This window comes from Pseudomonas sp. NFACC51 (genome assembly GCF_900103575.1).
Taxonomy (GTDB): domain Bacteria; phylum Pseudomonadota; class Gammaproteobacteria; order Pseudomonadales; family Pseudomonadaceae; genus Aquipseudomonas; species Aquipseudomonas fluorescens_Q.
The window spans coordinates 311330-368333 of the sequence record NZ_FMXH01000005.1 but is presented as its reverse complement, the minus strand read 5'-3'; the positions used below and the strand labels follow the sequence as shown (position 1 = coordinate 368333).

General features: G+C 61.0%; 56 protein-coding genes, 1 tRNA gene and 1 pseudogene (2 of these 58 cut by a window edge). 44 read left to right on the top strand and 14 right to left on the bottom strand.

Going from position 1 to position 57004, the window contains the following annotated elements; genetic code table 11:
* Window positions 1-1282, bottom strand: partial view of a hypothetical protein gene (locus BLT00_RS31095; protein ID WP_139199606.1) — the 5' portion only. The gene continues 239 nt to the left of window position 1, outside the view; only the first 1282 of its 1521 coding nucleotides appear in the window; it begins with the start codon at window positions 1280-1282; its stop codon lies off the left edge, out of view.
* Between the two features lie 558 nt (window positions 1283-1840).
* Here BLT00_RS31095 and BLT00_RS13430 point away from each other — a divergent pair.
* Window positions 1841-2035 (top strand): hypothetical protein, encoded by a 195-nt coding sequence (locus BLT00_RS13430; protein WP_092143825.1) that lies wholly within the window; start codon window positions 1841-1843, stop codon window positions 2033-2035.
* Entirely contained in the window at window positions 2032-2358 is a 327-nt protein-coding gene (locus tag BLT00_RS13425; protein WP_092143828.1) for a low molecular weight protein tyrosine phosphatase family protein, read from the top strand. The genes BLT00_RS13430 and BLT00_RS13425 overlap by 4 nt, the downstream gene beginning before the upstream one ends.
* A 55-nt stretch (window positions 2359-2413) precedes the next feature.
* Here the strand turns inward: BLT00_RS13425 and BLT00_RS13420 are convergent, their stop codons facing one another.
* The 3 genes from BLT00_RS13420 to BLT00_RS13410 form a co-directional block, all read right to left on the bottom strand.
* Complete coding sequence (locus tag BLT00_RS13420; protein ID WP_139199607.1) at window positions 2414-2596, bottom strand: hypothetical protein; 183 nt, start codon at window positions 2594-2596, stop codon at window positions 2414-2416.
* A 96-nt stretch (window positions 2597-2692) separates the two neighbouring features.
* Window positions 2693-3022, bottom strand: a complete 330-nt coding sequence (locus tag BLT00_RS13415; protein WP_092143834.1) for a hypothetical protein — start codon at window positions 3020-3022, stop codon at window positions 2693-2695.
* A 290-nt stretch (window positions 3023-3312) separates the two neighbouring features.
* Window positions 3313-3397, bottom strand: a tRNA-Leu gene (locus tag BLT00_RS13410).
* Between the two features lie 108 nt (window positions 3398-3505).
* Between BLT00_RS13410 and queA the strand changes: the two genes are divergently transcribed.
* The 6 genes from queA (at window position 3506) to BLT00_RS13380 (ending at window position 9589) form a co-directional block, all read left to right on the top strand.
* Window positions 3506-4555, top strand: coding sequence for a tRNA preQ1(34) S-adenosylmethionine ribosyltransferase-isomerase QueA (gene queA, locus BLT00_RS13405; RefSeq protein WP_092143837.1), 1050 nt, complete (start codon window positions 3506-3508; stop codon window positions 4553-4555).
* A gap of 14 nt (window positions 4556-4569) precedes the next feature.
* Entirely contained in the window at window positions 4570-5685 is a 1116-nt protein-coding gene (gene tgt, locus BLT00_RS13400; protein ID WP_161951757.1) for a tRNA guanosine(34) transglycosylase Tgt, read from the top strand.
* Window positions 5686-5728: 43 nt separating this feature from the next.
* Entirely contained in the window at window positions 5729-6067 is a 339-nt protein-coding gene (yajC, locus tag BLT00_RS13395) for a preprotein translocase subunit YajC (RefSeq protein ID WP_007916913.1), read from the top strand.
* Between the two features lie 63 nt (window positions 6068-6130).
* Window positions 6131-7999, top strand: coding sequence for a protein translocase subunit SecD (secD, locus tag BLT00_RS13390; protein ID WP_092143840.1), 1869 nt, complete (start codon window positions 6131-6133; stop codon window positions 7997-7999).
* A gap of 9 nt (window positions 8000-8008) precedes the next feature.
* Window positions 8009-8923, top strand: coding sequence for a protein translocase subunit SecF (gene secF / locus BLT00_RS13385; protein WP_092143843.1), 915 nt, complete (start codon window positions 8009-8011; stop codon window positions 8921-8923).
* A gap of 117 nt (window positions 8924-9040) precedes the next feature.
* The gene (locus BLT00_RS13380) at window positions 9041-9589 is read left to right on the top strand and encodes a glycine zipper 2TM domain-containing protein (RefSeq protein ID WP_014336691.1); all 549 of its coding nucleotides are present in this window, start codon (window positions 9041-9043) and stop codon (window positions 9587-9589) included.
* Between the two features lie 310 nt (window positions 9590-9899).
* Here BLT00_RS13380 and suhB read toward each other — a convergent pair whose 3' ends face one another.
* Window positions 9900-10718, bottom strand: coding sequence for a type III secretion system regulator SuhB (suhB, locus tag BLT00_RS13375; protein ID WP_003185165.1), 819 nt, complete (start codon window positions 10716-10718; stop codon window positions 9900-9902).
* A gap of 144 nt (window positions 10719-10862) precedes the next feature.
* On the opposite strand from suhB, the gene trmJ reads away from it, so the two are divergent.
* From trmJ to BLT00_RS13265, 22 genes are all read left to right on the top strand, one after another.
* A complete protein-coding gene (gene trmJ / locus BLT00_RS13370) occupies window positions 10863-11633 on the top strand; it encodes a tRNA (cytosine(32)/uridine(32)-2'-O)-methyltransferase TrmJ (RefSeq protein WP_038856918.1) in 771 nt (256 codons plus the stop codon).
* A gap of 1 nt (window position 11634) precedes the next feature.
* Window positions 11635-12411 carry a serine O-acetyltransferase gene (gene cysE, locus BLT00_RS13365; RefSeq protein ID WP_072346750.1) on the top strand — a complete coding sequence of 259 codons (777 nt, stop codon included), beginning with the start codon at window positions 11635-11637 and terminating at the stop codon, window positions 12409-12411.
* Between the two features lie 263 nt (window positions 12412-12674).
* On the top strand, window positions 12675-13166 hold the full coding sequence (gene iscR / locus BLT00_RS13360; protein WP_003185160.1) for a Fe-S cluster assembly transcriptional regulator IscR: 492 nt from the start codon (window positions 12675-12677) through the stop codon (window positions 13164-13166).
* Between the two features lie 50 nt (window positions 13167-13216).
* Window positions 13217-14431 (top strand): IscS subfamily cysteine desulfurase, encoded by a 1215-nt coding sequence (locus tag BLT00_RS13355; protein ID WP_063322856.1) that lies wholly within the window; start codon window positions 13217-13219, stop codon window positions 14429-14431.
* Between the two features lie 43 nt (window positions 14432-14474).
* On the top strand, window positions 14475-14861 hold the full coding sequence (gene iscU / locus BLT00_RS13350; protein ID WP_003185157.1) for a Fe-S cluster assembly scaffold IscU: 387 nt from the start codon (window positions 14475-14477) through the stop codon (window positions 14859-14861).
* A 24-nt stretch (window positions 14862-14885) separates the two neighbouring features.
* Window positions 14886-15209: an iron-sulfur cluster assembly protein IscA gene (gene iscA, locus BLT00_RS13345; protein WP_030139597.1), complete on the top strand. Its 324-nt coding sequence runs from the start codon at window positions 14886-14888 to the stop codon at window positions 15207-15209.
* 8 nt (window positions 15210-15217) lie between these two features.
* Entirely contained in the window at window positions 15218-15739 is a 522-nt protein-coding gene (hscB, locus tag BLT00_RS13340) for a co-chaperone HscB (protein WP_092143846.1), read from the top strand.
* A 50-nt stretch (window positions 15740-15789) separates the two neighbouring features.
* Window positions 15790-17652 carry a Fe-S protein assembly chaperone HscA gene (gene hscA / locus BLT00_RS13335; protein WP_092143849.1) on the top strand — a complete coding sequence of 621 codons (1863 nt, stop codon included), beginning with the start codon at window positions 15790-15792 and terminating at the stop codon, window positions 17650-17652.
* Window positions 17653-17655: 3 nt separating this feature from the next.
* A complete protein-coding gene (fdx, locus tag BLT00_RS13330; protein WP_003198002.1) occupies window positions 17656-17997 on the top strand; it encodes an ISC system 2Fe-2S type ferredoxin in 342 nt (113 codons plus the stop codon).
* 13 nt (window positions 17998-18010) lie between these two features.
* The gene (gene iscX / locus BLT00_RS13325; protein ID WP_003198004.1) at window positions 18011-18211 is read left to right on the top strand and encodes a Fe-S cluster assembly protein IscX; all 201 of its coding nucleotides are present in this window, start codon (window positions 18011-18013) and stop codon (window positions 18209-18211) included.
* Window positions 18212-18299: 88 nt separating this feature from the next.
* Window positions 18300-18725 (top strand): nucleoside-diphosphate kinase, encoded by a 426-nt coding sequence (gene ndk / locus BLT00_RS13320; RefSeq protein ID WP_063322853.1) that lies wholly within the window; start codon window positions 18300-18302, stop codon window positions 18723-18725.
* A 28-nt stretch (window positions 18726-18753) separates the two neighbouring features.
* Complete coding sequence (gene rlmN / locus BLT00_RS13315) at window positions 18754-19902, top strand: dual-specificity RNA methyltransferase RlmN (RefSeq protein WP_063322852.1); 1149 nt, start codon at window positions 18754-18756, stop codon at window positions 19900-19902.
* Between the two features lie 12 nt (window positions 19903-19914).
* Window positions 19915-20673, top strand: a complete 759-nt coding sequence (gene pilW, locus BLT00_RS13310) for a type IV pilus biogenesis/stability protein PilW (protein ID WP_063322851.1) — start codon at window positions 19915-19917, stop codon at window positions 20671-20673.
* Window positions 20673-21692, top strand: coding sequence for a RodZ domain-containing protein (locus BLT00_RS13305; RefSeq protein ID WP_092143853.1), 1020 nt, complete (start codon window positions 20673-20675; stop codon window positions 21690-21692). The genes pilW and BLT00_RS13305 overlap by 1 nt, the downstream gene beginning before the upstream one ends.
* Before the next feature lie 3 nt (window positions 21693-21695).
* The gene (gene ispG / locus BLT00_RS13300; protein ID WP_003185136.1) at window positions 21696-22805 is read left to right on the top strand and encodes a flavodoxin-dependent (E)-4-hydroxy-3-methylbut-2-enyl-diphosphate synthase; all 1110 of its coding nucleotides are present in this window, start codon (window positions 21696-21698) and stop codon (window positions 22803-22805) included.
* 22 nt (window positions 22806-22827) lie between these two features.
* Window positions 22828-24117, top strand: a complete 1290-nt coding sequence (gene hisS / locus BLT00_RS13295; RefSeq protein ID WP_014336698.1) for a histidine--tRNA ligase — start codon at window positions 22828-22830, stop codon at window positions 24115-24117.
* Between the two features lie 40 nt (window positions 24118-24157).
* Complete coding sequence (locus tag BLT00_RS13290) at window positions 24158-24799, top strand: YfgM family protein (RefSeq protein WP_092143856.1); 642 nt, start codon at window positions 24158-24160, stop codon at window positions 24797-24799.
* Complete coding sequence (bamB, locus tag BLT00_RS13285; RefSeq protein ID WP_063322848.1) at window positions 24792-25943, top strand: outer membrane protein assembly factor BamB; 1152 nt, start codon at window positions 24792-24794, stop codon at window positions 25941-25943. Before BLT00_RS13290 ends, bamB begins: the two co-directional genes overlap by 8 nt.
* A gap of 134 nt (window positions 25944-26077) precedes the next feature.
* A complete protein-coding gene (gene der, locus BLT00_RS13280; protein WP_063322847.1) occupies window positions 26078-27550 on the top strand; it encodes a ribosome biogenesis GTPase Der in 1473 nt (490 codons plus the stop codon).
* 269 nt (window positions 27551-27819) lie between these two features.
* Window positions 27820-28968 (top strand): pyridoxal phosphate-dependent aminotransferase, encoded by a 1149-nt coding sequence (locus BLT00_RS13275; RefSeq protein WP_063322846.1) that lies wholly within the window; start codon window positions 27820-27822, stop codon window positions 28966-28968.
* The gene (locus tag BLT00_RS13270; RefSeq protein WP_092144298.1) at window positions 28956-29750 is read left to right on the top strand and encodes an amidohydrolase; all 795 of its coding nucleotides are present in this window, start codon (window positions 28956-28958) and stop codon (window positions 29748-29750) included. Before BLT00_RS13275 ends, BLT00_RS13270 begins: the two co-directional genes overlap by 13 nt.
* Window positions 29751-29813: 63 nt before the next feature.
* Window positions 29814-30227 carry a hypothetical protein gene (locus BLT00_RS13265; protein WP_063322844.1) on the top strand — a complete coding sequence of 138 codons (414 nt, stop codon included), beginning with the start codon at window positions 29814-29816 and terminating at the stop codon, window positions 30225-30227.
* Window positions 30228-30420: 193 nt separating this feature from the next.
* On the opposite strand, the gene leuA is transcribed toward BLT00_RS13265, so the two are convergent.
* The 3 genes from leuA to xseA form a co-directional block, all read right to left on the bottom strand.
* On the bottom strand, window positions 30421-32100 hold the full coding sequence (leuA, locus tag BLT00_RS13260; RefSeq protein WP_063322843.1) for a 2-isopropylmalate synthase: 1680 nt from the start codon (window positions 32098-32100) through the stop codon (window positions 30421-30423).
* A 489-nt stretch (window positions 32101-32589) separates the two neighbouring features.
* Complete coding sequence (locus tag BLT00_RS13250; protein WP_092143859.1) at window positions 32590-33411, bottom strand: peptidoglycan DD-metalloendopeptidase family protein; 822 nt, start codon at window positions 33409-33411, stop codon at window positions 32590-32592.
* A gap of 3 nt (window positions 33412-33414) precedes the next feature.
* Entirely contained in the window at window positions 33415-34794 is a 1380-nt protein-coding gene (gene xseA / locus BLT00_RS13245; RefSeq protein ID WP_092144302.1) for an exodeoxyribonuclease VII large subunit, read from the bottom strand.
* A 212-nt stretch (window positions 34795-35006) separates the two neighbouring features.
* Between xseA and BLT00_RS13240 the strand changes: the two genes are divergently transcribed.
* The 6 genes and pseudogenes from BLT00_RS13240 to BLT00_RS13215 all read left to right on the top strand — a co-directional run.
* Window positions 35007-35774, top strand: coding sequence for a sulfite exporter TauE/SafE family protein (locus tag BLT00_RS13240; RefSeq protein WP_092143862.1), 768 nt, complete (start codon window positions 35007-35009; stop codon window positions 35772-35774).
* A 70-nt stretch (window positions 35775-35844) separates the two neighbouring features.
* Entirely contained in the window at window positions 35845-36393 is a 549-nt protein-coding gene (locus tag BLT00_RS13235; protein ID WP_063325161.1) for a hypothetical protein, read from the top strand.
* A gap of 264 nt (window positions 36394-36657) precedes the next feature.
* Window positions 36658-38127: an IMP dehydrogenase gene (gene guaB / locus BLT00_RS13230; protein WP_092143865.1), complete on the top strand. Its 1470-nt coding sequence runs from the start codon at window positions 36658-36660 to the stop codon at window positions 38125-38127.
* A gap of 79 nt (window positions 38128-38206) precedes the next feature.
* Window positions 38207-39784 carry a glutamine-hydrolyzing GMP synthase gene (guaA, locus tag BLT00_RS13225; protein ID WP_045155136.1) on the top strand — a complete coding sequence of 526 codons (1578 nt, stop codon included), beginning with the start codon at window positions 38207-38209 and terminating at the stop codon, window positions 39782-39784.
* 254 nt (window positions 39785-40038) lie between these two features.
* Window positions 40039-41652, top strand: coding sequence for a Fic family protein (locus BLT00_RS13220; protein WP_092143868.1), 1614 nt, complete (start codon window positions 40039-40041; stop codon window positions 41650-41652).
* Window positions 41653-41789: 137 nt separating this feature from the next.
* Window positions 41790-42188 (top strand): annotated as a pseudogene (locus BLT00_RS13215) (helix-turn-helix transcriptional regulator); the annotation flags it as partial.
* Between the two features lie 39 nt (window positions 42189-42227).
* On the opposite strand, the gene treR reads toward BLT00_RS13215, so the two are convergent.
* On the bottom strand, window positions 42228-42932 hold the full coding sequence (treR, locus tag BLT00_RS13210) for a trehalose operon repressor (protein WP_092143871.1): 705 nt from the start codon (window positions 42930-42932) through the stop codon (window positions 42228-42230).
* 243 nt (window positions 42933-43175) lie between these two features.
* Here treR and treP point away from each other — a divergent pair, with 243 nt between their 5' ends.
* From treP to tadA, 8 genes are all read left to right on the top strand, one after another.
* Window positions 43176-44618, top strand: a complete 1443-nt coding sequence (gene treP, locus BLT00_RS13205; protein WP_092143874.1) for a PTS system trehalose-specific EIIBC component — start codon at window positions 43176-43178, stop codon at window positions 44616-44618.
* Window positions 44619-44691: 73 nt separating this feature from the next.
* On the top strand, window positions 44692-46335 hold the full coding sequence (gene treC, locus BLT00_RS13200; protein WP_092143877.1) for an alpha,alpha-phosphotrehalase: 1644 nt from the start codon (window positions 44692-44694) through the stop codon (window positions 46333-46335).
* Between the two features lie 142 nt (window positions 46336-46477).
* Window positions 46478-47701: a maltoporin gene (locus tag BLT00_RS13195; protein ID WP_092143880.1), complete on the top strand. Its 1224-nt coding sequence runs from the start codon at window positions 46478-46480 to the stop codon at window positions 47699-47701.
* A gap of 71 nt (window positions 47702-47772) precedes the next feature.
* Window positions 47773-50307 (top strand): phosphoenolpyruvate--protein phosphotransferase, encoded by a 2535-nt coding sequence (gene ptsP, locus BLT00_RS13190; protein ID WP_092143883.1) that lies wholly within the window; start codon window positions 47773-47775, stop codon window positions 50305-50307.
* A 2-nt stretch (window positions 50308-50309) separates the two neighbouring features.
* Window positions 50310-50597: a PTS sugar transporter subunit IIB gene (locus BLT00_RS13185; protein WP_092143886.1), complete on the top strand. Its 288-nt coding sequence runs from the start codon at window positions 50310-50312 to the stop codon at window positions 50595-50597.
* Window positions 50598-50701: 104 nt separating this feature from the next.
* The gene (locus BLT00_RS13180; protein ID WP_092143889.1) at window positions 50702-51094 is read left to right on the top strand and encodes a DUF6632 domain-containing protein; all 393 of its coding nucleotides are present in this window, start codon (window positions 50702-50704) and stop codon (window positions 51092-51094) included.
* A 196-nt stretch (window positions 51095-51290) separates the two neighbouring features.
* Window positions 51291-52667 carry a multicopper oxidase family protein gene (locus BLT00_RS13175; RefSeq protein ID WP_092143892.1) on the top strand — a complete coding sequence of 459 codons (1377 nt, stop codon included), beginning with the start codon at window positions 51291-51293 and terminating at the stop codon, window positions 52665-52667.
* Window positions 52667-53164, top strand: a complete 498-nt coding sequence (gene tadA / locus BLT00_RS13170; RefSeq protein WP_092143896.1) for a tRNA adenosine(34) deaminase TadA — start codon at window positions 52667-52669, stop codon at window positions 53162-53164. Before BLT00_RS13175 ends, tadA begins: the two co-directional genes overlap by 1 nt.
* 488 nt (window positions 53165-53652) lie before the next feature.
* Here tadA and cmoB read toward each other — a convergent pair whose 3' ends face one another.
* From cmoB to lon, 5 genes are all read right to left on the bottom strand, one after another.
* Window positions 53653-54609, bottom strand: a complete 957-nt coding sequence (gene cmoB / locus BLT00_RS13165) for a tRNA 5-methoxyuridine(34)/uridine 5-oxyacetic acid(34) synthase CmoB (protein WP_092143899.1) — start codon at window positions 54607-54609, stop codon at window positions 53653-53655.
* Window positions 54606-55349, bottom strand: a complete 744-nt coding sequence (gene cmoA, locus BLT00_RS13160; RefSeq protein WP_092143902.1) for a carboxy-S-adenosyl-L-methionine synthase CmoA — start codon at window positions 55347-55349, stop codon at window positions 54606-54608. Before cmoA ends, cmoB begins: the two co-directional genes overlap by 4 nt.
* 143 nt (window positions 55350-55492) lie before the next feature.
* A complete protein-coding gene (locus BLT00_RS13155) occupies window positions 55493-56137 on the bottom strand; it encodes a lysoplasmalogenase (RefSeq protein ID WP_092143905.1) in 645 nt (214 codons plus the stop codon).
* Window positions 56138-56139: 2 nt separating this feature from the next.
* Window positions 56140-56532, bottom strand: a complete 393-nt coding sequence (locus BLT00_RS13150; RefSeq protein ID WP_092143908.1) for a protease inhibitor I42 family protein — start codon at window positions 56530-56532, stop codon at window positions 56140-56142.
* A gap of 198 nt (window positions 56533-56730) precedes the next feature.
* Window positions 56731-57004, bottom strand: the 3' end of a protein-coding gene (gene lon / locus BLT00_RS13145; protein ID WP_092143911.1) for an endopeptidase La. The gene runs 2141 nt beyond the window's last position; only the last 274 of its 2415 coding nucleotides appear in the window; the start codon falls outside the window, past its right edge; its stop codon occupies window positions 56731-56733.

Here is a 57004-nt window from a genome sequence, read left to right as displayed (position 1 = left end):
GTTGAGTACTTCCCTCGGCCGTTACGAATGCTTCTAGGCGAGTGTATTCCCCATTAGGGGAAACTATCGGTGTAGTAGGGCCGTTATCTTGTGATTGAGCCACTACATAGGGCGCCAATCCTTCGGGCACGCTCAAGCGCAACTCAGCCACTCGACTTCCGACTAGCATCAATCGCAGCCCCGAGGGTTCGACATTGCTATTAACAATCCTGGCGGTGTTTTCGCGCCAAACTCTCGCTGTGTCACCTTTAGTTGCGCTGCCCATTACAATGCCGAAAAAATTAGTATAGTGAGGGTTGGAATACACGCCTTGGTATTCATTTCCACAGAGGATGGAATAGAAATCATCCATTAGGGGGCGGGTACCTTTATAGCCTTGGGCGTAGTCATTTGTCTCGCCGCAATGCTTTGCTCCAGCATTATGCGCCACCTCATGTCTGAGTACGGTACTGTCGTCCAGCACCGCGTTAAGGCTTGTAAGGCCAGGGGTAAAAGCTATCCCATACTCATATCTGCTCCAAAAACTACCTCCCTTGCCTGTGAATACTACATTCAGGTCGGTCTTCAAGAGTGACTTGTAGGGAGCGAGAAAGTTCTGCCAGCTGGTTATGCCAGTCTGGGATACGGATGTGTTGTTATGGAAAACAGTGATTGCTGCGAGTCTTAAGGCAATCTCGTTGTTGCCCGTTTTTCTCAATGCTGTGTTCACCGTTTCTACCTGCCCTAAGGCAAACGCAATCGGGTCGGAAACCTTGTTATAAATAGCATTGCCGTAGGCAACCAGAACATCTGCATAGGACAGCGCTTTCGGCGTATTGCCTTCAGTTAGCGCGGATGAAACATTTGATGTTCGAGAGTCCGTTACGTCCCCTTTTACGGTATCCGGCGCCATCGGGTCGTGTGGCGTATCTGCTGTGAATTTGCTTTTGCCGTTTGGGTCAATCTCCAACAATCCACGCTTATTTGGCTCGTCAACAAATGCTGTGACGGATCCATTAGGGGAGCGAACCAATACCATAGAGCCCACCTCTTCCTTTGCATCGTTACGCAAATAACCGCTTTCCACCGTATAACCTTGTTGGGTGCGGAGGGCCGAACGCTCGAAATGTGCCCCTCCTATCGCGGAAGTATAGAGCTTGGGGTCGGTCGGCATATTTTCCTCATCAACCAATATATTTCGCACAACCTTTTCATCTGGTCCAAGAGTCGCCAGTGGAGTTGCCCAACTTGCAGGGGTAAATAGAGAAATATAAAGAGCAGTGAATGCCAGTTTATGCTTCATTGCATTTTCCCTTACTTTATTTAGTGGTAAGATATGGTGAGATGCAGCAGCACCACAACTACTTCGAATCAACAAAGTCCAGTTGGAGGAGTCAGGGCCTAAGAATATTTTTCAGAGCTACACCCCTTTAGGTTTAACTGTCCGTTCTTGAACTTGATGAGAGTTTCGTCTTCGTGTCTTGAAGTGGCTACTGTCAAAGTTGACAGTGTCGACGAGCGGTTGTTGGTTTTAGAGTCGTGTTTATCAAGCGTCTGAGGCGGGCACGAGACGCCGCTGTTCATTAAATATCGTTCCAATAGTTCTTAAACTTTTTAGCAAAGCATTGAGCAGGTCCATCGTTTGTACGGCTCTTAATTCTGCAGCCAAACGATTCAACTTTTGCCACAGCCGAAGTAATCCGTCCCTTTTCCCCTTAATCCGGAATCGATAGCCACGTCGGACCACCCAACCACAGCTATCCACCCCCGCCCAAACTAGCCACACCCCCAATTCACGTTTACCATCCCACCACCTCGTATTACCGCGGCTGCTGAACCCGGTACTCACGAGGAAACAACCATGGAAAGAACCCGTAGCTGGAGACGCGCGCAATCCCGCAAGCACAATGGGCGCGAGGCGATTAGCCCGCAGGACTTCAAGCCAGAAAAGAACTGGAAGCTGATGTACACCCGTGCGGACAAGCTGCACCGGGCGCGTCAGCTCGGTATGAGCTATCCCATCCGCACCACCCGCCAACTGTTGGATCAAGAGTGACTAATCTCCTGTTCGTTTGCAGTCGTAACCAATGGCGCAGCCCTACCGGGGAGGCGAACTGGCGGCGATGTCCTGGTTTCAGCACTCGTTCGGCGGGCACCAGCCCGAACGCACGCAAGCCTATCGGCCCAGCGGATATCCGTTGGGCCGATGTCATATTTGTGATGGAGCGCAAGCACGAGCATCGTCTACGGGCAGAGTACGCTCGGCTGCTTGAGCACAAGCAGCTGCATGTACTGGATATTCCCGATGACTATCGCTTCATGGATCCTGAGCTGGTGGACATGCTTGAGCGAGCGGTGACGTCATACCTGTGTATTTGAGCAATCAGGGCAATCTTCACGAGCCGCTCCCTCTCCTCAATCGCTAGGCGAATGGTCACCGGTAGAAGGTTGATCCTGCCGTGCTATCCCCGTTTAAGCATCTTGGATACGCGTGTCGCAGCGAACCAACGATCCCGGCGGCGATCCAGAAGAGCCATTCCAGATTGCTCACGGCCCGCCGTTTCCCCTCATGGGTTTCGGTTAGCCAATTGCCAATCGCTGCGATGATGTCGTCCATGATTACCTGCATAGGGGCGTGTTTTGTTTGTAAGTCTGCAACGCGGAGCGTCGCGGGATGCGTTACCACGCGGAGCGTGGGAACGAGCGCTGCGGGTTATAGAATGTCTTTCACATAACCGTTAAGCGCGATGAGCGGAGCGTAAAGATCATCCATATTCTGCACTGCGTTGAAATCCGCAGCCAAACGATGCAGCTCTCGGCCCAGCACTGTATCCACCCCGCCAATCGCCCCCAACGCTAAACCCAGGCATCGACCGATTTCGCCCTGAATCCCAACCAAATCCCCCCGCCGCACCAACAACCCAAAAACCTCCCGATCACACCCGCCCATCAACGGATCATCCCGCAAAATCGGACTATGCCCCTCCGTCTCATAAGCCAGCTTCAGCGAGTAAAGAGCGACCGTTTCCAGTAGCAATTCCATGGGGTGAAATCCTTTGTCAGCGGGTGAGGAGGGGCGGTGGGTCAACTGGGCGTTGCAAGGCGGAGCATCGGTGGGGGCTGTGACATTTTTTGTGAGCGCTTTGCGCTCAAGCGGGAGCAAGCTCCCTCGCCACGGGTTTCTTAATGGCCACAGATTCTTCCTTGCCACAGGTTTGGTGGTTGGGGCCGCTTCGCGACCCAGCGGGGATAAATCCCCTCGCCACAAATGGATCGGGTGACTTTCCTGCAGACGAAAAAAAAGACCTTGAATTTCAAGGTCTTTCTTTAAGATGGTGCCCCGAGGGAGACTCGAACTCCCACTCCTTTCGAAAACGGATTTTGAATCCGCCGCGTCTACCAATTCCGCCATCAGGGCTCAATGGCGGCGAAGTATAGAGAGGTGCCTACCGTTGGTCAATCACGTTTCATGGTGAATTTTTGATATTTCCGCTAGACTTTCCGGCCCTGCTAGACGAACCCCATCATGCGTGTTGCTGACTTTACCTTCGAACTCCCGGATTCGCTGATCGCTCGCCACCCTCTGGCCGAGCGTCGCGCCAGTCGACTGTTGACCCTGGACGGGGTCAGCGGTGCCATGGCTCACCGTCAATTCACTGATTTGCTTGAGCATTTGCGCCCGGGCGATTTGATGGTGTTCAACAATACCCGGGTGATTCCGGCGCGGTTGTTTGGCCAGAAGGCCTCCGGTGGCAAGCTGGAGATTCTGGTGGAGCGGGTGCTGGACAGTCATCGTGTGCTGGCCCATGTGCGTTCCAGCAAGTCGCCCAAGCCCGGTTCGTCGATTTTGATCGACGGTGGCGGCGAGGCGGTGATGGTGGCGCGGCATGATGCGTTGTTCGAGCTTGAGTTTGCCGAGGAGGTGTTGCCGCTGCTCGACCGTGTCGGGCACATGCCGTTGCCTCCTTATATAGACCGCCCGGACGAAGGTTCGGACCGCGAGCGTTATCAGACCGTGTACGCCGAGCGCCTGGGGGCGGTGGCGGCGCCGACGGCGGGGCTGCATTTCGATCAGCCGTTGCTGGAGGCGATTGCCGCCAAGGGCGTGGAGACCGCATTCGTGACGCTGCACGTTGGCGCTGGCACGTTCCAGCCGGTGCGAGTCGAGCGTATCGAAGACCACCACATGCACAACGAATGGCTCGAAGTGAGCCAGGAAGTGGTCGAAGCCGTGGCGGCCTGTCGCGCTCGCGGTGGGCGGGTGGTGGCGGTGGGGACCACCAGTGTGCGGTCCCTGGAAAGCGCTGCTCGCGATGGCGTGCTCAAGCCATTCAGTGGCGACACCGATATCTTTATCTACCCGGGCCGGCCGTTCCATGTGGTCGATGCCCTGGTCACCAACTTTCATTTGCCCGAATCCACGCTGTTGATGCTGGTTTCGGCGTTCGCCGGTTATCCCGAAGCCATGGCCGCCTACAAGGCCGCCGTCGAGCATGGATACCGCTTTTTCAGCTACGGTGATGCGATGTTCATCACCCGTAACCCCGCGCCACGCGGACCCGAGGAAACAGTATGAGTCGCACCTGTCGCATGTCCTTCGAGTTGCTCGCCACCGATGGCAAGGCTCGTCGCGGTCGTCTGACCTTCCCCCGCGGTACCGTGGAAACCCCGGCGTTCATGCCGGTGGGCACCTATGGCACGGTCAAGGGCATGCTGCCGCGTGACATCGAGGCCATTGGCGCGGAAATCATCCTGGGCAATACCTTCCACCTGTGGCTGCGCCCGGGCATGGAAGTGATCAAGGCCCACGGCGACCTGCACGATTTCATGCAGTGGAAAGGCCCGATCCTGACCGACTCCGGCGGCTTCCAGGTGTTCAGCCTGGGCGCGATGCGCAAGATCAAGGAGGAGGGCGTGACCTTCGCCTCGCCGGTGGACGGTTCCAAGGTGTTCATGGGCCCGGAAGAGTCGATGCAGGTGCAGCGCGACCTGGGCTCGGACATCGTGATGATCTTCGACGAATGCACGCCGTACCCGGCCGATGAAGACGTGGCGCGGGTGTCCATGGAACTGTCGTTGCGCTGGGCCCAGCGTTCGAAGAATGCCCATGGCGAAAACACCGCGGCGTTGTTCGGTATCGTCCAGGGCGGCATGCACCGCGACCTGCGCATGCGCTCGCTGGAAGGCCTGGACAAGATCGGCTTCGACGGCCTGGCGATTGGCGGCCTGTCGGTGGGTGAGCCCAAGCACGAGATGATCAAGGTGCTCGATTACCTGCCGGGCGAAATGCCCGCTGACAAACCTCGTTACCTTATGGGCGTTGGCAAACCGGAAGATCTGGTTGAGGGTGTGCGCCGCGGGGTGGACATGTTCGATTGCGTGATGCCAACCCGTAATGCCCGCAATGGGCATCTGTTCATCGACACGGGCGTGCTGAAGATCCGTAACGCGTTCCATCGCCATGATGATTCGCCGCTGGATCCGACGTGTGATTGCTACACCTGCCAGAACTTCTCCCGCGCTTATCTGCATCATTTGGACAAGTGCGGCGAAATGCTCGGCAGTATGCTCAATACCATCCACAATTTGCGCCATTATCAGGTGCTTATGGCTGGTTTGCGCGAGGCTATCCAACAGGGTACATTGGCCGCCTTTGTCGAGGCCTTCTATGCCAAGCGCGGGTTGCCTGTTCCGCCTTTGGACTGAGTTTTCCGATCCCTAGATTCAATACTTGCAACTGGAGTGCTAAATGAGCTTTTTTATCTCTAACGCCATGGCTGATGCCGCTGCACCTGCTGCTGCCGGCCCTATGGGTGGCGGTTTCGAGTGGATTTTCCTGGTCGGCTTCCTGGTCATCTTCTACCTGATGATCTGGCGTCCACAGGCCAAGCGCGCCAAAGAGCAGAAGAACCTGCTCAGCAGCTTGCAGAAGGGCGATGAAGTGGTCACCACCGGCGGCATCGCGGGCAAGATCACCAAAGTGGCTGATGACTTCGTGGTACTGGAAGTGTCCGACACTGTTGAAATGAAGTTCCAGAAGGGCGCCATCGCGGCCACGCTGCCAAAAGGCACGCTGAAAGCGATCTAAGTAACAACTTCTATTCAATCGACGGGGCGCGCAAGGCGCCCCGCGTCATAAGCGGGCGGCGTGATGCTGAACAAATACCCTCTGTGGAAATATTTACTGATCCTGGCGGTGCTGGCGGTCGGTCTGATTTATTCCGCTCCCAATCTCTACCCGGATGACCCGGCCATTCAGGTCAGTGGCGCAAGCACTGCGCTGCAGGTCACCCAGGCCGATCTGGACCGTGCGAGCGCTGCGCTCAAGGCGGCCAATATCGAGGTCAAGGCTGCGTCCATCGCCGAAAACGGCAAGGGCGGCCTGTTGCGCCTGGTCAAGGCAGAAGACCAACTGCCAGCCAAGGACGTGGTGCGCAAGGCGTTGGGTGACGATTACGTCGTGGCCCTGAACCTGGCCCAGACCACCCCGCAATGGCTGCGCAAGCTCGGCGCGCACCCGATGAAGCTGGGCCTGGACTTGTCCGGTGGTGTGCACTTCCTGCTGGAAGTGGACATGGAAAAAGCCCTCGACGCGCGGATGAAAGTCTACGAAGGCGACGTCAAGAGCTTGCTGCGTAAAGAGCGCGTGCGTTATCGCAGCCTGCCGCAACTCGACGGTGCCATTCAGCTGGGCTTCAGCGATGAAGATACCCGCGAGCAGGCCCGTGCGCTGATCCGCAAGAACTTCAACGATTTCGACATTGTGCCGGCCGACCTCAATGGTCAGGCGGTGCTGCGTCTGGCGATGACCCCGGCCAAGCTGGCGGAAATCCGCGAATACTCCATCAAGCAGAACTTGACCACGGTGCGTAACCGCGTCAACGAGCTGGGTGTGGCCGAGCCGATCGTGCAGCGCCAGGGCGCCAACCGCATCGTGGTTGAGCTGCCGGGCGTGCAGGACACCGCCGAAGCCAAGCGTATCCTCGGCAAGACCGCCAACCTGGAATTCCGCCTGGCCGCTGAGCCGGGTGCTTCCAAGGCCACTTCCGAGAGCTTCGAGTTCCGTGAGGGCGGTCGTCCGGCGGCGCAGATCGAGCGTGGCCTGATCATCACCGGTGACCAGGTGACCGACGCCCAGGCGGGCTTCGACGAGCAGGGTCGTCCGCAGGTGAACATTCGCCTCGACGGCCACGGCGGCGAACTGATGAGCCGCGCCACGCGCAGCAACGTCGGTCGCAGCATGGCGGTGATCTTCATCGAGCAGAAGCCGACCACCACTTACACCAAGCAAGTGGTCAATGGCGTCGAGAAAGACGTACCGGTCCAGACCTTCAAGGAAGAGAAAAAGATCATCAGCCTGGCGACCATCCAGTCGCCACTGGGCAGCCAGTTCCGCATCACCGGCCTCAACGGCCAGGGTGAATCCTCGGAACTGGCCCTGCTGCTGCGTGCCGGTGGCCTGGCCGCGCCGATGTACTTCGCTGAAGAACGCACCATCGGCCCGAGCCTGGGTGCCGACAACATCACCAAGGGTATCGATGCATCCCTGTGGGGCATGCTGTTCGTGTCGCTGTTCATCATCGCCATCTACCGCTTCTTCGGCATCATCGCCACCGTCGCGCTGGCGGTGAACATGGTGATGCTGCTGGCCCTGATGTCGCTGCTGGGGGCTACGCTGACCCTGCCGGGTATCGCCGGTATCGTCTTGACCATGGGTATGGCGGTGGACGCCAACGTGCTGATCTTCTCGCGGATACGTGAAGAGATTGCTGCGGGCATGTCGATTCAACGTGCAATCAACGAAGGCTTCGGCCGGGCATTCACCGCGATCCTCGACGCCAACCTGACCACGTTGCTGGTGGGCGGGATTCTCTTCGCCATGGGCACCGGCCCGGTCAAGGGCTTCGCAGTGACCATGTCCCTCGGGATCTTTACCTCGATGTTCACGGCCATCATGGTGACCCGCGCAATGGTCAACCTGATCTTTGGCGGTCGTGACTTCAAGAAGTTGTGGATTTAAGGGGCTGCCATGTTACGTACAATCAACTTCATGGGCGTTCGCAACGTTGCGTTCGGCGTCACATTGTTCCTCACTGTACTGGCGTTGTTCAGCTGGGCCACCAAGGGTCTGAACTACGGCCTGGACTTCACCGGCGGTACGCTCATCGAGCTGACCTACGAGCGTCCGGCCGATGTCACCAAGGTGCGCGAGCAACTGGCGACGTCGGGCTACAGCGATGCCATCGTGCAGAGCTTCGGTGCGACGACGGACCTGTTGGTGCGTATGCCGGGTGAAGACCCGCAACTGGGTCACCAGGTGGCCGAGGCCTTGCAGAAGGCCGGCGGCGATAACCCGGCCCAGGTCAAGCGCGTCGAGTTCGTCGGCCCGCAAGTGGGTGAAGAGCTGCGCGACCAGGGCGGCCTCGGCATGCTGATGGCGCTGGGCGGCATCCTGATCTACCTGGCCTTCCGCTTTCAGTGGAAGTTCGCGGTGGGTGCGATTGTCTCGCTGATCCACGACGTGATCGTGACCGTGGGCATCCTGTCGTTCTTCCAGATCACCTTCGACCTGACGGTGTTGGCGGCGGTGCTGGCGATCATTGGTTACTCGCTCAACGACACCATCGTGGTGTTCGACCGGGTGCGTGAGAACTTCCGTGTGCTGCGCAAGGCGTCGTTGATCGAGAACATCAACATCTCGACCACCCAGACGCTGCTGCGGACCATGGCGACGTCGATCTCCACCTTGCTGGCGATCGCGGCGCTGCTGATCTTTGGTGGCGACAACCTGTTCGGTTTCTCCATCGCGCTGTTCATCGGCGTGCTGGCGGGTACCTACTCGTCGATCTACATCGCTAACGTGGTGCTGATCTGGCTGAACCTGAGCACCGAGGACCTGATTCCTCCAGCGGCCACCGAAACGGAAGTGGACGACCGCCCATAAGGCTCGTCGCTCCGCCCGTCACGGCTGAAAAGGCGCGAGTTGAACTCGCGCCTTTTTTTGTGCTCCAAGGCTGGGAGAAGCGCGGATTAATCCGCTTGTGATGGTCAGGAGGTTCAAGTGAACAAATCGATGCTGGTTGGTGCGGTATTGGGTGCTGTCGGTGTAACAGCCGGTGGTGCGGTCGCCACCTACAGCTTGGTAAAAAGTGGCCCTGAGTATGCGCAAGTATTGGCCGTGGAGCCGGTCAAGACCCAAATCAAGACCCCGCGTGAAGTGTGCAAGGACGTCACCGTGACTCGGCAGAAGCCAGTCCAGGACCAGCACCAGATCGCCGGCACCGTGTTGGGCGCCGTAGCCGGTGGCTTGCTGGGTAACCAGATCGGCGGCGGCACCGGCAAGAAAATCGCCACCGTGGCGGGTGCGGCCGGTGGTGGTTATGCCGGTAACAAGATTCAGGAAGGCATGCAGGAACGCGACACCTACACCACCACCCAGACTCGCTGCAACACGGTCAATGACATCAGCGACAAGGTTGTAGGCTACGATGTTCGCTACATGCTCGACGGCAAAGAAGGCAAAGTCCGCATGGACCGCGACCCGGGCAACCAGATCCCGGTGAGCAAAGAAGGCCAACTGATCCTGGGGCAGAACGAACCCGCCCAGTGATCCAGTCGCTATGAAAAAGCACCCTTCGGGGTGCTTTTTTTTCGCCCGCATTTTAAGCCCCACCCCAAATCCCCTGTGGGAGATTGCTCGCGATAGCGGTGGGTCAGCTTCCATCAATGTTCAGGGTGTCATCCATTGTGGCGAGGGAGCTTGCTCCCGCTCGGTTGCGCAGCGACCGCAAGATCTTGGGTCTGCTGCGCAGCCCAGCGGGAGCAAGCTCCCTCGCCACGGGGTATTCATCTGGGCTGAGTGGTGTGGGGCAGGCATAAAAAAAGCACCCCGAAGGGTGCTTTTTCTGTAGCCGAGCGACTTAGCGCTTCAACGAAGCCGGCAAGTGCGGCTGGATAGCAGTCAGCACAGCCTTGAAGCATTTGGTGTTGCCGGCAACGATGTGGCCTTTTTCAAGGAAGTCGTGGCCGCCGGTGAAGTCGCTCACCAAGCCACCGGCTTCCTGGATCAGCAGGGCGCCAGCAGCCATGTCCCATTCGGACAGGCCCGATTCCCAGAACGCATCGAAACGGCCAGCGGCTACATAAGCCAGGTCCAGGCTCGCAGCGCCGGCGCGGCGGATGCCGGCGGTCTGGCCGACCAGGGCGCGGAACATGCCCAGGTAGTTGTCCAGGTTGTCCATCTGGTCATCACGGAACGGGAAGCCGGTACCCAGCAGGGCGCCGTCCAGGCTGGTGCGGCCGCTGACGCGCAGGCGACGACCGTTCAGTTGGGCGCCACGGCCACGGCTGGCGGTGAATTCTTCCTGGCGAACCGGGTCCAGCACAACGGCGTGTTCCAGGCGGCCACGGTATTTGCAGGCGATGCTGACAGCGAAATGAGGAATGCCGCGCAGGAAGTTGGTGGTGCCGTCCAGCGGATCGATGATCCACAGGTACTCTTCGCCTTCGATGCCAGTACCGGCGTGCATGCCGGTCTCTTCACCGAGGATGGAGTGGTTTGGATAAGCCTTGCGCAGGGCGTCGACGATCTTTTGCTCGGCGGCGCGATCGACCTCGGACACGTAGTCCTTGGCGTCTTTTTCATCGACCTTGATGGTATCCAGGCGCTCGATGGAGCGGAAGATCAGTTCACTGGCGCTGCGGGCGGCGCGCAGCGCGATATTCAGCATGGGCTGCATGGATGTGTCACCTAAGGTTGTTAAAGAAAGCCGCGCATTCTATCAGAAAGTTTTCCGAGGAGAAGGTTGGTGTTCGCTTTCATAGCTTAACGGTAGGTGCTTCTGTAAGATTTGCTCCCTTTATCGTGTTCGAGAGCGCCCCCCTTGTTGCAGAACATTCGTGTCGTCCTGGTCAATACCAGCCATCCGGGTAACATCGGCGGAGCTGCGCGGGCCATGAAGAACATGGGCCTGTCGCGCCTGGTGCTGGTCGAACCGCGTCTGTTTCCCCATCACGAGGCTGACGCCCGGGCTTCCGGTGCCGGTGACATCCTGGCCAACGCTCAAGTCGTCGCCACTCTTGAGGATGCCCTGGTGGGTTGCAACCTGGTGCTCGGCACCAGCGCCCGCGACCGCCGTATCCCCTGGCCGCTGCTCGACCCCCGCGAATGCGGCACCAAAGTGGTCGAGGAGGCCGCCCAAGGCTTTGAGATCGCCCTGGTGTTCGGTCGTGAAGACTCCGGCCTGACCAACGACGAGCTGCAGCGATGTCACTTTCACGTGCATATCCCTTCCGACCCCGAGTTCAGTTCCCTGAACCTGGGGGCGGCGGTGCAGGTGTTGAGCTATGAAGTGCGCATGGCTTGGCTGGCAGCCGAAGGCAAGCCCAGCAAAGTCGAAAAAACCGAGGTCACGTCGCCGCGCAGTGAGACACTGGCGACCATGGACGAACTGGAACGGTTCTATGAACACCTGGAGCAGACCCTGGTGGACATCGAGTTCCTCGACCCGGAAAAGCCGCGACACTTGATGGCGCGCCTGCGTCGGTTGTACGGACGGAGCTCGGTCAGCCGGGCGGAGATGAATATATTGCGCGGCATCCTCACGGAAACCCAGAAGGCGGCCCGTGGCGAGCTGATTAAGCGGAAGAAATAAAATGTTCGAACGTTTGCGTGAAGATATCCAAAGTGTTTTCCATCGTGACCCGGCGGCGCGCAATGCCTTTGAAGTGCTGACCTGCTACCCGGGGATGCACGCGATCTGGATCCACCGCTTGTCCGGTGCCTTGTGGAACATGGGTTGGAAATGGCTGGCGCGGCTGGTCTCGAACTTCGGGCGTTGGTTGACCGGGATCGAGATCCATCCGGGCGCCAAGGTCGGCCGTCGGTTCTTCATCGACCACGGCATGGGCATCGTCATCGGCGAAACCGCCGAGATCGGCGACGACGTGACCCTGTACCAGGGCGTGACCCTCGGTGGCACCAGCTGGAACAAAGGCAAGCGCCACCCGACCCTGGAAGACGGCGTGGTAGTGGGCGCCGGCGCCAAGGTGCTCGGGCCGTTCACGGTGGGGGCGGGGGCGAAAGTCGGCTCCAATGCGGTCGTAACCAAGGCCGTGCCGCCTGGCGCGACCGTGGTGGGTATTCCGGGGCGGATCATCGTCAAGTCCGATGACGAGCAGGACGCGCGCCGCAAGGCCATGGCCGAGAAGATCGGCTTCGACGCCTACGGTGTCGGCGAAGACATGCCCGACCCGGTCGCCCGCGCCATCAACCAGTTGCTCGATCACCTGCAGGCCGTCGATGGGCGCCTGGAGGGGATGTGCGGGGCCCTGAAGGATCTGGGCAGTAATTACTGTGCCAAGGACCTGCCTGAGCTGCGCGAGGAAGATTTCGCGTGTGTGAAGGACAAGGATCAGAGCCAGGCCAGCTAAACCCGGCAGGCCTCATCGCGAGCAAGCTCGCACACAGGGGGTTTTGGTGGGTGCACAATTCGTGTACACCACAGACCCCTGTGGGAGCGAGCTTGCTCGCGATAAACGATAACGCGGTATCGCTGGTCGCCGCCGACCAGCCTTTGCTATCATGCGCGCGCTCTTTCGCGGGTAAACCTGAGTAAAGCACTAGGTCTTATACTTGACTTAAATACTCGGGAATTGCATACTCGCCCCCATTCCGAACTCCGTGGTAATTGTCCATGCGACTGACTACAAAAGGCCGATACGCCGTGACCGCAATGCTGGATCTGGCATTGCATGCGCAGCACGGGCCGGTGTCCCTGGCCGATATCTCCGAGCGCCAGGGCATTTCCCTGTCCTACCTTGAACAGCTGTTCGCCAAGCTGCGCCGTAGCAACCTGGTTTCCAGCGTTCGCGGCCCGGGCGGCGGCTACCAGCTGTCGCGGGATATGCAGGGCATCCAGGTCGCCCAGGTGATCGATGCGGTGAACGAATCGGTCGATGCGACCAAATGCCAGGGCCTTGGCGATTGCCATGGCGGCGATACTTGCCTGACCCACCACTTGTGGTGCGACCTCAGCCTGCAGATTCACGAATTTCTAAGCGGTATCAGCTTGGCTGACCTTGTAACTCGTCGTGAGGTGCAAGAAGTAGCCCAGCGTCAGGACCAGCGTCGTTGCAATAGCAAGGCGCCGCACCTGGACAAGATTGAAGCGTCCGCCGTCGAATGACTGCCGCAGAGCACGCGGAACGCCAGCCAGCCTGATTTAGGAGAGAGTCCATGAAATTGCCGATTTACCTTGATTACTCTGCGACCACCCCGGTTGATCCGCGTGTTGCGCAAAAAATGAGTGAATGCCTGCTGGTCGACGGAAACTTCGGTAACCCGGCGTCCCGTTCCCACGTGTTTGGCTGGAAGGCCGAAGAGTCGGTCGAAAACGCCCGTCGCCAGGTCGCTGACCTGGTCAACGCCGACCCGCGTGAAATCGTCTGGACCTCCGGTGCCACTGAATCCGACAACCTGGCAATCAAGGGTGTCGCGCATTTCTACCACACCAAGGGCAAGCACCTGATCACCTCCAAGATCGAGCACAAGGCTGTCCTGGACACCATGCGCCAACTGGAGCGTGAAGGCTTCGAAGTCACCTACATCGAGCCGGGTGAAGACGGCATCATTACCCCGGCCATGGTTGAAGCCGCCCTGCGCGACGACACCATCCTGGTTTCGATCATGCACGTGAACAACGAAATCGGCACCGTCAACGACATCGCCGCCATCGGCGAACTGACCCGTTCCAAGGGTATCCTGTTCCACGTCGACGCGGCCCAGTCCACCGGCAAGGTCGACATCGACCTGTCCAAGCTGAAAGTCGACCTGATGTCGTTCTCGGCCCACAAGACCTACGGCCCTAAAGGCATCGGCGCGCTGTACGTCAGCCGCAAGCCGCGTGTTCGCCTCGAGGCGACCATGCACGGCGGCGGTCACGAGCGTGGCATGCGTTCCGGTACCCTGGCGACCCACCAGATCGTCGGCATGGGCGAAGCCTTCCGCGTGGCCAAGGAAGACATGGCCGCCGAGAACGTACGCATCAAGGCCCTGAGCGACCGCTTCTTCAAGCAGGTCGAGCATCTGGAAGAACTCTACGTCAACGGCAGCATGATCGCCCGCGTACCGCACAACCTGAACCTGAGCTTCAACTATGTTGAAGGCGAGTCGCTGATCATGGCGCTCAAGGATCTGGCCGTGTCGTCCGGTTCGGCGTGCACCTCGGCGTCCCTGGAGCCTTCCTACGTACTGCGCGCCCTGGGCCGCAACGACGAACTGGCCCACAGCTCCATTCGCTTTACCTTCGGCCGTTTCACCACCGAAGAAGAAATCGATTACGCCGCGCAGAAAGTCTGCGAGGCCGTTACCAAGCTGCGCGCTCTGTCGCCGCTGTGGGACATGTACAAAGACGGCGTCGACATTTCGAAAATCGAGTGGGCGGCGCACTGAAGAAGTCGCCACCAGAGCGACTCACTGATGAGGATTGAAGCAAATGGCATATAGCGAAAAGGTCATCGACCACTACGAGAACCCGCGCAACGTCGGCAAGATGGACGCGCAGGATCCTGATGTCGGCACCGGCATGGTCGGCGCCCCGGCGTGCGGCGACGTGATGCGCCTGCAGATCAAGGTCAACGAGCAAGGCATCATCGAAGATGCCAAGTTCAAGACCTACGGCTGCGGTTCCGCCATCGCGTCCAGCTCCCTCGCCACCGAGTGGATGAAGGGCAAGACCCTCGACGAAGCCGAAACCATCAAGAACACCCAGCTGGCCGAAGAACTGGCCCTGCCGCCAGTGAAGATCCACTGCTCGGTACTCGCTGAAGACGCCATCAAGGCCGCCGTTCGCGACTACAAGCAGAAGAAAGGCTTGATCTGATCCGCGTATCGGTAAGGAGTTTTCATGGCTATCCAGATGACAGAAGCGGCAGCTAAGCATGTGCAGCGTTCCCTCGCGGGGCGTGGCAAGGGCGAGGGTATCCGCCTGGGTGTTCGCACCACGGGCTGTTCTGGCCTCGCCTATGTACTGGAATTCGTCGACGAAGTGGGCGAAGACGATCAGGTGTTCGAAAGTCATGGTCAGAAAGTGATCATCGACCCGAAAAGCCTGACGTACCTGGACGGCACCGAGCTGGATTTCGTCAAGGAAGGGTTGAACGAAGGCTTCAAGTTCAACAACCCCAACGTACGCGGTGAATGTGGCTGCGGCGAAAGCTTCAACATCTGAGGCAGCTTGTGGGTACTCCTTGTCATTTTGCGTTGTTCCAGTTGCAGCCTGCTTTCCAGCTGGATCTCGATCAGTTGTCGGCGCGATATCTGGAATTGGCCCGTGGTGTTCATCCGGACCGTTTTGCCGACGGCTCCGAGGCTGAGCAGCGGCGGGCGCTCGAGCAGTCGGCGAACCTCAACGAGGCTTACCAGACGCTCAAGAGTCCAGCCAAGCGCGCGCGTTACCTGCTCGCTATCAGCGGTCATGAGTTGCCGCTGGAGGTCACGGTCCACGATCCCGAGTTTCTTTTGCAGCAGATGCAATGGCGCGAAGAGCTCGAAGACCTGCAGGACAGCGCCGATCTGGCCGGTGTCGCGGTATTCAAGCGACGCTTGAAAGACGCCCAGCAAACACTGAACGAAAGCTTCGCAGCCTGCTGGAACGATGCCGCGCAACGCGAACAGGCCGAACGCCTGATGCGGCGCATGCAGTTCCTCGACAAGCTCACCTACGAAGTGCGCCAGCTAGAAGAGCGCCTCGACGATTAACCCAGTGCCGCTCCGGTCGCACGCCTGATTACAGATAAGTCCTGATTACGATGGCCCTACTGCAGATCGCCGAACCCGGCCAAAGTCCACAACCGCACCAGCGTCGCCTGGCTGTCGGGATCGACTTGGGTACCACCAACTCCCTGGTAGCTGCCTTGCGCAGCGGTCTTTCCGAACCGCTGGCCGACGAGCAGGGACGGGTGATCCTGCCGTCCGCCGTGCGCTATCACGCCGATCACGTTGAAGTGGGCGAGTCCGCGAAGCTGGCCGCCGCCACCGATCCGTTGAACACCATCGTCTCGGTCAAGCGCTTGATGGGTCGTGGTCTGTCCGACGTCAAGCAATTGGGTGACCAACTGCCGTACCGCTTCGTTGGCGGCGAATCCCACATGCCGTTCATCGAAACCGTGCAGGGTCCGAAAAGCCCGGTGGAAGTGTCGGCCGACATCCTCAAGGTGTTGCGCCAGCGCGCCGAAGCGGCGTTGGGTGGTGAATTGGTGGGGGCGGTCATCACCGTGCCGGCCTATTTCGATGACGCCCAGCGCCAAGCCACCAAGGATGCCGCCAAGCTCGCCGGCCTGAATGTGCTGCGTTTGCTCAACGAGCCGACGGCCGCTGCGGTCGCGTATGGCCTGGACCAGCATGCCGAAGGCCTGGTTGCCATCTACGACTTGGGTGGCGGTACTTTCGATATTTCGATCCTGCGCCTGACCGGCGGTGTTTTCGAAGTCTTGGCCACCGGTGGCGACAGTGCCCTGGGCGGCGATGACTTCGACCACGCCATCGCCGGCTGGATCATCGAGCAAGCGGGCTTGTCCGCCGACCTCGACCCAGGTGCGCAACGCCACCTGCTGCAAACCGCCTGCGCCGCCAAGGAAGCCTTGACCGACGCCGCCACCGTTGAAGTCGCTTATGGCGACTGGAAAGCCACGCTGACCCGCGAAGCCTTCGATGCCCTGATCGAGCCCATGGTCGCCCGCAGCCTCAAGGCCTGCCGCCGTGCCGTGCGCGATTCCGGCGTGGAGCTCGAAGACGTCAAGGCTGTGGTCATGGTCGGTGGTTCGACCCGCGTGCCTCGGGTTCGCGAAGCCGTTGCCGAGGCCTTTGGCCGCCAGCCGCTGACTGAAATCGACCCGGACCAGGTGGTCGCCATCGGCGCCGCGATCCAGGCCGATACCCTGGCCGGCAACAAGCGCGACGGCGGCGAACTGCTGTTGCTCGACGTGATTCCGTTGTCCCTGGGCCTGGAAACCATGGGCGGCCTGATGGAGAAGGTGATTCCACGCAACACCACCATCCCGGTTGCCCGCGCCCAGGACTTCACCACCTATAAAGACGGCCAGTCGGCCATGATGGTCCACGTGCTGCAAGGCGAGCGTGAACTGATCAGTGACTGCCGTTCCCTGGCCCGCTTCGAACTGCGCGGCATCCCGCCGATGGTGGCCGGTGCGGCGAAGATTCGCGTGACCTTCCAGGTCGATGCCGACGGCTTGCTCAACGTCTCCGCCCGCGAACTGGGTTCGGGCGTGGAGGCGAGCATCCAGGTCAAGCCATCCTACGGCCTGACCGACGGTGAAATCGCCAAGATGCTCAAGGATTCCTTCCAGCATGCCAGCGACGACAAGGTGGCGCGGGTGCTGCGCGAGCAGCAGGTCGACGCCCAGCGCCTGATCGAAGCCGTGCAAGGTGCCCTGGAGGCAGACGGCGACCGTTTGCTCGACGCTGAAGAGCGCATGGTCATCGAGCTGCAAATGCAGGAATTGTCCGAATTGATCAAAGGCACCGATGGTTATGCCATCGAGCAGCAGACCAAGCGTCTGTCGCACGTCACCGATGCCTTTGCTGCCCGCCGCCTGGACTCGACGGTGAAAGCCGCCCTGGCGGGGCGCAACCTGAATGAAATCGAGGAATAACTGATGCCGCAGATCATTTTTCTGCCACACGCCGAGCATTGCCCGGACGGTATGGTGGTAGAGGCCGAAACCGGCAAGTCCATTCTCGAAGTGGCCCATGACAACCACATCGAGATCGAGAGCGCCTGCGGCGGTGTCTGTGCCTGCACCACCTGCCATTGCATCATTCGTGAGGGTTTCGACTCGCTGAATGAGGCCGATGAGCTGGAAGAGGACTACCTTGATAGGGCCTGGGGCCTGGAACCGACGTCGCGCCTGACCTGTCAGGCCAAGGTCGGCACCGAAGACCTGGTGGTCGAAATCCCGAAATATTCGCTTAACCATGCGGCCGAAGCGCCGCACTGATGGTGACACTGTCATGAGCTATGGTTGGAATGATGTACAACGCATCGCAGAAGAACTGGCCGAAGCCAAGCCGGACGTGGATCCGCTGAAGGTCAATTTCGTCGATCTGCAGCACTGGATCATGGAGCTTCCCGGTTTCGACAGTACCTCTGGCCGTTGTGGCGAGAAGGTCTTGGAAGCGGTCCAGGCGCTCTGGATCGAAGAAATCGACTGATCGACCTGGCAGGTTAGGCAATACCCCTGAACCCGCGTATAATTCGCGGGTTTAATTTTTCGCAAATTACCGTTTCTGGAGTTACACCATGGCTGTTCAACGTACTTTCTCCATCATCAAGCCTGACGCCGTTGCTAAAAACGTGATCGGCAAGATCGTTACCCGTTTCGAAGACGCTGGCCTGCGCGTTGTAGCTTCGAAAATGAAGCAACTGTCCAAGGCTGAAGCCGAAGGCTTCTACGCTGAGCACAGCGAGCGCGGTTTCTTCGGTGAGCTGGTGGCCTTCATGACTTCCGGTCCGGTTGTCGTCCAGGTGCTGGAAGGCGAAAACGCTATCGCTCGCAACCGTGAGCTGATGGGCGCTACCAACCCTAAAGAAGCTGCTGCCGGCACCATCCGTGCTGACTTCGCCGAGTCCATCGACGCCAACGCCGTTCACGGTTCGGACTCCGAAGCCGCTGCTGCTCGCGAAATCGCTTACTTTTTCGCTGCTACTGAAGTAACCACTCGCTAAGCATTGGCTTAAGAGTGAAGGTGAATCCATGACTACATCGACTGTTAAAACCAATCTGCTGGGGCTGACCCAGCCGGAAATGGAGAAATTCTTCGACTCGATCGGGGAGAAGCGTTTCCGTGCCGGTCAGGTGATGAAATGGATTCACCACTTTGGCGTCGACGACTTCGACGCCATGACGAATGTCGGCAAGGCCCTGCGCGAAAAGCTCAAGGCTGTGGCCGAGATTCGCGGCCCCGAAGTGGTCAGCCAGGACATTTCCAGCGACGGCACCCGTAAGTGGGTGGTGCGCGTGGCGTCCGGCAGCTGCGTCGAGACCGTCTACATTCCCCAGGGCAAACGCGGCACCTTGTGCGTTTCGTCCCAGGCAGGCTGTGCCCTGGATTGCAGTTTCTGCTCCACCGGCAAGCAAGGCTTCAATAGCAACCTCACCGCCGCCGAAGTGATCGGCCAGGTGTGGATTGCCAACAAATCCTTTGGCAGTGTCCCGGCGACCGTCGACCGTGCCATCACCAACGTGGTGATGATGGGCATGGGTGAGCCGCTGCTGAATTTCGACAACGTCGTTTCCGCCATGCACCTGATGATGGACGACCTGGGCTACGGCATCTCCAAGCGCCGCGTGACCCTGTCCACTTCCGGCGTGGTGCCGATGATCGATGAGCTGGCCAAGCACATCGACGTCTCCCTGGCGTTGTCGCTGCACGCACCCAATGACGCATTGCGTAACCAATTGGTGCCGATCAACAAGAAATATCCGCTTAAGATGCTGCTCGAGTCGTGCCAGCGCTACATGTCGTCCCTGGGCGAAAAACGCGTGCTGACCATCGAGTACACGCTGCTCAAGGATGTGAACGACAAGGTCGAACACGCGGTCGAGATGATCGAGCTGCTCAAGAACATCCCGTGCAAGATCAACCTGATCCCGTTCAATCCGTTCCCGCATTCCGGTTACGAGCGTCCGAGCAACAACGCGATTCGTCGCTTCCAGGATCAGCTTCACCACGCTGGCTTCAACGTCACCGTGCGCACCACTCGCGGCGAAGACATCGACGCCGCCTGTGGCCAATTGGTAGGACAGGTGCTGGATCGCACCCGTCGCAGCGAACGCTACATTGCCGTGCGTGAGTTGAACGCCACGGACGATGCGGTGCAAAACGCTGCGAACAGTCACTAAGAGAGGAACTCTATGTCCCTGCGCTTCGCGCTCGTTTTGCTGTTGGCCGGCCTTTGTTCCGGTTGTGTCCTGTCGGGTGACTACAACCCGATGAGGACCAGCAAAGGGCGCGACGAGGCGCGTGTGGCCTACGTGCAGCTGGGCATTGGCTACCTGCAGCAGGGCATGACTGAACGGGCCAAGGTGCCGCTCAAGAAAGCCCTGGAACTGGACGACTCCGACCCGGATGCCAATGCGGCCCTGGCCCTGGTGTTCCAGGCCGAGATGGAGCCGGAGCTGGCCGACCAGCATTTTCGCAAGGCGCTGTCTGCCCGCCCGCAAGACGCGCGGATCCTGAACAACTACGGCAGCTTTCTTTTCGAGCAGAAACGCTACAAGGACGCCTACGAGCGCTTCGAGCAGGCTGCCGCCGACACCCTTTACCCTGAGCGTTCGCGGGTTTTCGAAAACCTCGGCATGACGGCTGCGCAGCTCGGCCAGCGCGACCTGGCCCGCCAGCAACTGGAAAAGGCGCTGCGGCTCAACCGCCAGCAACCGCGGGCGCTGCTGGAAATGGCTGAGTTGTCCTACGAAGACAGGCATTATGTGCCCGCGCGTGACTACTACGAGCGTTTTAGCCTGCTGAGTGAGCAAAATGCACGTAGTCTATTGCTCGGCGTTCGGCTGGCACATGTGTTTGAAGATCGCGACAAGGCTGCAAGTTACGGCCTGCAACTCAAAAGACTCTATCCCGGTACGCCGGAATATCAGCAATACCTGTCGGAGCAATGATGAAAGCGGCGCATCCCGAAGTTGTAGCAGCGACTCGCGTAAATCCTGGTGAGACCCTGCGTCAAGCCCGCGAAAGCAATGGTTGGTCGCTGGCCGAAGTGGCCCTCAAGCTCAATCTCACCGTGGCCTCCCTCGGCAATCTGGAAGCGGGCGCGTTCGACAAGCTGCCTGGGCATACCTTTGCCCGGGGCTATATCCGCGCCTATGCCAAGTTGCTCGGCATGGACCAGACCGTGCTGGTCCAGCAATTCGATCAATACACCGGTTCCGATGCCCAGGGCAGCAACGTGCACAGCCTGGGGCGCATCGAGGAACCGGTTCGCGTTTCCCACACCATTTTGCGAATCGTCAGCCTGTTGCTGCTGATCGCGGTGATTGGTGGCGGTTTTGTCTGGTGGCAGGACCAGGCTTCCTTGCGCAACAAGGAGCCGGTCGCCATGAACCCTGAGCACGTTGAGGTCGAAGGCGCCGACGGCACCACCCAGATCCATCCGCTGGACGAGCCGGAAGACCAGGCTGTCGTCGAAGGCCAGGCCGAAGGCGAGACCGCCCTGGCGTTGCCACAGGACCAGGACGCCAATGCCGAAGCGGGTGCCGAGCCGGCTGCTCCAGCCCCTGCGCCAGTTGCACCAGCAGCGCCGGCTGCACCGATTGCCACGGCACCTGCCGCACCGAGCACGCCAGCGCCAACCGCGGCTGTGCCTGCGACCCACGCTGCGCCAGCCGCGCCAGTTGTTCCGGCAGCTCCGGCGGCCCCGACCCCGGCGCCAGTCGCAGGTGAAGGCCAGGTGCAAATCCAGTTTGTCGCCGACTGCTGGACGCAGATCACCGACGGCAACGGCAAGGTGCTGTTCAGTGGCCTCAAGCGCAAGGGTGACAGCACCGCCGTCAGTGGCAAGCCGCCGTTTGCCGTACGCCTGGGTTATGCCCGTGGCGCGCAGGTCAGCTACAACGGCCAGCCGGTCGACATCGCTCCGTTCACCAGTGGCGAGACCGCTCGCCTGAAGTTGGGTCAATAAGTCATGCACGGCGAATCTCCTATCAAGCGTCGCGAATCCCGAAAAATCTGGGTCGGCAACGTGCCCGTGGGCGGCGATGCGCCTATCGCTGTGCAGAGCATGACCAACAGCGACACCAATGACGTGGCCGCCACGGTCGCCCAGATCAACCGCCTGGAAGCCGCCGGTGTCGACATCGTGCGCGTATCGGTGCCGGACATGGACGCCGCCGAGGCGTTCGGCAAGATCAAGCAGCTGGTCAAGGTCCCCTTGGTGGCCGACATCCACTTCGACTACCGCATCGCCCTGCGCGTGGCGGAGTTGGGCGTGGATTGCCTGCGCATCAACCCGGGCAACATCGGTCGCGAAGACCGTGTCCGTGCCGTAGTGGATGCCGCCCGCGACCGGGGCATCCCGATTCGCATCGGCGTGAACGCCGGTTCCCTGGAAAAAGACCTGCAAAAGAAATACGGCGAACCGACCCCGGCGGCACTGGTGGAATCGGCCCTGCGCCACGTCGAGCACCTCGAGCGCCTGAATTTCCAGGACTTCAAGGTCAGCGTGAAGGCGTCCGACGTGTTCATGGCCGTCGAAGCCTACCGCCTGCTGGCCAAGGAAATCGTCCAGCCGCTGCACCTGGGCATCACCGAAGCCGGTGGGTTGCGTTCGGGCACGGTGAAATCCGCCGTCGGCCTCGGTATGCTGCTCGCCGAAGGGATTGGCGATACCATCCGCATCTCGTTGGCGGCTGACCCGGTCGAGGAAGTGAAAGTCGGCTACGACATTCTCAAGTCCCTGCACCTGCGTTCCCGTGGCATCAACTTCATCGCCTGCCCGAGCTGCTCGCGGCAGAACTTCGATGTGGTCAAGACCATGAACGAGCTGGAAGGGCGCCTCGAAGACCTGCTGGTGCCGCTGGATGTCGCGGTGATCGGTTGCGTGGTCAACGGGCCGGGCGAAGCCAAGGAGGCCCATATCGGCCTGACTGGCGGTACACCGAACCTGATTTACATCGACGGCAAGCCGTCGCAGAAACTGACGAATGACAATCTGGTGGATGAGCTGGAACGGCTGATTCGCCAGAAAGCGGCCGAAAAGGTCGAAGCCGACGCAGCGGTCATCGCGCGCGGTTAAGTCGAAAGATTAAGGAATACACGTGAGCAAGTCCCTGCAAGCCATTCGTGGCATGAACGACATCCTGCCCGAGCAGACGCCCCTGTGGCGTTATTTCGAGGGCACTGTGGCGCGTCTGCTGGATAACTACGGCTATCGGCAGATCCGCATGCCGATCGTCGAGTTCACCGAGCTGTTCAAGCGCTCCATCGGTGAAGTGACCGACATCGTCGAAAAAGAGATGTACACCTTCGACGACCGCAATGGCGACTCCCTGACCCTGCGCCCCGAAGGCACGGCGGCCTGCGTGCGTGCGGTGCTCGAGCACGGCATCACCGGCGGCGGCCAGGTGCAGAAACTCTGGTACGTCGGCCCGATGTTTCGTCACGAGCGTCCGCAGAAAGGCCGTTATCGCCAGTTCCACCAGATTGGCCTGGAGGTGTTCAACCTCGAGGGGCCGGACATCGATGCCGAGCTGATCGTCATGACCTGGCGCCTGTGGGGCGAGCTGGGGCTTCGCGATGCGGTCAAGCTCGAGCTCAACAGCCTGGGCACCAGCGAGTCCCGTGGCCGCTACCGTGAAGCGTTGGTGGAGTTTCTTTCTGCCCACCTGGACAAGCTCGACGAAGACAGCCAGCGCCGTCTGAAGACCAACCCGCTGCGTGTGCTCGACACCAAGAATGCCGAGACCCAAGCAGTCCTGGTCGACGCGCCGAAAATGGCCGACTACCTCGACGACGAATCCCGTGCACACTTCGAAGGGCTGAAGGCGCGCCTGGACGCCGTGGGCATCCCTTACGTGATCAACCCCAAGTTGGTCCGTGGTCTGGACTACTACAGCAAGACCGTCTTCGAGTGGGTCACCGACAAACTCGGCGCCCAAGGCACCGTATGTGCTGGCGGCCGCTACGACGGACTGGTTGAACAGATGGGCGGCAAGCCGACCCCGGGCGTGGGCTTTGCCATGGGCATCGAGCGCCTGGTGCTGATGCTGGAAGCCTTGGACAAGGTCCCCGAAGAACTGTCCCGTCAGGTCGACGTCTACCTGTGCGCCTTTGGCGAGGCCGCCGAACTGGCCGCCTTGTCGTTGAGCGAGCGGATCCGCGACCAGTTGCCCAACCTGCGCTTGCAAATCAACGCCGGCGCCGGCAGCTTCAAGAGCCAATTCAAGAAGGCCGACAAGAGCGGTGCGTTGTACGCACTGATCCTCGGTGACGACGAACTGGCCCAACAAGTGGTAGGTTTCAAACCCCTGCGTGGCCAGGGCGAACAACAAAGCATTGCCTGGGATGCGCTTGCTGCACACCTGGCCACCTGCGTCGTGCAGGGTTGAAGCTGTCAAACAGCCGATTTAGCGATTAAGGAGTATTGGGGTGTCGAGTACCGAAGATGAACAGCTGGCGGATTTGAAGGACTGGTGGACGCGCAACGGCAAGCCGCTGGTCACTGGCGGCCTGTTGGCGCTGGTCATCGTGTTCGGCTGGCAGGCCTACCAGAAATACCAGAGCAACCAGTCGCAAGGCGCCTCGGTGCTCTACCAGCAATTGCTGGAAACCACCCTGACCCCGGACGGCAAGCCTGACCCTGCCCGCGTGGCGGACCTGGCCGGCAAGCTGGACAAGGAATTCGGCGGCACTGCCTACGCCCAGTACGGTCGCCTGTTCGTGGCCAAGGTGGCGGTGGACAGCGGCAAATTGGACGACGCGGCCACTGAGCTCAAAGGTATCGTCGACAAACCGGCCAACCCGACCCTGGGCGAAGTGGCGCGTCAGCGCCTGGCGCAGGTACTGGCGGCACAGAACAAGGCTGAAGAGGCGTTGAAGCTGCTCGACGGCGATGCCGACAAGGCGTTCCTGGCGACCCGCGAAGAACTCAAGGGCGACCTGCTGGTACAGCTGGGCCGTGCCGATGAGGCCCATGCGGCCTACCAAAAAGCCAAGGCTGCGCTGTCGGATGAAGCCGCGGTCGGTGGCCTGCAAATCAAGCTGGACGACCTGGCCAAAGGGGATGCGTGACGTGATCCAGTGGAAACATGCAGCATTGCTGGCCCTGGCCATTCTGGCCGCGGGTTGCAGCAGCAACAGCAAGAAAGAACTGCCTCCGGCCGAACTGACCGACTTCAAAGAAGAAGTCGTGCTGCAGAAGCAGTGGAGCCGTTCCATCGGCGATGGCCAGGGTGAAACCTACAACATGCTGGTGCCTGCCATCGATGGCGACACCATCTATGCCGGCGACGTCACGGGCGTGGTCATGGCGATGGATCGCAGCAACGGCGACGTCAAATGGGAGAAAGATCTCGAACTGCCCGTTTCCGGCGCCGTTGGCGTGGGTTACGGCCTGGTCATGATCGGCACGCTCAAGGGCGAGATCGTCGCCCTGGACGCGAGCAGCGGTGAAGAGAAATGGCGCGCCCGCGTGACCAGCGAAGTGCTCGCACCGCCGGCCACCAACGGCGACGTGGTGGTGGTCCAGACCCAGGACGACCGTCTGATCGGCCTGGATGCCGCCACCGGCAACCAGCGCTGGTTGTACGACAGCACCCCGGCGGTACTGACCCTGCGCGGCACCAGCGCGCCGATCGTCACCAACCGCCTGGCGGTGGCTGGCTTGTCGACCGGTAAAGTGGTGGCCCTGGATATATCCAACGGCGTGCCGGTCTGGGAACAGCGCGTAGCGATCCCGCAAGGTCGTTCGGAGCTGGAGCGTGTGGTCGATATCGACGGTGGCTTGCTGCTGTCCGGCGGTACGCTGTACGTCGCCAGCTATCAGGGCCGCGTGGCGGCACTGGACCTGGAAAGCGGTCGTCCGTTGTGGCAGCGCGATGCGTCCAGCTACGCCGGTGTCGCCCAGGGTTTTGGCAGCGTCTACGTGAGCCTGTCCTCGGGCACCGTCGAAGGCGTTGACGAGCGTTCCACCACCGCCTTGTGGAGCAACGACTCCCTGGCCCGTCGTCAACTGTCGGCCCCGGAAGTGTTCTCCAGCTACGTTGCAGTGGGTGACCTGGAAGGTTACCTGCACCTGCTCAGCCAGGTGGACGGTCGTTTCGTCGGCCGTGAGCGCATCGACAGTGACGGCCTGCGTGCCCGTCCGCTGGTGGTGGGCAACATGATCTATGTGTATGGCAACAGCGGCAAACTGGAAGCCCTGACCATCAAGTAAGACTATGCTTGGGGCTAATCCCCCCAAGCGGCCTTGTTCTCAAGGTTTGCAGGGCTTGCACAGACTGCCCCGAGCACCAGCCGCTGCCTCGCAGCGGCTTTTGTATTTTCTGAAATAACGAAGTGGAGAGCCGCATGGTTCCCGTAATCGCCCTGGTGGGCCGACCGAACGTCGGCAAGTCCACCTTGTTCAACCGCCTGACCAGGACTCGCGACGCCATTGTCGGCGACTTGTCCGGTCTGACCCGTGATCGCCAATACGGTGAGGCCAAGTGGCAAGGGCGTACCTATATTCTGGTCGACACCGGCGGCATCTCCGGTGATGAACATGGCATGGACGAAAAAATGGCCGAGCAGTCGTTGCTCGCCATTGAAGAAGCCGATGTGGTGCTGTTCCTGGTAGACGCCAAGGCCGGTTTTACCGCCGCCGACCAGATGATCGCCGAGCATTTGCGCAAGCGTAACAAGCGCTCCTACGTGGTCGCCAACAAGGTCGACAACATCGACCCGGACATGGCCCGCGCCGAATTCGCACCGTTGGGCATGGGCCAGGCGATCCCGATCGCCGGCGCCCACGGTCGTGGCATCACCCAGATGCTGGAAATCGCTCTGGAGAGTTTCCCGAAAGACGACGTGGAAGAGCCGGAAGAGGGCGAGGAAGAGATCGTTGCCGAAGGCGAGGAAGCCAAGCGCATTCCGGGCCCAAGCGAGAAAGACGGGATCAAGATCGCGATCATCGGCCGTCCGAACGTGGGCAAGTCGACGCTGGTCAACCGCATGCTCGGCGAAGACCGGGTTATCGTCTACGACCAGCCCGGCACCACCCGCGACAGTATCTACATTCCCTTCGAGCGTAACGAAGAGAAGTACACGCTGATCGACACCGCCGGTGTGCGCAAGCGCGGCAAGATCCACGAAGAAGTTGAAAAGTTCTCCGTGGTCAAGACCCTGCAAGCGATCAAAGACGCCAACGTGGTGATCTTCGTGATGGACGCCCGCGAAGGCGTGGTCGATCACGACCTGAACCTGCTGGGTTTCGCCCTGGAAGCCGGTCGTGCGCTGGTCATCGCGATCAACAAGTGGGATGGCATGACGCCGAGCGAACGGGATTTCGTCAAGGTCGAATTGCAACGTCGCCTGTTCTTCGTCGACTTCGCCGACATCCACTTCATCTCGGCGCTGCACGGCACGGGCGTGGGCAACCTCTACGCTTCGGTGCAGAACTCGTTCAAGTCCGCGGTGACCCGCTGGCCGACCAACCGCCTTACCCAGATCCTCGAAGATGCGGTAGGCGAGCACGCGCCACCGATGGTCAACAACCGTCGGATCAAGCTGCGCTACGCCCACTTGGGCGGTGCCAACCCGCCGATTATCGTGATCCACGGTAACCAGATCGAGAAGGTGCCCAAGTCGTACGTTCGTTACCTGGAGAACACCTACCGTCGCGTCCTGAAGCTGGTCGGCACGCCGATCCGCATCGAGTTCAAGGGCGGCGAGAACCCGTACGAAGGCAACAAGAACACGCTCACCGACCGCCAGGTCAACAAGAAGCGCCGCTTGATGTCGCACCACAAGAAGGCCGACAAGAAGCGCCGCGACAAGCGCTGATTCAATACCTGTTGCCCGGAAGCTTGTGTGGCGAGGGAGCTTGCTCCCGCTGGGGTGCGAAGCGCCCCCCAGATGTCTCTGCCCCCGCAGTGCATCAGGCACAACCCAGGGCTGCTGCGCAGCCCAGCGGGAGCAAGCTCCCTCGCCACGGTCGTTCGGCGACATGAAAAGGGTGCCCTTGGTGGCACCCTTTTTCATGCCCGGCGATTGGGCTATTCTCGAGCTCTCCCGCGCCGCATCAGAGCCGGGTGCAGAGCAGGGAACCCTTGATGATCACCAGCAAGTTGCCGAATGTCGGCATCACTATCTTTACTCAGATGTCCCAGCTCGCGGCGCAGACCGGTGCGCTCAATCTGTCCCAGGGATTTCCCGATTTCGATGGCCCGCAGGCCCTGCGCGATGCGGTTGGCCGGCACATTGCCCAAGGCCATAACCAGTATTCGCCGATGACCGGCCTGCCGGCGCTACGCCAGCAGATCGCAGCGAAGATCGCCCGCAGCTACGGCGCCAACGTCGATGCCGATCAAGAGGTCACCGTGACCCCTGGCGCGACCCAGGCGATTTTCTGTGCCATCGCGGCGGTGGTCCACAGCGGTGACGAAGTGATCGTCTTCGACCCCAGCTACGACAGCTATGAGCCTTCCGTTCTATTGGCCGGTGGGCGCTGCGTGCACGTGCCATTGGGCCTGGATGACTTCGCCATCGACTTCGAGAAGCTCGGCGAAGCCCTGAGCCCGCGTACGCGCATGATCATCCTCAACTCGCCGCACAACCCCAGTGGTGCCCTGATCAGCCGCGCCGAACTGGATCAGTTGGCGACGCTGATTCGCGACCGTGACATCTACCTGGTCAGCGACGAGGTCTACGAACACTTGGTGTTCGACGGCGTCGCCCACGCCAGTGTCCTGGCCCACGAAGAACTGTACCGCCGCGCCTTCGTGGTCAGTTCGTTCGGCAAGACCTACCACGTCACCGGCTGGAAAACCGGCTACGTGGTGGCGCCAGCGGCCTTGACGGCGGAACTGCGCAAGGTACACCAGTACGTCAGCTTCTGCGGCGTGACGCCGTTGCAGTACGCCCTGGCCGACTACATGGCCGAACATCCGGAACACGTCAACGGACTGCCGGACTTCTACCAGGCCAAGCGCGACCTGTTCTGCGATCTGCTGGCCCCGTCACGGTTCAGCTTCAAGCGCGTGACCGGCACTTATTTCCAGTTGGTGGACTACTCGCAGATTCGCCCGGACCTGAATGACGTCGACATGGCCGTGTGGATGACCCGCGAGCATGGCGTGGCGACGATTCCGATCTCGGTGTTCTACCAGCACCCACCCCAAGGCCAGCGCCTGGTGCGCCTGTGCTTTGCCAAACGCGAGGAGACGCTGCGCGAAGCGGCGGAAAAACTATGCGTGATCTGAGCACGTTACCGGACCTCGACATTGCACTGGTCCAGACCACCCTGGCCTGGCACGACCGCCGGGCCAACCTTGAGCATTTCGAAGCGCTGCTTGAGCAGGCACGTGGGGCTGATCTGATCATCCTGCCAGAGATGTTCACCACGGGTTTCTCTATGGAATCCGAGACCCTGGCGGAGCCGGAGAACGGCCCGACGCGCCAATGGCTCAAGGCCCAGGCGGCGAAGCTGGACGCGGTGATTACCGGCAGTGTGATCATCCAGGCCGCGGACGGTAGCCATCGCAATCGCTTGCTCTGGGCGCGGCCGGATGGAGAAGTGTTGCATTACGACAAGCGCCATCTGTTTCGCATGGCGGGGGAGCACAACCACTACACCCCGGGTGAGCGACAGGTGCTGTTCGAGCTCAAGGGCTGGCGGATTCGTCCGCTGATTTGCTACGACCTGCGCTTCCCGGTCTGGAGCCGCGACGCCGAGGACACCGACCTGCTGCTATACACCGCCAACTGGCCCGGGGCGCGGCGTTTGCACTGGAATCGGCTGTTGCCGGCCCGGGCGATCGAGAACCTGTGCTACGTGGCCGCGGTAAACCGTGTGGGTACCGACGGCAAGGGTTTCGCCTATACCGGCGACAGCCAGGTGCTGGATTTCCAGGGCGAGAGCTTGCTCAGCGCCGGTGAAGCGGATGGTGTGTTCAAGGTGTGCTTGAACGCAGCGGACTTGGCGGCGTATCGCACGCGGTTTCCGGCGAACCTGGATGCCGATCGCTTCGAATTCACGAATTGAAACGATTCAGCCTCAAGGAACGGTGTTGCATGCCGATAACCGGTCAGCCAAGGAGAAGTCCCTATGACCAGTATCAGCGCAACCACCGTAAACCCTTATCCATTGTCAGCCCCTAAAGTCTCCATCCGCGGGACTGAAGAAGAGAAAGCGGTCAGTCCAGTGGCATCGACTGACGCCGACGACAAAGACAAGACACTGCAGGTCGATACCCGCGGCGCGAATGTCGCCGGTGCTCCCGCCAGCGGCGGTGGGGACATCATCGAGCAACTGAAAAAGCAGATCGAGCAGGCCGAGAAACTGCTGGCCCAGCAGCAAGCCCAGTTGGCCCGGGTCCAGAAAAGCCAGGCCAACGAAGAGCAGAAGGCCCAGCAGGCCATGGCCATCCAGACCCAGATCATGGGTACCCAAGCGATGCTGCAAACCCTGCGGGCGTCGTTGTTGCAGGCCATGACCGTTTCTGTCGATACCCATGCCTGACATTTTGGTTGTCTGACAGGCCGCCATCGCGAGCAAGCTCGCTCCCACAGGGGCACAGGATTTCGGCTCCACTGAAGATCCAGTGTGGAGAGCTTGCTCGCGATGAGGCCAGTACAGTCAGCACCCAACCATCAGCCAAACAAAAAGGCCCCAGGGTTCACACCCCAGGGCCTTTTTGCATTTCAGCTGTAGATCAGGCCGCCTTGGCTTCCGGCTGGCTCAACGAGCGGTTCAGCGCACTGAACAGCGCCTTGAAGCTAGCGGTAGTGATGTTCTCATCGATACCCACGCCATGCACCGCACGCTCGCCGTTGACTCGCAGTTCAATGTAGGCCGCCGCCTTGGCATTGGTGCCGGCGCCGATGGCGTGTTCGTTGTAGTCCATGATCTCCACCGGAATCGGCAGGCCGGCCACCAGGGCTTCCAGCGCGCCGTTGCCCTTGCCGCGCCAGTGCAGGTTGGTCTCGCCCTGGCCCTTGCTGGCCACTTCCACTTCTACGGCGCTGTTGCCGTTTTCTTCCTGCAGGCGATGGCTGACCAGTGCGTACGGAGTGTTGGCTTGCAGGTATTCACGCTGCAGCAAGGCGTGGATCTGCTGTGCAGTCATTTCCAGGCCCAGGCGATCGGTTTCGCGCTGTACCACCTGGCTGAACTCGATCTGCATGCGACGCGGCAGGCTGATGCCGTATTCCTGTTCCAGCAGGTAGGCGATACCGCCCTTGCCCGACTGGCTGTTGACGCGAATCACCGCCTCGTAGCTGCGACCGATGTCGGCCGGGTCGATTGGCAGGTATGGCACTTCCCACAGACCGTCCGATTTCTGCTGGGCGAAGCCCTTGCGGATGGCATCCTGGTGCGAGCCGGAGAACGCGGTATGAACCAGGTCGCCAACGTACGGATGACGCGGGTGCACCGGAATCTGGTTGCATTCCTCGACCACTTTGCGCACGCCGTCGATGTCGGAGAAGTCCAGCTCCGGGTTGACGCCCTGGGTGTAAAGATTCAGCGCCACGGTCACCAGGTCGACGTTACCGGTGCGTTCGCCGTTGCCGAACAGGCAGCCTTCGACACGGTCGGCGCCGGCCATCAGGCCCAGCTCGGTAGCGGCCACGCCAGTGCCACGGTCGTTGTGGGTGTGCAGGCTGATGAGCACGCTGTCACGCCGGCTGATGTTGCGGTGGAACCACTCGATCTGGTCGGCGTAGATGTTCGGGGTGGCGACTTCCACGGTAGCGGGCAGGTTGAGGATCACCTTGCGTTCGGGCGTCGGGTTCCAGACTTCGATCACTGCGTCGCAGACTTCCTTGGCAAATTCCAGCTCAGTGGCGCTGAAAGTCTCTGGCGAATACTCGAACTGCCACTGGGTTTCCGGTTGCTGGGCGGCGTATTTGACGAACAGCTTGGCCGCGTTCACCGCGATTTCCTTCACGCCTTCCTTGTCCTGGTTGAACACGATGCGGCGGAACGATGGGCAGGTGGCGTTGTACAGGTGGACGATGGCTTTTTTCGCGCCGCGCAGGGATTCGAACGTACGGGCGATCAGGTCTTCACGGGCCTGGGTCAGCACTTGGATGGTGGTGTCGTCCGGGATGTGGCCTTCTTCGATGAGGGTGCGCACGAAGTCGAAGTCGGTTTGCGAAGCGGCTGGGAACGATGCTTCGATTTCCTTCACGCCCACCGCGACGAGGGTTTTCCAGAAACGCAGTTTCTTGACCGCGTCCATCGGCTCGATCAGCGACTGGTTGCCGTCGCGCAGGTCGGAGCTGCACCAGATCGGCGCGGCGGTGATGGTCTTCGACGGCCAGGTGCGATCCGGCAGGTTGATGGTCGGGAAGGCGCGGTATTTGGAAGACGGGTCTTTGAGCATGCTCATGGGGAAATCCTTATTGTCGTGGCCGGAAAAAGGCGGCCTGCCGGTGGTTCGAATGGGGTGGCTTGAAGCCTGGACGAGATGCCGCGATTCAGCCTGGCAGTCGTGCGCTGACGAGGCACAGGCTGCGGTGCTGGCGAAGCTGAATGAGGGTGTGAGAGGTTTTCATGCCTTCAACCCTAACCGCGTGAGGGAAGGATCGCAAGCAGTCGGAAAAAATTGAGATAAGTTCTGCTTTGGGGAGGTTTTGCGAGATTTAATCGCGAGTTTTTCGGAAATTTGTAGTTTTATTGCGTCGATGTTTGTGGCTCGGCAATTCAGGAAGAGGCGGTGCTACTGCCGGCCCCATCGCGAGCAAGCTCGGCTCCCACAGGGTAGCTCGGTACTTGTGAAAGAGTGCTGTACCTGTGGGAGTAGGTACTTTTAAGAACAGCGCTGTACCTGTGGGAGCTGAGCTTGCTCGCGATGAGGCCAGTAGCCCTGGCACACATCTCAGGGCTGAAACGCACCGATGAAAATCGCCGGATCCACCCGCGCATCGTTCAGGCTGATGTTCCAGTGCATGTGCGGCCCGGTCGCGCGACCGGTGGCGCCGACCTTGCCCACCACGGTGCCCCGGGCCAGTTGCTGGCCGACCTTCACATCGATCTTCGACATGTGGCAGAACATGCTGATGAAGCCTTGGCCATGGTCGACGAACACGGTGTTGCCATTGAAGAAGTAATTACCGGTGAGGATCACCTTGCCGGCGGCCGGGGTCTTGATCGGCGTGCCGGCGGGCACGGCGAAGTCCAGGCCGGCGTGGGGGTTGCGTTCTTCGCCGTTGAAGAAGCGGCGCACGCCGAACTTGCTCGACAGCGGGCCGTTGACCGGTTTGTCCAGCAACAGGTTGCTGGGGATGTTCGGGCTGAAGCTGCGGTAGGCCTTCAGTTGCACCGCCAGCTCGGCATCGATGCGCTTGAGGTCCGCCGGGTTCGGGTTGACCTGGCGCTTGTTCTTCAGGGTGATGTGTTGCTCGGGGTACTTCTTGTAGCCGACCACGAACGGCTGGGTGCCGCCGCCACTGCTGATCTGTTGCGTGCCGGGCTGCACCGTCAGCGGGATGCCGACAATCGCCAGCCAGTTGTCCTGTTCCTTGACCACCAGCACTGGCTTGCCCTGGTAACTGGCTTTCGGTGCCTTGGCGGCGCTGCCCAGGTCCACCACGGCCACGCCGCCGGGCACCGGTTTGTTCAGCAGGCGGGTGATGTAACTGTCGGCATGGGCGTTGAAGGCCAGGCACAGCAAGAGCAAAGGGGCGAGATATCGCGGCATGAATCAATCCAGTAAAGAAAGGGTGACCGGCGTGAGGTGATTGTCTTCGACCCGTACCAGCAGCTCACCTTCGCCAAGGCGGGCGGTCAGGCGCTGGCCGGTCTGGGTTTGCCCGGCACTGCGGATCGCCTGGCCGCGTTCGTCGAGCAGAATGCTGTAGCCGCGGCCGAGGGTCGCCAGGGGGCTGACGATGTGCAGCGTCTGCATCTGGTTGTGCAGCTGCACGCGTCGCGCTTTCAGGCCTTCGCGCATCGCCCGGGGCAGGCGTTCGGCGAGGCTGTCCAGGCGCTGGCGTAGCAACGCCAGGTGCCGGCCCGGATGTTGCCCGGCCAGGCGGGTTTCCAGGCGGATCAAGCGTTCGCGGCGGGTATTGAGGCTGCGCTCGAAGGCCCGGCGCAGGCGCATGTCCAGATCGTCGAGGCGCTGGGCTTGCTGGCGCAGGCGTTCGCCGGGGTGGCGCAGGCGTCGGGTCAGGCCTTCGAGGCGCAGTTGATCGCGCATCAGGCGGTCGCGCATGCGCATCACCAGCCGGCGATGCAGGCTTTCGACCCGGCGCACCAGGTCGCCAGCATCCGGTGCCAGCAGTTCGGCGGCGGCGGACGGGGTCGGGGCGCGTACGTCGGCGACGAAATCGCTGATGGACACATCGGTTTCATGGCCCACGGCGCTGACGATCGGCGTGACGCAGGCATCCACCGCCCGGGCTACGGCTTCTTCGTTGAAGCACCACAAGTCTTCCAGCGAACCGCCGCCCCGGGCCAGGATCAGCGCATCGAAACCACGGGCGTCGGCCAGCTTCAGGGCGCGGACGATTTGTGCGGTGGCTTCGCGCCCTTGCACGGCGGTGGGGATCAGGGTCAGGGCGATCTGCGGCGCGCGGCGGCGGAAGACACTGATGATGTCGCGGATCACCGCGCCGGTGGGCGAACTGATGATGCCGATGCGTTGCGGATGGGCCGGCAGCGGCACCTTGCGCTCGGCGCTGAACAGGCCCTCGGCGCTGAGTTTTTCCTTCAAGGCATCGAAGGCCAGGCGCAGGGCGCCATCGCCGGCTGGCTCGACGGTGTCGAGGATCAGTTGATAATCGCCACGGCCTTCGAACAGCGAGACCTTGCCGCGCACTTTCACCGCCAACCCGTCTTTCAAGGCCTGGCGCACCCGCGCGGCGTTCTGCCGGAACAACGCGCAACGCACCTGGGCACCGCTGTCCTTGAGGGTGAAGTACACGTGGCCGGAGGCCGGGCGGGCGAGGTTGGAGATTTCGCCCTCGACCCAGATGTTGCTGAACACGTCTTCGAGCAACACCCGCGCACGGCCGTTGAGCTGGCTGACAGTCAAGACCTCACGGTCCAGGCCCAGTCGGGCAAAGGGATCTTTAATCATGGGCGGCATGATAAGGGGATTCGCCAATGGTGTGCAGACAATTAGACCGGGTTGCCCTGCGACATGGAATCTCCCGCAGGGGACCTATGTCGCACTGAAGATCAAATGTGTGCGAGCTTGCTCGCGATAGCGACAGGCCTGTCACCACAAATGCTGGATAAGCCCCCGACCTCTGGCTAAAGTCGCCGCTCTCCTCATCAAGGAAGTGCCGGATGAATCTTCTCCCATGGTTGGGCCAGTGGGCATTTACCCCCACGCAATGGCTGGTGATCGGCTCGGCCATTGCCCTGGCCTACATCGTCTTCGGCATTGCCGGGTTCGGCACGGCGCTGGTGGCCGCGCCCATCCTGCTGCTGTTCATGCCCCTGTCGAAAATCGTCCCGCTGCTGGTCTTGTTGGATTTTGTCGCGGCCTTTGGCAACTTGCTGCCATCGCGTCGGGACGTGTCCCGGCCGGAGCTGCTGCGGTTGTTGCCGTGCATGGCATTGGGCTGCACCCTCGGGGTGATTTTCCTGCTCAACCTCAAGTCCGACCTGTTGTTGCTGCTGATGGGGGTGTTCATCAGTTGCTATGCGATCTACAGCCTGCTGATCAAGACCCGGCCGACACAGTTGTCGGCGCTGTGGGCGGTTCCGATGGGTACGGTGGGCGGGATGTTCGGCGCGTTGTTTGGCAGTGGCGGCTTTTTATATGCCATCTACCTGAACAGTCGCTTGCCCAAGGACCCGGCCCGAGCCACGCAAAGTGCCCTGATCAGTTGCAGCACCGTGGTGCGCCTGAGCCTGTTTATCGTGGCCGGGGTCTATGCCGAGCTACCCTTGTTGGTACTGGCGCTGTGTTTGTTGCCGGCCATGGCGCTGGGGTTGTGGGTAGGGCGTCGCTTGACCATGAAAATGTCGCGAGAAGCATTCGTGCGGCTGGTCACCTGGCTGGTGCTTGCCAGCGGTCTCGCGTTGATCGGGCGCTACCTGAGTGCTTGACCTGGCCTCGCCAGGGATTAAGCTGCCGGCCTTTGATCAGACCCTGCCAGGGAAACAGCCAGGCCTCGCCATGAACTCGCAAAGCATCATCGTTCCGAAAATTTCCACCCTGCCGGTCCACGAGCCCCGGGCCCGGGCGATCGTGCGCTGGCTGGTGCGCAAGAATATCGTCGAAGAACAACTGACCACCTGCGGGCGCACCGGCAATCGCATGGCCCACGCCATCGCCCCCGGTGCTCGCGAGGTGGTCCTGCATCCCGAAGCCTTGCCGTTCGGTGAAGCGATCAATGGCCTGGAGATCATCACCAAACGCTGCATCTATACACCGGCCAAGGGCTTTCTCGAAGAAGCCGGTTGCGCCGAGTGCCGCAGGGAAGTCGGCGAAGCGCTGTTCGAAAGCCTGGAAGACTGGATGCCGGCGCGCACCGACAACTTCACTTGCCCTGAATGCGGTCATGAAGACGACATCAATGGCTTCCTGTTCCTGCAGCCCTGCGGGTTTTCCAACCTGGGGTTCATTTTCAACAATTGGCTGGAGGCGGGGTTCAAGCAGGACTTTCTCGATGAATTCGCCGACTGGCTCGATCAGCCGGTGAGTTGGGTGAGGGTGGAGTTGTAGATAAGCGCACCCCCCCGTGGCGAGGGAACTTGCTCCCGCTGGGCTGCGAAGCGGCCCCCTGTATTCCTGCCATGACATCGCAAGGGGACGCTGGCGCGTCCAGCGGGAGCAAGCTCCCTCGCCACGGGGTTCGGTGTATGGCCGGAACGCGGTGATTAGCTCCGTCAATCAGCCCGGCAATAATAGACAGAGTTTTACATTGAGCCAGACGGGGTCCATGAGTATAATGGCGCGCTTCCATTTTCCCGCTCGGGAGCCCCCGCGATGCTGCGTATCAGCCAAGAAGCTCTGACCTTCGACGACATTCTCCTAGTGCCCGGTTATTCCGAAGTACTGCCTAACGAAGTCAGTCTCAAAACCCGTCTCACCCGTGGCATCGAACTGAATATCCCCCTGGTTTCCGCCGCCATGGACACCGTGACCGAAGCCCGTCTGGCCATTGCCATGGCCCAGGAAGGCGGTATCGGTATCATCCACAAGAACATGACCATCGAACAGCAGGCCGCCGAAGTGCGCAAGGTCAAGCGGTTCGAGGCTGGCGTGGTCAAGGATCCGATCACCATCGAGGCTGACGCCACGGTCCGGGATCTGTTCGAACTGACCCGTATGCACAACATCTCCGGCGTTCCGGTGCTGCACGATGGCGACCTGGTCGGCATCGTCACCTCCCGCGACGTGCGTTTCGAGAACCGCCTGGATGCCACCGTCCGCCAAGTGATGACGCCTAAAGAGCGCCTGGTCACGGTCAAGGAAGGCACCAACAAGGACGAAGTCCGCGAGTTGCTGCACAAGCACCGTATCGAGCGCGTGCTGATCGTCGACGACAAATTCGCCCTCAAGGGCATGATGACCGTCAACGACATCGAAAAAGCCAAGGCCTACCCGCTGGCCAGCAAGGACGACCAAGGTCGTCTGCGCGTCGGCGCGGCGGTCGGCACCGGCAAGGACACCGGTGATCGCGTCGCGGCCCTGGTCAGTGCCGGTGTTGACGTGGTGGTGGTCGACACCGCCCACGGCCACTCCAAAGGCGTGATCGACCGCGTTCGCTGGGTCAAGCAGAATTTCCCTGACGTGCAGGTGATCGGTGGCAACATCGCCACTGGCGCTGCGGCCAAGGCCTTGGCCGAAGCCGGCGCCGACGCGGTCAAGGTCGGTATCGGCCCTGGCTCGATCTGCACCACCCGTATCGTTGCCGGTGTCGGCGTGCCGCAGATCAGCGCCATCGCCAACGTCGCCGCCGCCCTTGAAGGCACGGGCGTGCCGTTGATCGCCGACGGCGGTATCCGCTTCTCCGGTGACCTGTCCAAGGCCATCGTCGCCGGTGCCTCCTGCGTGATGATGGGGTCGATGTTTGCCGGTACCGAAGAAGCACCGGGCGAGATCGAACTGTTCCAGGGCCGTAGCTACAAGGCTTATCGCGGCATGGGTTCGCTGGGCGCCATGTCCCAGGCCCAGGGCTCTTCCGACCGTTACTTCCAGGACTCCTCCGCGGGTGCCGAGAAGCTGGTACCGGAAGGCATCGAAGGTCGCGTGCCATACAAAGGCACCCTGAGCGCCATCATCCATCAACTGATGGGCGGCCTGCGTTCCTCCATGGGCTACACCGGCAGCGCCAACATCGAAGAGATGCGCACCAAGCCGGAATTTGTGCGTATCACCGGTGCCGGTATGGCCGAGTCCCATGTCCACGACGTACAGATCACCAAGGAAGCGCCGAACTACCGCGTAGGTTAAGGCTTCCAGCAAAACGTTAATCACCGGGGCTGTTCATTCAGCCCCGAGTTGTTTCTGATTCACTACATGAGAATGAGTCATGGCCCTCGACATTCACGCTCACCGCATCCTGATCCTCGACTTCGGTTCCCAGTACACCCAGCTGATCGCCCGCCGCGTGCGTGAGATCGGTGTGTACTGCGAATTGCATCCGTTCGACATGGATGACGAAGCGATTCGCGAATTCGCGCCTAAAGGCGTGATTCTCGCCGGCGGCCCCGAGTCCGTGCACGAAGCCGACAGCCCGCGCTGCCCGCAAGCCGTGTTCGACCTGGGTGTACCGGTCTTTGGTATCTGCTACGGCATGCAGACCATGGCCGAACAGCTGGGCGGCAAGGTAGAAGGCTCCGACCTGCGTGAGTTCGGTTATGCCCGCGTTGACGTCGTCGGCAAGAGCCGCCTGCTGGACGGCATCGAAGACCACGTCGACGCCGACGGCCTGTTCGGCCTGGACGTGTGGATGAGCCACGGTGACAAAGTCACCAAGATGCCGGAAGACTTCCACATCCTGGCCAGCACCCCGAGCTGCCCGATTGCCGGCATGTTCAACGATGATCGCCGTTACTACGGCGTGCAGTTCCACCCTGAAGTGACCCACACCAAGCAGGGCGGCCGCATCCTGTCGCGCTTCATCCTCGACATCTGCGGTTGCGAAGCCCTGTGGACCCCGTCGAAAATCGCTGAAGACGCCATCGCCCAGGTGCGCGCCCAGGTCGGTACCGATAACGTGCTGCTGGGCCTGTCCGGCGGTGTGGACTCCTCGGTGGTCGCTGCGCTACTGCACAAGGCCATTGGCGATCAACTGACCTGTGTCTTCGTCGACAACGGCCTGCTGCGTCTGCACGAAGGCGAGCAAGTGATGGCCATGTTCGCCGAGAACATGGGCGTCAAGGTGATCCGCGCCAACGCCGAAGAGCAGTTCCTGAACAACCTGGCCGGCGAGTCCGACCCGGAGAAGAAGCGCAAGATCATCGGCCGCACCTTCATCGACGTGTTCGATGCCGAATCCTGCAAGCTGGACAACATCAAGTACCTGGCCCAGGGCACCATCTACCCCGACGTGATCGAGTCGGCCGGCGCCAAGAGCGGCAAGGCCCACGTGATCAAGTCCCACCACAACGTCGGTGGCCTGCCGGAAGAGATGAACCTCAAGCTGGTCGAACCGCTGCGCGAACTGTTCAAGGACGAGGTTCGCCGCCTCGGTCTCGAACTGGGCCTGCCCTACGACATGGTCTACCGCCACCCATTCCCGGGCCCGGGCCTGGGCGTGCGGATCCTCGGTGAAGTGAAGAAGGAATACGCCGACCTGCTGCGTCGCGCCGACCACATCTTCATCGAAGAACTGCGCAAGGCCGACTGGTACCACAAGGTCAGCCAGGCGTTCGTGGTGTTCCAACCGGTGAAATCCGTCGGCGTGGTCGGCGATGGCCGTCGTTACGCCTGGGTCGTAGCCCTGCGTGCCGTGGAAACCATCGACTTCATGACCGCTCGCTGGGCACACCTGCCATACGAGCTGCTGGAAACCGTTTCCGGGCGCATCATCAACGAAATCGAAGGCATCTCCCGCGTGACGTATGACGTGTCGAGCAAGCCGCCGGCGACGATTGAGTGGGAGTGAAGGGAGGTCTCTAGAGGCCATCTCCAGCTATCTTGAAATCGATGCAACGTCGATTCCGTAGTCGGACAGAGGAAGGGTGCATGTTCAGCCCCTTCCTCAGCTCTGACGAGCTGGATTGCAGGCAATAATCGCTTTTGTTCGTTTCTCTTGTTTTCTAATTGTTTTTGTCTGATCTTAAGCATCAATTAACAAGATTAGGCGTCTCGCATCATTTTTGAATCCCTGAAAAGCCTTCTTGTCCGCAGAGGTCCCTTATGATCGATTTGCCCGCCGATCCCATAGGCGCCAGCTGGCTGGCCCGACTCTATGGCGTGCTGCCGCTGGGGAGACTGCCTGTGACGAGCCAGGCGGGCGGGCGACGCGCAACCCAGATCAACGATGGTTTTAGTCTGGAAACCTATCCCGAGGCGATGCGACCGGATGCAAAGCCTGCCGCGCATCTGCAGTTCCACCTACGGCATGAAGTCCCCCATCTGGAGTTCCTGGCCCGTCTTTTCGAGCGGACGGGGCCTGATTTCGTCCAAGCCTGGGTCGCGGCCGAGCCTACCGGGCAGTATGCGCGTCGCGCTGCGTTTCTGTATGAATGGCTGACCCGGGACACCCTGGTCGTACCCGAGCGTCTGGGGGGCAACTACGTCGATGCCATCGACGAAGCCAAGCTGGTTTCGGCATCGCGGGACCGGGTGGTCAAGGTGCAGCGCTGGCGGGTGAATGACAATCTGGCCGGTACGCGCGAATTCTGCCCCTGCGTAGTCAAGACTGAGGCGATGATGCGTGCGGCCAGTCTGGACATTCCACGTTTGTTCGGTGAGTTGACGGACGAGTTCGGCGAGGATCTGCTGATACGATCGGCGGTCTGGATGACGTTACGCGAAAGCAAGGCCAGTTTCGCCATCGAAGGCGAGGCTGACCGGGTAGGGCGAGTACAACGTTTTGCCGACGTGATGGCGCGCCGCACCGGACAAGGTCTGGTGCCATTGAGCAACGCTGCACTGGCGGAGTTGCAGCGGGAAATTCTCGGTGATCGGACGACGATCGCCCACTTCGGCGTGCGCCAGTCACCGGTTTTCGTCGGCGAAACGGTGCGCTACCAGGAGGTCGTACACTACGTCGCCCCTGCGGCCGATGAAATCGGCGCGATGCTTGAAGGGCTGAGGGTGTTCCTCGAAAGGACGCAAGGCCAGTCGTCGGTGATGCGCAGCGCAGTTGCAGCCTTTGGTTTCGTCTATATCCATCCACTCGCTGATGGTAACGGCCGTGTGCACCGGTTTTTGGTCAACGACGTACTGCGACGCGACGGCGTAATCCCGGATCCTGTGATTCTGCCGATCTCTGCGGTTATTACAGATGACGTAGGCGAGCGTCGCGGCTATGACCGAGTGCTGGACCAGGTGTCCAGGCCGCTTATGCAGGCTGTACGCGAGCGAGTAGTCTTCGAGTCCAGACAGACGACCTATCCAGATGGTGTTGTGTCGAACTTCTCTTTTCAGGGCGCTGACCAAGCCCGACCGCTGTGGCGTTATCCGGATCTCGGACCTCATACCGTGTTTCTGGCCAATATCATTGGCCGGACTTTGACCGAGCAGATGCGCGAAGAGTCTCGTTATCTGCGCAGCCATGCGCGTGCCCGCGCGATGCTGAAGGAGGTGGTCGAGATGCCCGACCAACAGGCGGATCGGGTGCTGCGCTCAATTGAGCAGAATCGCGGCGAGTTGAGCAATGTGCTTGCCAAGGAAATGCCCGTGCTGCAACAGGTCGGGGTCTGGGCCGAAATCGTTGATGCCGTTTCGCGGGCGTTCGAGGAGAACGGCGGAGCGGGTGCTACTGTGATTGATCGATATCGCCCGGGAAAGCCCGTCGACCGTTGAAGCCGTTCATGCAATTTCCGTCCTCCTAGGGGAGGTTCTTCTGCCAGTCGGTTTCCCCGTCACGTTTCGCTACGACTACCGCCTCCGCGGGCACCGAGCTGCGTTTATCATCGGGCGGTATGCTTGCGGGTATCACACTGGCACTTGAGTTCACTCGGGATGCGCCTGATGCGGTTAAGGCAGTGCTTAGTGCGCTGGGCGACGTTCGCCGCGCGGTGCCATCGGCCAGACTGATCGAGGTAGCGCCTGATTTCGTCGGGCTGACCGACGTAGCCGAGATCGTCGGTGTATCTCGGCAAAACATGCGCAAGCTGATGTTGGCTCATCCGGGCAGCTTCCCGACGCCCGTGCACGAGGGGAGTGCGTCTATCTGGCACTTGGCAGACGTTCTGAGCTGGCTCCAGGCCAAGGGCAGCTATTCGCTTGCCAAGAGCGTTTTGGATGTGGCCCAGGTGGCGTTGCAGGTCAACGTTGCGAAAGAAGGCCGACGGTTACCGGGCATGGCTTCCAAAGAGCTGGAAGCTTTGGTTGGGTGACAATCCTGTGGCGTCGCTGAGCTGGGATTCCTCACGACTTCAGCGCCGCGCCACGTCCGAAAAATAAAACTTATCCAGGGTATGCCGTGATTCGGTGTACTCGAACTGTCGGCCGTCCTGGAGAAAGGTCTGGTTGCTGACCACGATGACGTGGCTCTGGCCGTCGAGGTCCAGGTGTTGCTGGTCGTCCTTGCCGCAGCGAATCGCTTCGATGGTGCGCTGGGCATAGGCGATTTGCAGCTGCAGGGTCTGTTCGATGAAGGCGTAGATCGAGCGCTCGGCGATGTCGCGGGTCAGGCCGGGGATCACGTCGCTGACGAAATGGTTGATGTCCAGGATCACCCGTTTGCCGTCGATTCGCCGTACCCGCTTGATGCGCGTCACCTGGCTGCCGGCGGGTGCCTTGATGTGCTCGAGCAGGGCGCCTTCCAACGGCAGTTGAGTGAACTCGACCACATCAGTGCTGACATCGTCGCCCAGGCGCGGGTAGGTCTCCTGGAAGCTGACGATGCCGCCGAGCTGGAATTCGATGGGGGAGGTCGACAGCACGAAGGTGCCCTTGCCGTGGATCTTCTGGGCAAAACCACGTTCCTGAAGCTGTTCGATCGCCTTGCGCACGGTGCCGCGACTGGCCTGGTAGCTGTCCATCAGTTCGGTTTCCGAAGGCAAGCGGGCGCCACGCTCCAGGCGTTCGGTGGTAATGCTGGTCAGCAGATCGTTGTAGATCCGGTTGTATTTACTCATGGAGAGGGCTCTGTACCGCGCTGTTCACCGGGGCGGAACCTTAAGGGCCAAGTGGGGGATTTGTCCATTCGACTGTCATTATTTGATGAGAGGAGCGTAGGACGTTTCCCGTTTTGTCATGGGTATCATAAACAATTTCAAAACTCGTCTGTACGAGTTGTTGATTTAACTCGTACAGACGAGTACTTTCGCTTCCACGTGCTGTCGACTCTCAATAACAAGAATGACGCGGAAGAAAAAAGCATGAGCCACGATTACTCCAAAATCGCCAGTGAGCTGCTGCAAAGCCTCGGTGGCGTCGACAATATCGAGCAGGCCGCCCATTGCGTGACGCGCCTGCGCCTGTCCCTCAAGGATGCCGCCCGGGTGAACAGCGCCACGCTGAACCAGATTGATCTGGTCAAGGGATCGTTTTTTACCGGTGGGCTGTTTCAGGTGGTCATCGGGCCGGGCGAAGTGGAAAAGGTCTACGCCGCCCTGCGGGAACTGACTGGCCTTGCGGCCGCGACCATTGCCGACGTCAAGCGCCAGGGCGCGCAGAAGGGAAACGGCATGCAGCGCCTGGTACGGGTGCTTTCCGACGTGTTCATGCCGATCCTGCCCGCCTTGGTGATCGCCGGTCTGTTGATGGGCGTCAACAACCTGCTGGGGGCCAAGGGCATGTTCATTGCCGGCCAGACGTTGCTCGATGCGTATCCCAACCTGGACGGTGTCTGGAGCCTGATCAACCTGATGGCCAACACCTCCTTCGTCTTTCTTCCGGCCCTGGTAGGTTGGTCGGCGGCCAAGCGTTTTGGCGGCAGTGAAATCCTCGGCATCGTGCTGGGCCTGATGCTGGTCCACCCGGACCTGCTCAACGCCTGGAACTACGGCAAGGCCGTGGCGGGGCTGGACGGCCAGAGCCTGCCCTATTTCGATATCTTCGGCTGGTTCCGGATCGAAAAAGTCGGCTATCAGGGGCAGATCCTGCCGATCCTGCTGGCGGCCTATGTCATGAGCGTGATCGAGAAATGGTTGCGTGCCAGGGTGCCCAATGCGATCCAACTGCTGGTGATACCCATCACCACCATCGTGGTCACCGGAGTGCTGGCCCTCGCCATCATCGGTCCGGTCACCCGGCACCTGGGGATCCTGATCACCGAGGGTATGGTGGCGCTGTTCGACCTGGCGCCGGTGATCGGCGGGGCGATCTTTGGCCTTCTCTATGCGCCGCTGGTGGTCACCGGCATGCACCACATGTTCCTGGCAGTGGACCTTCAGTTGATCTCGACCCAGGGCGGGACCTTTATCTGGCCGATGATCGTCATGTCCAACCTGGCCCAGGGCAGTGCGGCGCTGGCGGTGTTCTACATGACCCGCAATGCCCGGGACAAGAGCATGGCGTCCACCTCGGCGATTTCCGCTTACTTCGGCATCACGGAGCCGGCGATGTTCGGGGTCAACCTGCGTTACAAGTTCCCCTTTTATTGCGCCCTGGCCGGCTCGGCCCTGGGCTGTATTTTCCTCTCGTTGAACAAGATCAAGGCCTCGGCCATTGGCGTGGGAGGCTTGCCGGGTTTCATCTCGATCGTTCCCGACGCCATACCCATGTTCGTGATCGGCATGGCCATCGCCATGAGCGTGCCCTTTGCCCTGACCTGTGCATTGAGCATGAAGATCGTCCGGCCGGGGTATCGCGTCGCCTGACACTCGTGGGATCCGGGCTGGCCCGCGATGAGGCCTCCCGGTTCGGTACCCAACAGACTGAAGGAATCTCGCCATGCAAGACTGGCAACGTTCAGTGATCTACCAGATTTATCCGAAGAGTTTCTACAGCCATGGTGGCCAGGCCACCGGCGATTTGCTGGGCGTCGTGGACAAGCTCGACTACCTGCACTGGCTGGGTGTGGATTACCTGTGGCTCACCCCGTTCCTGCGTTCGCCGCAACGGGACAATGGCTACGACATCAGCGATTACTACGCCATTGACCCCAGCTACGGCACCATGGCCGATTGTGAATTGCTGATCGCCGAAGCCCACAGTCGCGGTATCAAGCTGATGCTCGATATCGTGGTCAACCACACCTCTATCGAGCATCCCTGGTTCCAGGCCGCTCGCAGCAGCCTCGACAACCCGTATCGCGATTTCTACGTCTGGCGCGACCAGCCCAACAGTTGGGAATCCAAATTCGGTGGTTCTGCCTGGGAGTACGAAGCACAGACCGGCCAGTATTACCTGCACCTGTTCGACCACACCCAGGCCGATCTGAATTGGGACAACCCGCGGGTGCGCGCCGAAGTGTTCAAGATGATGCGCTTCTGGCGGGACAAGGGGGTGGGGGGCTTCCGTCTCGATGTGATCAACTTGATCTCCAAGCCGGCCGACTTTCCTGACGATCACACCGATGGCCGACGTTTCTATACCGATGGCCCCAACGTACACCGCTATCTGCAGGAAATGCATCGGGAAGTCTTCGAAGGTTTCGACCTGATCAACGTTGGCGAGATGTCGTCCACCAGCCTTGAACACTGCGTTCGCTATTCGTGCCCGGACTCACGGGAGTTGTCGATGACCTTCAATTTCCATCACTTGAAGGTGGATTATCCGAACCTGCAAAAGTGGGTGCGGGCCGACTTCGATTTTTTCCAGCTCAAGCGCATCCTGTCCGACTGGCAGACCGGCATGCAAGCCGGTGGCGGCTGGAACGCACTGTTCTGGTGTAACCATGATCAGCCGCGGGTGGTGTCGCGCTTCGGGCATGACGGAGAATATCGGGTGGTCTCGGCGAAGATGCTCGCCACTGCGCTGCACTTTCTGCAGGGCACGCCTTTCGTATACCAGGGCGAGGAGCTGGGAATGACCAATCCGGGCTTCGATCACATCGATCAATACCGCGATGTGGAAACCCTGAACATCTATCGCCTCAAGCGCAACGCCGGCATGCCTGAAGCCGAGGCCATGGGGCCGATCATGCAAAAGTCCCGTGACAACGGGCGTACGCCGATGCAATGGAATGCCGGGCCGAACGCGGGTTTCAGCCGTGCCGAACCCTGGATCGACGTACCCGCCAACGCGGCCTTCATCAATGTCGAGCAGCAACTGCAAGACCCGACCTCGGTACTGCATTACTACCGTCGCTTGATTGCCCTGCGTCGCAGCGAGGCCTTGATCCAGGACGGGGTCTATCGCCTGCTGCTGCCCGAGCATCCCCAGGTGTGGGCGTACCTGCGCGAAGGGCAGGGCGAGCGCCTGCTGGTGGTCAGCCACTTTTACGATGGCGACTGCGAAGTCCAGTTGCCGGAAGGAATTCTCTGCGCCGACACGAAGCAACGATGGGTGATCGGCAACTACGACCGCCAACACCGTGAGCGACGATTGTTCCTACGCCCCTACGAGTCGTTCGTGCTGCACCTGAGCGACTGAACAAACGTCATTTCTGACCCAGGCATCGCCTGATAGCGACCACGTTGCGCTCGACGCACCGTGTGCCTTTTGTCGCCCATTCGCTGGCAGGCGAAGGGAGATTGAAGTGCATCAAAAAACAATAAAAAAGAAGGAGCGGCATATGAAAACAACAATAAATCGTGGTCTTGCAGTGTCTTGTATTTGCCTGGCATTGCCATTCCCCGCCCAGGCGCTGGAGTTCTCCGGCTACCTGCGCAGTGGCGTCGGCAGTGCCACCAATGGCCGCTCCCAATCCTGTTTCCAGTTGCCCGGGGCGCAAAGCAAATATCGATTGGGCAACGAGTGCGAACAATATGGCGAACTGGAGCTGCGCCAGGACCTTTTCACCCTCGACGACGGTTCGGTGCTGAGCGTGGATGGCATGGCTTCGTTGTATAACCGCTACGACCGCACGCCGACCTTCCAGGGCGAAAACGGCGCGGCGCGGATGCCGCAGATGTATGCCCAGTGGTCGAACATGCCCAGCCTGAACGGAGGCTCGCTATGGGCCGGTCGGCGTTACTACAAGCGTAACGACATCCATATTTCCGATTTCTACTACTGGAACCAGAGCGCCACTGGGGCCGGAATCGAGGATGTGTTGATCGGCGGGCTGAAATACAGCTACGCCTTTTCGCGCAAGGACAACCTGTACCAGAAAGACCCGGTCAACCGGCATGACTTCAACGTGGGCGGCTTCGATACCAATCCCGGTGGCGAGCTGGAGTTCGGGGTGAGTCTCATCGACCGGGCGAGCCGGCGCGATGCCCATCGCGGTTGGGCCTTGACCGCCCAGCATGTGCAGCAGGACTTCCTTGGCGGCAAGAATAAACTGGCCTTGCAATATGGGGAGGGGCCCGGCACCGGACTGGGTTATACCGGCGATACCGGACTGGACGACAGCAACAAGAGCTATCGTCTGGTGGAGTTTTTCGATTGGCAGATCACGCCGCGTTTCGGCGGGCAAGTACAGGCGGTGTACCAGAAAGACATTCGTCCTGACGGCGTCGATCAGGACTGGCTGTCGTTGGGGGTTCGCCCGGCCTACGCCATCACCGATCAGTTCAAGTTGGTGACCGAACTGGGCCATGACCAAGTGCAGGCCAGCGATGGAACACGCAAGCTGAGCAAATTCACCTTTGCCCCTACCTGGTCGCCCAAGGGCCCGGAATTCTGGGCTCGCCCGGAAATACGACTGTATTACACCTACGCCAGCTGGAACGCGGCGGCCCAGCGCGCAGCCAATGAACTGGCGGCCGGTTCGGCGCTGTCCGACACCGGTGCATTTGGCGGCACGCGGCATGGTTCCAACGTGGGCGTGCAGGTTGAGTACTGGTGGAAATGACCCGTGTGACGCGGGTCGGTGGATGCGCTCTGCCCGCGATGCGAAAAGAACAGACAGCAGCAGGTGAAGTCATGAACACAACGCAACCTTTGCAATTGCTCGCACCGTTGTCCGGGGTCTTGATGCCCCTGGACAAGGTGCCGGACCCGGTCTTCTCCGATCGTGTCGTGGGGGATGGAATCTGTATCGATCCGACGTCGCAGACCCTTTGTGCGCCGCTCTCCGGTGTCGTCGGCACGCTCCAGGACAGCGCCCACGCAGTGAGTGTCACCAGTGACAACGGTGTTCAGGTGTTGATGCACATCGGCCTGGATACGGTGAACCTGGCGGGCAAGGGCTTTACCTCGCGGGTTGAAATGGGGCAACGAGTGGAGGCGGGCCAGCCGCTGATCGATTTCGATGCTGATTACATTGCCTTGCACGCGCGCAGTCTGTTGACGCTGATGTTGGTGGTCAGCGGCGAAGCCTTCACCTTGATTCCGGCCCAGTCGTCCTGCGTGGAAAGCGGTCAGCCGTTGCTGCAGGTGAGTCAAGGAACGCAAGGGCAGGACGCGCAGACGCAACAGGGCTCGGTGCTGTTTTCCAAGCCGCTGATCCTGCCGAATGACAGCGGTCTGCATGCGCGTCCCGCTGCGGTGTTCGCCCAGGCGGCAAAAGGCTTTGATGCGAACATCTGCCTGCACAAGCAGCAGGCCAGCGCCAACGGCAAATCCCTGGTGGCGATCATGGCGTTGCAGACGGTCAAGGGCGACAGTTTGCAGCTCAGTGCCGCCGGTCCACAGGCCGAACAGGCGCTCGAGGCGTTGACGCAACTGTTGCTGGCGGGCTGCGGCGAATCCGTCCAGGCGCAGCCGACGCCAGAAGTGCCCGTGTGCGTCGAATCGCCCGCGCCTGAGCGCTGGCATGGCGTGTGTGCCTCGCCGGGCTCGGTGTCGGGGGTGGTGGTGCAGGTCGCGACCCAGGCGTTGGAAGTGCAAGAGCCAGGCGCGGGAATCGAAACCGAGCAGGCCCTCCTGGACCAGGCGTTGAACCAGGCGAGCCAGGCATTGAAGGCGTTGCAGAGCGAGAGTGCAGGCAGTGTCCAGGCCCAGATTTTTGCCGCGCATCAGGAGTTGCTGGAAGACCCCACCTTGCTGGAGCAGGCTCGGGATCTGATCGTCGAAGGCAAGAGCGCGGCCTTTGCCTGGAAAACCGCAACCGAGTCGACCGCCACGCAGTTCCAGCAATCGGGCAATGCCTTGCTGGCCGAGCGCGCGATGGATCTGGCCGATGTCGGGCATCGGGTCCTCAAGCTGATCCTCGGCGTGCAGGACCACACCTGGGACCTGCCCGAGCAGTCGATCCTGGTGGCCGCGCAACTGACGCCGTCCCAGACCGCGAGCCTGGACACCACGCGAATCGCCGGTTTCGTCACGGTGGGTGGCGGTGCTACCAGCCATGTGGCGATCCTGGCCCGTGCGCTGGGCCTGCCGTCGTTGTGTGGCGTGCCTGAGCAGGCATTGACCATTGCCAACGGCACCCCGGTGTTGCTGGATGCCGACAGCGGCGAACTGCATTTGAATCCAGACCCGGCGCGGATCGAGCAACTCCAGGCCTCCCGTGACCGACAGTTGCGACGGCAGCGGCGTGACCTCGAACAATCGGCCCTCGCGGCCCGTACCCTTGATGGTCATCGAGTCGAGATCACTGCCAATGTCGGCTCGCTTCGGGACGTGGAGCAGGCCATGACCCTGGGGGGCGAAGGGGTGGGGCTGTTGCGCTCCGAACTGCTTTACCTGGATCGCGCGCACCCACCTGGCCATGACGAGCAAGCGGCCTTGTACAGTGCCGTCGCCCGGGCCCTGGGGGTTGAGCGAAATCTGGTGGTGCGTACCCTGGACGTGGGCGGAGACAAGCCGCTGGCCTATGTGCCGATGGCCCACGAGGCCAATCCGTTTCTGGGCATGCGTGGTATTCGCCTGTGCCTGGAGCGACCGCAGTTATTGCGTGAACAGTTCCGGGCAATCCTCGCCTGTTCGGGGCTGACGCGGCTGCACATCATGCTGCCAATGGTCACGCAGTTGTCGGAATTGCGGCTGGCGCGGCAGATGTTGGACGAAGAGGTGCGCAACCTGGGCCTGTCGCAAGCGCCGAAGCTGGGCATCATGATCGAAGTCCCGGCGGCGGCCCTGATGGCCGACCTGTTTGCTTCCGAAGTGGATTTCTTCTCCATCGGGACCAACGACTTGACCCAGTACACCCTGGCCATGGACCGCGACCACCCGCGCTTGGCCAGCCAGGCCGATGGACTGCATCCGTCGGTATTGCGCCTGATCGCCCGGACAGTCGAGGCCGCTCACGCCCATGGCAAATGGGTCGGAGTATGTGGCGCGCTGGCATCGGAAACCTTGGCGGTACCGGTGTTGCTGGGGCTTGGCGTGGATGAGCTATCGGTCAGCGTGCCGCTGATTCCGGCCATCAAGGCCTGCGTGCGTGAATGGGATCTGAGTGAATGCCGCACGCTGGCCCAACAGGCCTTGGCCCAGGAAAGCGCCGAGCAGGTGCGCGACCTCTTGCGTATTCATTCACCCACGGCCAATCCGGCCCCCCTGGCCATGGAGCATTGAACATGTTCGACAAACTGCAACAGGCATTCTGGAAAGCCCTGACCCCGGACCTGGTACCGGAAGAGCCCAGGCCAGCGGCAGCGGTTGATGAACTGTCACCGGCCATCGTTGCCGCGCTGGGTGGCGCGGATAACCTCAAGCACCATCAACCCGTAGCGCTGACGCGGCTGCGGGTGGAGTTGCGGGATGTGGCCCGGATCGACCGGACGGGGCTGAGCGCGGCCGGGGTGGCCGGGGTGATGACACTGGAGAACGGCGTGGTGCATCTGATTACGGGCTTGCCGGCCTGAACCGCCAGATGTCTGAAGGTATCGGTTGACGGGGTATACACCGGGGAGCGTTCTATACTCACGGGCATCCAGTTACGGCAACCCGCCGCAATAAGGAGCCCGCCATGAACGACACCCAGCGGCTCGCCGCCTTGCGCATCGTCTTGATTGTGGTCGGTCTGATCGCCATCTTCGCGATCGGGCCGCTGATGCTCCTGTGGCCGTCCGGCTGGACGTGGCACAGCGGCCATTCCCAGTACCCGCTGATGATCGTCGGCATCTACGCGACACTCGGTGTGTTCTTGCTGATGGCGTCGCGCGATCCGATGAAACATTTGAGCCTGATCTGGTTCACCGTGTGGTCGAGCGTCGTGCACGGCGCGATCATGGCCGTGCAGTCCTTCGGCGTCGATATGGACGGGACGAGCCACGTTGGCCATCTGCTGGGCGACGTGCCCGCGTTGTTCATTGTTGCGGCGGCGTTGGCTTTCTTCACGCCGCGGCGCAGCAATGCGTAACCCGCGAATGAATTGATCCTGCCGATAAGCTCTGCTTCGATGTGCACGAAAAATGCCCTGTGGATAACTTTCCCCAGGGCATTTTCATTTTGTTTTTTTCATTTTCGCTGGCCTTACCGTTTCTCATCTGCGGGTGTATCGTATTCGCCTTTTGCGGACCCACCGGTTCGCGCGGATTCAATAGGTGGTTGCGTTCATGTCCTTTACCCGTCGCCAAATACTCGGTGGCCTGGCCGGTCTTGTTGTCGTTGGCGTAGGCGCGGGGGGCGCATCGCGGTATTGGCTGGGCAAGCGCGCCGATGCCGAGGCTGGTCACGACTATGAACTGATCGCCGCACCGCTGGACGTGGAACTGGTGGCCGGGCACAAGACCCAGGCCTGGGCGTTTGGCCCCTCGGCGCCGGGCACCGAACTGCGGGTGCGCCAGGGCGAGTGGTTGCGGGTGCGCTTCATCAATCACCTGCCGGTCGCCACCACCATTCACTGGCACGGTATTCGTTTGCCGCTGGAGATGGACGGCGTGCCGTATGTCTCGCAACTGCCGGTGCTGCCGGGCGAGTATTTCGACTACAAATTCCGCGTGCCGGACGCCGGCAGTTACTGGTATCACCCCCACGTCAACAGCAGCGAAGAGCTCGGGCGTGGGCTGGTGGGACCATTGATCATCGAAGAGCGTGAGCCGACTGGCTTCAAGTATGAACAGACCCTGAGCCTCAAGAGCTGGCATGTGGACGGACAAGGTCAGTTCGTGGAGTTCAGTATTCCCCGTGAGGCGGCGCGTGGCGGCACGGCCGGGCGGCTGGCGACCATCAACGGTGTGCCGCAGGCGGTGATCGACCTGCCGGCCGGGCAGATCACCCGGGTGCGTTTGCTCAACCTCGACAACACCCTGACTTACCGTATCAACATCCCAGGCGTTGAAGCGCAGATCTATGCGTTGGACGGCAACCCCATCGAACCGCGCCCGCTGGGCAAGGAATACTGGCTTGGCCCGGGCATGCGCATTTGCCTGGCGATCAAGGCGCCGCCGGCCGGGGAAGAGCTGTCGTTGCGCAATGGCCCGGTTCGCTTGGGGACGCTGCGCTCGGTGGCCAACACGGATGCGCCGGGCCAATGGCCGCCGGCCCTGCCGCCCAACCCGGTGTCCGAGCCGGACCTGGCCAATGCCGAGAAACTCAACTTCAATTTCGAATGGGTCGGTTCGGTGTCGGTCAACGTCGACAACGGCAAGCCGCCGAGCCTGTGGCAAATCAACGGCAAGGCCTGGGACATTACCGACAAGACCTGCGCCGATCGGCCGATCGCCACGCTGAAGAAAGGCCAGAGCTACATTTTCGAATTGAAGAACATGACCCAGTACCAGCACCCGATCCATTTGCACGGCATGAGCTTCAAGGTGATCGCGTCGAACCGCCACAAAGTCGTGCCGTACTTCACCGACACCTACCTGCTGGGCAAGAACGAGCGGGCGCAGGTGGCGCTGGTGGCGGATAATCCAGGCGTGTGGATGTTCCACTGCCATGTGATCGACCACATGGAAACCGGCCTGATGGCCGCCATCGAGGTGGCGTGATGCGTCAGATTCGTCCCGCCAGAATCATCGACCGTAGCCGCGACCAGGACTTCATGCGCGAAGCCCTGGCCCTTGCCGCACAAGGCGCCGCCCTGGGCGAAGTGCCCGTGGGCGCGGTGCTGGTGCAGGACGGTGAGATCATCGGACGCGGTTTCAACTGCCCGATCAGTGGCCACGACCCCAGTGCCCACGCGGAAATGGTCGCCATCCGCGCCGCCGCCCAGGCGGTGAGCAACTATCGCCTGCCCGGCAGCACCCTCTATGTGACGCTGGAACCCTGCAGCATGTGCGCTGGCCTCATCGTCCATTCGCGTATCGCCCGGGTCGTCTACGGCGCCCTGGAGCCCAAGGCTGGCATCGTACAGAGCCAGGGGCAGTTCTTCAGCCAGGGTTTCCTGAACCATCGGGTGATGTTCGAGGGCGGGGTGTTGGCCGAGGAGTGCAGCGCGGTGTTGAGCGAGTTCTTCAAGGCCCGAAGAGCCAAATCGCAAGATTGAACACACAACCCCGTGGCGAGGGAGCTTGCTCCCGCTGGGCCGCGAAGCGGCCCTGGAACCCGGCGACGCGGTGGATCAGGGTGATTGAGTGAGCTTGAGAGGGGGCTGCTGCGCAGCCCAGCGGGAGCAAGCTCCCTCGCCACAAAAGCCTAAAAGCTCAAAAGCTCAAAAGCTCAAAAGCTCAAAAGCTCAAAAGCTCAAAAGCTCAAAAGCTCAAAAGCATTCCGGTCGACCAACCGATTTGCTCTTGAAATTGACACTGATTCGAGGCATTCCCTTGACCCGCGCCGTGCCCAATTCCCGTGGCGAGGGAGCTTGCTCCCGCTGGGGCGCGCAGCGGCCCTGGAGCCCGGCGACGCGGTGGATCAGGTTGATTGAGTGAGCTTGAGAGGGGGCTGCTGCGCAGCCCAGCGGGAGCAAGCTCCCTCGCCACAGTGACTCTGACCATCTCCAGTGAACAGCATTGGCCTCCAATAAGGCTGGGCTATTTACTTACGCGCCACAATCACCGCCCGCATCGGCGCCGGCAATCCTTCGATGGTTTTGCCGTGGTCGGCGGGATCGAGGAAGTCGCTCAGCGACTGATACTTCATCCACTCGGTGCTGCGCTGTTCCTCTACGGTGGTCAGGCTCACGTCCACGCAACGCACATCGCTGAACCCGGCGCGGCGCAGCCAGCGCTCCAGGGCCGGGACCGACGGCAGGAACCAGACGTTGCGCATCTGTGCGTAGCGATCCTCGGGCACCAGCACCTGGTGTTCGTCGCCCTCGATCACCAGGGTTTCGAGCACCAGCTCGCCGCCCTTGACCAGACAGTCCTTGAGCGCCAGCAGATGTTCGATCGGCGAGCGCCGGTGGTAGAACACGCCCATGGAAAACACCGTGTCGAAGCCTTCCAGCTCCGGCGGCAAGGCTTCGAATGGAAACGGCAGGTGCCAGGCGTTGGGCTGCGACAGGTAGCGCTGCACCGCCTGGAACTGGCAGAAGAACAGCCAGTTGGGGTCGACGCCGATCACCGTGTCAGCGCCGGCACCGAGCATCCGCCACATGTAGTAGCCGTTGCCGCAGCCCACATCGAGGATGCGCTTGCCTTTCAGGTCCAGGTGCGGGGCCACCCGTGACCACTTCCAGTCCGAGCGCCATTCGGTGTCTACGTGCACGCCAAACAGGTCGAAAGGTCCTTTGCGCCATGGCGACAGGCCCATCAACGCGGTACGCATCTGCGCGCGGGTTTCGTCGGAACAATCGGTGTCGAGCGTCAGGCCGTTCAGCAGATCGACGGTGGTGGGTTGCAAGGCCGGCAGCGCATCGAGGGCGCTTTGCCAACGCTCCAGGTCGCCGTGACCCTTTTCCATCTTGCTGTCGAGTTGCGTCTGCAGCGTCGCGGCCCAATCGGCCAGGGGCGTGCCGGCCAGATGGCGGGCGAGGGGGGACAGATCGATCATGGCAGGGCAATCAACGAGGCGAAGTTAAGACACTGGAACCACGGCACGACTTTCGAGAACCCTGCCGCGAGCAGGCGTTCGCGGTGTTCTTCGAGGCTGTCGGGCTTCATGACGTTTTCGATGGCGCTGCGTTTCTGGGCAATTTCCAGCTCGCTGTAGCCGTTGGCGCGCTTGAACGCCACGTGCAGGTCGGTGAGCAGGGCGTGTTCCTCTGTATCGTTGAAGCGCAATTTTTCCGACAGGATCAGCGCGCCACCCGGCAGCAACGACTGGCGGATGCGGCTCAACAGTGCGGTGCGCTGGTCCGGCGCGATGAATTGCAGGGTGAAGTTCAGTGCCACCACCGAGGCCGGCTGGAACGTCAGGGCGAGGATGTCGCCTTCGATCACTTCCACCGGCAGCAGCTCCTGGAACATCGAGTCCTGGCCGTTGAGGTATTCGCGGCAGCGCTCGACCATGGCCGCCGAGCTATCCACCGCGATTACCCGGCAACCGTCGGTGCGCACATGGCGGCGCAGGGCCTGGGTCACCGCGCCCAGGGACGAGCCCAGGTCGTAGAGCACGCTGCCCGGCTGGGCGAATTGCGCGGCGAGCACGCCGAGGTTTTCGACAATGGTCGGATAACCCGGCACCGAACGCTTGATCATGTCCGGAAACACCCGCACCACGTCCTCGTTGAAGGCGAAGTCCGGCACTTGGGCCAGGGGTTGGGCGAATAGGCGATCAGGGTCTTTGCTCACGGCGGTTCCAGCGGCATGGGTGGTGAAAAGGCCGGCATTTTAACCAAAAAACCTGTGGGAGCGAGCTTGCTCGCGATAGCGATGGTTCAGCCAGCGATAATGTTGACTGATAGACCGCTATCGCGAGCAGGTTCGCTCCCACATTATTTGGCTCCGTGTGGCTTTTGGGTAAACGCCGACGCTGTAATGCCCCATTGGCCCAGCCAATAACTGATGATGATCAGGTAAGACGCGGCATGGAAGGGGTGCACGAACCGGTTGATGCCGATGAGGCTGTCGGAAAACACAAACGCCAGCGCCCCGGCGGCGGCCAGCCACGCCGAACGCTTGGGCACACCGGTGCCCAGCCGCGCCAACGCCCGCCAGAGCATGGTGCTGATGACCAGGCCGTAGACAGTCACCGGCACCAGCAACGACCCTAGGCCGTTCGACACCAGGACTCCCAACAGCATCGCACCGATGCCCAAGGCAAGGGCCAAGGGCAGCAGCGCCGGGCGGCGGCAGTCGCTGAGGTAGGCTTTCAGGTAGGCCAGGTGCGCCAGCAGGAACGCGCCGAGGCCGAACACGAACAGGTCCCCCGGCCAGGCCAGCAATACGTCGCCCACCAGCGAGAAAATCAGCCCGAGACTGACCCAGCGCCGATAGTCACTGGGCGGCGCATCGTGCAGCCAGCCGAGCAGGGCCAGCACCGGCATGGGCTTGACCAGCAGGCACAAGAGTGTGGCGTGCACGGTCAGGCCGTACAGGTAGGTAACTGCGCCCATCAGTGCCAGGATCAGCCAGCCCACGGTCAATTCACCGAAATGGCGCAGTCAAAGGTTTCCACGGGCGGCACTTCCGGGGCCCAGGGCTGTTGATAAGTCAGGCGCAAGCGCCCGGTGCCGGCGCTGAACGCCTGGAAGCGCCAGGTCGAAACACCTGCGGCGCCAACGATGCCGGCGTCTTCCGGGTTGCGATAAACCTCCGGCCCCAAGCCCTTCAATACACCACCGGCCGAATCCTGGATCGCCCAGCGATAACCGGTGCTGGGGTTGCTGGGCAAGCTCAGGATCAGGTTTTGCCCACTGTTGAGTCGCACCGGGCACTGGCTCAGTTTTTCCACGGTCACGTTGTGTTTCGGTTGCGTGGCACAGGCGCTCAACAGGGCGAGGCTGACGGGGACAAGCAGGCGAGTGAGGGACATAAGGGCAACGGCTCCGGCATTCACGACGAACGGCGAGCATAACCGAAGATGCTACTGGGTGTGTCAGGTGAGGATGTGTTGTCTGTCAGGGCCCCATCGCGAGCAAGCTCGCTCCCGCAGGGACTTGTGGCGTTCACAAGATTCCTTTGTGGGAGCGAGCTTGCTCGCGATGAGGCCGGTACAGCCGCTGTATAACGATCAGAACAACACCTTGGCCACATCTGCAAACCGCTTGGCAAAGTGCACCGTGACGCCTTCCTTGAGGTAGTCCGGCAGTTCTTCGAAATTGCCCCGGTTGGCTTCCGGCAGGATCAGTTCGTTGATTTTCTGCCGCCGCGCCGCGATGACCTTCTCGCGCACCCCGCCAATCGGCAGGACATGCCCGGTGAGGGTCAGTTCGCCGGTCATGGCCACGCCTTTTTTCGGCGGCTGGTTGCGGGCCAGGGACAGCAACGCGCTGGCCATGGTCACG

What these genes read in the sequence shown, in the direction of transcription:
- BLT00_RS13430 (WP_092143825.1), top strand. Translation starts at nt 1,841, where the DNA reads ATGGAAAGAACCCGTAGCTGGAGACGCGCGCAATCCCGCAAGCACAAT.
- BLT00_RS13420 (WP_139199607.1), bottom strand. Translation starts at nt 2,596, where the DNA reads ATGGACGACATCATCGCAGCGATTGGCAATTGGCTAACCGAAACCCAT.
- BLT00_RS13415 (WP_092143834.1), bottom strand. Translation starts at nt 3,022, where the DNA reads ATGGAATTGCTACTGGAAACGGTCGCTCTTTACTCGCTGAAGCTGGCT.
- queA (WP_092143837.1), top strand. Translation starts at nt 3,506, where the DNA reads ATGCGTGTTGCTGACTTTACCTTCGAACTCCCGGATTCGCTGATCGCT.
- tgt (WP_161951757.1), top strand. Translation starts at nt 4,570, where the DNA reads ATGTCCTTCGAGTTGCTCGCCACCGATGGCAAGGCTCGTCGCGGTCGT.
- yajC (WP_007916913.1), top strand. Translation starts at nt 5,729, where the DNA reads ATGAGCTTTTTTATCTCTAACGCCATGGCTGATGCCGCTGCACCTGCT.
- secD (WP_092143840.1), top strand. Translation starts at nt 6,131, where the DNA reads ATGCTGAACAAATACCCTCTGTGGAAATATTTACTGATCCTGGCGGTG.
- secF (WP_092143843.1), top strand. Translation starts at nt 8,009, where the DNA reads ATGTTACGTACAATCAACTTCATGGGCGTTCGCAACGTTGCGTTCGGC.
- suhB (WP_003185165.1), bottom strand. Translation starts at nt 10,718, where the DNA reads ATGCAGCCCATGCTGAATATCGCGCTGCGCGCCGCCCGCAGCGCCAGT.
- cysE (WP_072346750.1), top strand. Translation starts at nt 11,635, where the DNA reads ATGTTCGAACGTTTGCGTGAAGATATCCAAAGTGTTTTCCATCGTGAC.
- iscR (WP_003185160.1), top strand. Translation starts at nt 12,675, where the DNA reads ATGCGACTGACTACAAAAGGCCGATACGCCGTGACCGCAATGCTGGAT.
- BLT00_RS13355 (WP_063322856.1), top strand. Translation starts at nt 13,217, where the DNA reads ATGAAATTGCCGATTTACCTTGATTACTCTGCGACCACCCCGGTTGAT.
- iscU (WP_003185157.1), top strand. Translation starts at nt 14,475, where the DNA reads ATGGCATATAGCGAAAAGGTCATCGACCACTACGAGAACCCGCGCAAC.
- iscA (WP_030139597.1), top strand. Translation starts at nt 14,886, where the DNA reads ATGGCTATCCAGATGACAGAAGCGGCAGCTAAGCATGTGCAGCGTTCC.
- hscA (WP_092143849.1), top strand. Translation starts at nt 15,790, where the DNA reads ATGGCCCTACTGCAGATCGCCGAACCCGGCCAAAGTCCACAACCGCAC.
- fdx (WP_003198002.1), top strand. Translation starts at nt 17,656, where the DNA reads ATGCCGCAGATCATTTTTCTGCCACACGCCGAGCATTGCCCGGACGGT.
- iscX (WP_003198004.1), top strand. Translation starts at nt 18,011, where the DNA reads ATGAGCTATGGTTGGAATGATGTACAACGCATCGCAGAAGAACTGGCC.
- ndk (WP_063322853.1), top strand. Translation starts at nt 18,300, where the DNA reads ATGGCTGTTCAACGTACTTTCTCCATCATCAAGCCTGACGCCGTTGCT.
- rlmN (WP_063322852.1), top strand. Translation starts at nt 18,754, where the DNA reads ATGACTACATCGACTGTTAAAACCAATCTGCTGGGGCTGACCCAGCCG.
- pilW (WP_063322851.1), top strand. Translation starts at nt 19,915, where the DNA reads ATGTCCCTGCGCTTCGCGCTCGTTTTGCTGTTGGCCGGCCTTTGTTCC.
- BLT00_RS13305 (WP_092143853.1), top strand. Translation starts at nt 20,673, where the DNA reads ATGAAAGCGGCGCATCCCGAAGTTGTAGCAGCGACTCGCGTAAATCCT.
- ispG (WP_003185136.1), top strand. Translation starts at nt 21,696, where the DNA reads ATGCACGGCGAATCTCCTATCAAGCGTCGCGAATCCCGAAAAATCTGG.
- bamB (WP_063322848.1), top strand. Translation starts at nt 24,792, where the DNA reads ATGCGTGACGTGATCCAGTGGAAACATGCAGCATTGCTGGCCCTGGCC.
- der (WP_063322847.1), top strand. Translation starts at nt 26,078, where the DNA reads ATGGTTCCCGTAATCGCCCTGGTGGGCCGACCGAACGTCGGCAAGTCC.
- BLT00_RS13275 (WP_063322846.1), top strand. Translation starts at nt 27,820, where the DNA reads ATGATCACCAGCAAGTTGCCGAATGTCGGCATCACTATCTTTACTCAG.
- BLT00_RS13270 (WP_092144298.1), top strand. Translation starts at nt 28,956, where the DNA reads ATGCGTGATCTGAGCACGTTACCGGACCTCGACATTGCACTGGTCCAG.
- BLT00_RS13265 (WP_063322844.1), top strand. Translation starts at nt 29,814, where the DNA reads ATGACCAGTATCAGCGCAACCACCGTAAACCCTTATCCATTGTCAGCC.
- leuA (WP_063322843.1), bottom strand. Translation starts at nt 32,100, where the DNA reads ATGAGCATGCTCAAAGACCCGTCTTCCAAATACCGCGCCTTCCCGACC.
- BLT00_RS13250 (WP_092143859.1), bottom strand. Translation starts at nt 33,411, where the DNA reads ATGCCGCGATATCTCGCCCCTTTGCTCTTGCTGTGCCTGGCCTTCAAC.
- xseA (WP_092144302.1), bottom strand. Translation starts at nt 34,794, where the DNA reads ATGATTAAAGATCCCTTTGCCCGACTGGGCCTGGACCGTGAGGTCTTG.
- BLT00_RS13240 (WP_092143862.1), top strand. Translation starts at nt 35,007, where the DNA reads ATGAATCTTCTCCCATGGTTGGGCCAGTGGGCATTTACCCCCACGCAA.
- BLT00_RS13235 (WP_063325161.1), top strand. Translation starts at nt 35,845, where the DNA reads ATGAACTCGCAAAGCATCATCGTTCCGAAAATTTCCACCCTGCCGGTC.
- guaB (WP_092143865.1), top strand. Translation starts at nt 36,658, where the DNA reads ATGCTGCGTATCAGCCAAGAAGCTCTGACCTTCGACGACATTCTCCTA.
- guaA (WP_045155136.1), top strand. Translation starts at nt 38,207, where the DNA reads ATGGCCCTCGACATTCACGCTCACCGCATCCTGATCCTCGACTTCGGT.
- BLT00_RS13220 (WP_092143868.1), top strand. Translation starts at nt 40,039, where the DNA reads ATGATCGATTTGCCCGCCGATCCCATAGGCGCCAGCTGGCTGGCCCGA.
- treR (WP_092143871.1), bottom strand. Translation starts at nt 42,932, where the DNA reads ATGAGTAAATACAACCGGATCTACAACGATCTGCTGACCAGCATTACC.
- treP (WP_092143874.1), top strand. Translation starts at nt 43,176, where the DNA reads ATGAGCCACGATTACTCCAAAATCGCCAGTGAGCTGCTGCAAAGCCTC.
- treC (WP_092143877.1), top strand. Translation starts at nt 44,692, where the DNA reads ATGCAAGACTGGCAACGTTCAGTGATCTACCAGATTTATCCGAAGAGT.
- BLT00_RS13195 (WP_092143880.1), top strand. Translation starts at nt 46,478, where the DNA reads ATGAAAACAACAATAAATCGTGGTCTTGCAGTGTCTTGTATTTGCCTG.
- ptsP (WP_092143883.1), top strand. Translation starts at nt 47,773, where the DNA reads ATGAACACAACGCAACCTTTGCAATTGCTCGCACCGTTGTCCGGGGTC.
- BLT00_RS13185 (WP_092143886.1), top strand. Translation starts at nt 50,310, where the DNA reads ATGTTCGACAAACTGCAACAGGCATTCTGGAAAGCCCTGACCCCGGAC.
- BLT00_RS13180 (WP_092143889.1), top strand. Translation starts at nt 50,702, where the DNA reads ATGAACGACACCCAGCGGCTCGCCGCCTTGCGCATCGTCTTGATTGTG.
- BLT00_RS13175 (WP_092143892.1), top strand. Translation starts at nt 51,291, where the DNA reads ATGTCCTTTACCCGTCGCCAAATACTCGGTGGCCTGGCCGGTCTTGTT.
- tadA (WP_092143896.1), top strand. Translation starts at nt 52,667, where the DNA reads ATGCGTCAGATTCGTCCCGCCAGAATCATCGACCGTAGCCGCGACCAG.
- cmoB (WP_092143899.1), bottom strand. Translation starts at nt 54,609, where the DNA reads ATGATCGATCTGTCCCCCCTCGCCCGCCATCTGGCCGGCACGCCCCTG.
- BLT00_RS13150 (WP_092143908.1), bottom strand. Translation starts at nt 56,532, where the DNA reads ATGTCCCTCACTCGCCTGCTTGTCCCCGTCAGCCTCGCCCTGTTGAGC.